Annotated in this window: 52 protein-coding genes and 1 riboswitch (1 of these 53 running past the window's edge); of the genes, 21 read left to right on the top strand and 31 right to left on the bottom strand. The window is 71.8% G+C overall.

The features are described from left to right. The 3 genes from thiE to IMZ11_RS21975 form a co-directional block, all read right to left on the bottom strand. Positions 1–344: the 5' portion of a thiamine phosphate synthase gene (gene thiE, locus IMZ11_RS21985; protein ID WP_228644234.1), read on the bottom strand. It extends 304 nt beyond the left edge of the window; 344 of the gene's 648 nt are visible here — the first part of the coding sequence; the start codon lies at positions 342–344; its stop codon lies beyond the left edge, outside the window. A 31-nt stretch (positions 345–375) separates the two neighbouring features. Then, the gene (locus IMZ11_RS21980; protein WP_228644233.1) at positions 376–753 is read right to left on the bottom strand and encodes an Rv2175c family DNA-binding protein; all 378 of its coding nucleotides are present in this window, start codon (positions 751–753) and stop codon (positions 376–378) included. Between the two features lie 119 nt (positions 754–872). After that, positions 873–2048 (bottom strand): FAD-dependent oxidoreductase, encoded by a 1176-nt coding sequence (locus tag IMZ11_RS21975; RefSeq protein WP_228644232.1) that lies wholly within the window; start codon positions 2046–2048, stop codon positions 873–875. Between the two features lie 128 nt (positions 2049–2176). Beyond that, positions 2177–2291, top strand: a riboswitch (TPP riboswitch). Here IMZ11_RS21975 and thiO point away from each other — a divergent pair. The 4 genes from thiO (at position 2284) to pknB (ending at position 6392) form a co-directional block, all read left to right on the top strand. Beyond that, entirely contained in the window at positions 2284–3393 is a 1110-nt protein-coding gene (thiO, locus tag IMZ11_RS21970) for a glycine oxidase ThiO (protein ID WP_308066833.1), read from the top strand. It overlaps the preceding riboswitch by 8 nt. Further along, positions 3390–3590 (top strand): sulfur carrier protein ThiS, encoded by a 201-nt coding sequence (gene thiS, locus IMZ11_RS21965; protein WP_061256649.1) that lies wholly within the window; start codon positions 3390–3392, stop codon positions 3588–3590. The genes thiO and thiS overlap by 4 nt, the downstream gene beginning before the upstream one ends. Then, positions 3587–4369, top strand: coding sequence for a thiazole synthase (locus IMZ11_RS21960; RefSeq protein ID WP_061256647.1), 783 nt, complete (start codon positions 3587–3589; stop codon positions 4367–4369). The genes thiS and IMZ11_RS21960 overlap by 4 nt, the downstream gene beginning before the upstream one ends. Positions 4370–4439: 70 nt before the next feature. Continuing rightward, positions 4440–6392, top strand: a complete 1953-nt coding sequence (gene pknB / locus IMZ11_RS21955) for a Stk1 family PASTA domain-containing Ser/Thr kinase (RefSeq protein WP_228644230.1) — start codon at positions 4440–4442, stop codon at positions 6390–6392. Between the two features lie 159 nt (positions 6393–6551). On the opposite strand, the gene alc is transcribed toward pknB, so the two are convergent. The 9 genes from alc to uraD form a co-directional block, all read right to left on the bottom strand. Next, positions 6552–7526 (bottom strand): allantoicase, encoded by a 975-nt coding sequence (gene alc, locus IMZ11_RS21950; RefSeq protein ID WP_228644229.1) that lies wholly within the window; start codon positions 7524–7526, stop codon positions 6552–6554. Next, positions 7523–8860 (bottom strand): allantoinase AllB, encoded by a 1338-nt coding sequence (allB, locus tag IMZ11_RS21945; protein ID WP_228644228.1) that lies wholly within the window; start codon positions 8858–8860, stop codon positions 7523–7525. Before allB ends, alc begins: the two co-directional genes overlap by 4 nt. A gap of 20 nt (positions 8861–8880) precedes the next feature. Further along, positions 8881–10122 carry a glycerate kinase gene (locus IMZ11_RS21940; RefSeq protein WP_228644227.1) on the bottom strand — a complete coding sequence of 414 codons (1242 nt, stop codon included), beginning with the start codon at positions 10120–10122 and terminating at the stop codon, positions 8881–8883. A 78-nt stretch (positions 10123–10200) separates the two neighbouring features. Continuing rightward, a complete protein-coding gene (locus IMZ11_RS21935) occupies positions 10201–11604 on the bottom strand; it encodes an 8-oxoguanine deaminase (RefSeq protein ID WP_228644226.1) in 1404 nt (467 codons plus the stop codon). Continuing rightward, positions 11597–12163, bottom strand: a complete 567-nt coding sequence (locus IMZ11_RS21930) for a (2Fe-2S)-binding protein (protein WP_061256637.1) — start codon at positions 12161–12163, stop codon at positions 11597–11599. The genes IMZ11_RS21935 and IMZ11_RS21930 overlap by 8 nt, the downstream gene beginning before the upstream one ends. 61 nt (positions 12164–12224) lie before the next feature. Then, complete coding sequence (locus IMZ11_RS21925; RefSeq protein ID WP_228644225.1) at positions 12225–13127, bottom strand: xanthine dehydrogenase family protein subunit M; 903 nt, start codon at positions 13125–13127, stop codon at positions 12225–12227. A 5-nt stretch (positions 13128–13132) separates the two neighbouring features. After that, a complete protein-coding gene (gene pucL / locus IMZ11_RS21920; protein WP_228644224.1) occupies positions 13133–14020 on the bottom strand; it encodes a factor-independent urate hydroxylase in 888 nt (295 codons plus the stop codon). A 1-nt stretch (position 14021) separates the two neighbouring features. Beyond that, complete coding sequence (uraH, locus tag IMZ11_RS21915; RefSeq protein WP_228644223.1) at positions 14022–14369, bottom strand: hydroxyisourate hydrolase; 348 nt, start codon at positions 14367–14369, stop codon at positions 14022–14024. Continuing rightward, positions 14366–14854, bottom strand: coding sequence for a 2-oxo-4-hydroxy-4-carboxy-5-ureidoimidazoline decarboxylase (gene uraD, locus IMZ11_RS21910; protein WP_228644222.1), 489 nt, complete (start codon positions 14852–14854; stop codon positions 14366–14368). Before uraD ends, uraH begins: the two co-directional genes overlap by 4 nt. A 122-nt stretch (positions 14855–14976) precedes the next feature. Between uraD and IMZ11_RS21905 the strand changes: the two genes are divergently transcribed. Then, a complete protein-coding gene (locus IMZ11_RS21905; protein WP_228644221.1) occupies positions 14977–15813 on the top strand; it encodes a deoxyribonuclease IV in 837 nt (278 codons plus the stop codon). A gap of 491 nt (positions 15814–16304) precedes the next feature. Here the strand turns inward: IMZ11_RS21905 and IMZ11_RS21900 are convergent, their stop codons facing one another. Further along, positions 16305–17123: a LytTR family DNA-binding domain-containing protein gene (locus IMZ11_RS21900; protein WP_228644220.1), complete on the bottom strand. Its 819-nt coding sequence runs from the start codon at positions 17121–17123 to the stop codon at positions 16305–16307. A 94-nt stretch (positions 17124–17217) separates the two neighbouring features. Continuing rightward, the gene (locus IMZ11_RS21895) at positions 17218–17829 is read right to left on the bottom strand and encodes a sulfite oxidase-like oxidoreductase (protein WP_061256626.1); all 612 of its coding nucleotides are present in this window, start codon (positions 17827–17829) and stop codon (positions 17218–17220) included. Positions 17830–18180: 351 nt separating this feature from the next. Here IMZ11_RS21895 and aroF point away from each other — a divergent pair, with 351 nt between their 5' ends. Together aroF and IMZ11_RS21885 are read left to right on the top strand one after the other, a co-directional pair. Beyond that, positions 18181–19227 carry a 3-deoxy-7-phosphoheptulonate synthase gene (gene aroF / locus IMZ11_RS21890; RefSeq protein ID WP_228644219.1) on the top strand — a complete coding sequence of 349 codons (1047 nt, stop codon included), beginning with the start codon at positions 18181–18183 and terminating at the stop codon, positions 19225–19227. A 220-nt stretch (positions 19228–19447) separates the two neighbouring features. Continuing rightward, positions 19448–21046, top strand: coding sequence for an ATP-binding protein (locus tag IMZ11_RS21885; protein WP_228644218.1), 1599 nt, complete (start codon positions 19448–19450; stop codon positions 21044–21046). Between the two features lie 26 nt (positions 21047–21072). On the opposite strand, the gene thiI is transcribed toward IMZ11_RS21885, so the two are convergent. Both thiI and IMZ11_RS21875 read right to left on the bottom strand, forming a co-directional pair. Then, entirely contained in the window at positions 21073–22281 is a 1209-nt protein-coding gene (thiI, locus tag IMZ11_RS21880; RefSeq protein WP_228644217.1) for a tRNA uracil 4-sulfurtransferase ThiI, read from the bottom strand. Positions 22282–22478: 197 nt separating this feature from the next. Beyond that, entirely contained in the window at positions 22479–22751 is a 273-nt protein-coding gene (locus IMZ11_RS21875; RefSeq protein ID WP_228644216.1) for a hypothetical protein, read from the bottom strand. A 495-nt stretch (positions 22752–23246) separates the two neighbouring features. Between IMZ11_RS21875 and IMZ11_RS21870 the strand changes: the two genes are divergently transcribed. Beyond that, a complete protein-coding gene (locus tag IMZ11_RS21870; protein ID WP_228644215.1) occupies positions 23247–24074 on the top strand; it encodes an MHYT domain-containing protein in 828 nt (275 codons plus the stop codon). 178 nt (positions 24075–24252) lie between these two features. Here IMZ11_RS21870 and IMZ11_RS21865 read toward each other — a convergent pair whose 3' ends face one another. Further along, positions 24253–25278 (bottom strand): 6-phosphofructokinase, encoded by a 1026-nt coding sequence (locus IMZ11_RS21865; protein WP_061256831.1) that lies wholly within the window; start codon positions 25276–25278, stop codon positions 24253–24255. 316 nt (positions 25279–25594) lie between these two features. Here IMZ11_RS21865 and IMZ11_RS21860 point away from each other — a divergent pair, with 316 nt between their 5' ends. The 6 genes from IMZ11_RS21860 to IMZ11_RS21830 all read left to right on the top strand — a co-directional run bounded on the left by IMZ11_RS21860 (position 25595) and on the right by IMZ11_RS21830 (position 32054). Beyond that, entirely contained in the window at positions 25595–27040 is a 1446-nt protein-coding gene (locus tag IMZ11_RS21860) for a glycerol kinase GlpK (protein WP_228644214.1), read from the top strand. Between the two features lie 55 nt (positions 27041–27095). Next, positions 27096–27992 carry a helix-turn-helix domain-containing GNAT family N-acetyltransferase gene (locus tag IMZ11_RS45960; protein ID WP_305075894.1) on the top strand — a complete coding sequence of 299 codons (897 nt, stop codon included), beginning with the start codon at positions 27096–27098 and terminating at the stop codon, positions 27990–27992. A gap of 116 nt (positions 27993–28108) precedes the next feature. Beyond that, positions 28109–29230: an LLM class flavin-dependent oxidoreductase gene (locus tag IMZ11_RS21845; RefSeq protein WP_228644213.1), complete on the top strand. Its 1122-nt coding sequence runs from the start codon at positions 28109–28111 to the stop codon at positions 29228–29230. After that, entirely contained in the window at positions 29227–30114 is an 888-nt protein-coding gene (locus IMZ11_RS21840; protein WP_228644212.1) for an ABC transporter permease, read from the top strand. Before IMZ11_RS21845 ends, IMZ11_RS21840 begins: the two co-directional genes overlap by 4 nt. Before the next feature lie 52 nt (positions 30115–30166). Further along, complete coding sequence (locus tag IMZ11_RS21835) at positions 30167–31216, top strand: ABC transporter substrate-binding protein (RefSeq protein ID WP_228644211.1); 1050 nt, start codon at positions 30167–30169, stop codon at positions 31214–31216. Next, entirely contained in the window at positions 31197–32054 is an 858-nt protein-coding gene (locus tag IMZ11_RS21830) for an ABC transporter ATP-binding protein (RefSeq protein WP_228644210.1), read from the top strand. Before IMZ11_RS21835 ends, IMZ11_RS21830 begins: the two co-directional genes overlap by 20 nt. Here the strand turns inward: IMZ11_RS21830 and IMZ11_RS21825 are convergent. Further along, positions 31983–33179 (bottom strand): alkaline phosphatase PhoX, encoded by a 1197-nt coding sequence (locus tag IMZ11_RS21825; protein ID WP_228644209.1) that lies wholly within the window; start codon positions 33177–33179, stop codon positions 31983–31985. The two genes, IMZ11_RS21830 and IMZ11_RS21825, sit on opposite strands and share 72 nt — an antisense overlap. Positions 33180–33316: 137 nt before the next feature. After that, a complete protein-coding gene (locus IMZ11_RS21820; protein ID WP_228644208.1) occupies positions 33317–33463 on the bottom strand; it encodes a hypothetical protein in 147 nt (48 codons plus the stop codon). A 12-nt stretch (positions 33464–33475) separates the two neighbouring features. Here IMZ11_RS21820 and IMZ11_RS21815 point away from each other — a divergent pair, with 12 nt between their 5' ends. Then, positions 33476–37090: a P-loop NTPase fold protein gene (locus IMZ11_RS21815; RefSeq protein ID WP_228644207.1), complete on the top strand. Its 3615-nt coding sequence runs from the start codon at positions 33476–33478 to the stop codon at positions 37088–37090. Positions 37091–37105: 15 nt separating this feature from the next. On the opposite strand, the gene IMZ11_RS21810 is transcribed toward IMZ11_RS21815, so the two are convergent. Further along, positions 37106–37573: a Dps family protein gene (locus tag IMZ11_RS21810; RefSeq protein ID WP_228644206.1), complete on the bottom strand. Its 468-nt coding sequence runs from the start codon at positions 37571–37573 to the stop codon at positions 37106–37108. Between the two features lie 115 nt (positions 37574–37688). Here IMZ11_RS21810 and IMZ11_RS21805 point away from each other — a divergent pair, with 115 nt between their 5' ends. The 3 genes from IMZ11_RS21805 (at position 37689) to mmuM (ending at position 42772) form a co-directional block, all read left to right on the top strand. Next, the gene (locus IMZ11_RS21805; protein WP_228644205.1) at positions 37689–38636 is read left to right on the top strand and encodes a helix-turn-helix domain-containing protein; all 948 of its coding nucleotides are present in this window, start codon (positions 37689–37691) and stop codon (positions 38634–38636) included. Positions 38637–38639: 3 nt separating this feature from the next. Then, entirely contained in the window at positions 38640–41498 is a 2859-nt protein-coding gene (locus tag IMZ11_RS21800) for a VIT domain-containing protein (protein WP_228644204.1), read from the top strand. Between the two features lie 410 nt (positions 41499–41908). After that, a complete protein-coding gene (gene mmuM / locus IMZ11_RS21795; RefSeq protein WP_228644203.1) occupies positions 41909–42772 on the top strand; it encodes a homocysteine S-methyltransferase in 864 nt (287 codons plus the stop codon). Between the two features lie 129 nt (positions 42773–42901). Here the strand turns inward: mmuM and IMZ11_RS21790 are convergent, their stop codons facing one another. Then, positions 42902–43609 carry a 1-acyl-sn-glycerol-3-phosphate acyltransferase gene (locus tag IMZ11_RS21790; RefSeq protein WP_061256597.1) on the bottom strand — a complete coding sequence of 236 codons (708 nt, stop codon included), beginning with the start codon at positions 43607–43609 and terminating at the stop codon, positions 42902–42904. 122 nt (positions 43610–43731) lie between these two features. On the opposite strand from IMZ11_RS21790, the gene IMZ11_RS21785 reads away from it, so the two are divergent. Continuing rightward, positions 43732–44496: a carboxylesterase gene (locus tag IMZ11_RS21785; protein WP_228644202.1), complete on the top strand. Its 765-nt coding sequence runs from the start codon at positions 43732–43734 to the stop codon at positions 44494–44496. A gap of 12 nt (positions 44497–44508) precedes the next feature. Continuing rightward, positions 44509–44946: a hypothetical protein gene (locus IMZ11_RS21780; protein WP_228644201.1), complete on the top strand. Its 438-nt coding sequence runs from the start codon at positions 44509–44511 to the stop codon at positions 44944–44946. Positions 44947–44989: 43 nt separating this feature from the next. On the opposite strand, the gene IMZ11_RS21775 is transcribed toward IMZ11_RS21780, so the two are convergent. The 7 genes from IMZ11_RS21775 to IMZ11_RS21745 form a co-directional block, all read right to left on the bottom strand. Next, on the bottom strand, positions 44990–46129 hold the full coding sequence (locus tag IMZ11_RS21775; RefSeq protein ID WP_228644200.1) for a hypothetical protein: 1140 nt from the start codon (positions 46127–46129) through the stop codon (positions 44990–44992). 183 nt (positions 46130–46312) lie between these two features. Then, on the bottom strand, positions 46313–47038 hold the full coding sequence (locus IMZ11_RS21770; protein ID WP_228644199.1) for an endonuclease/exonuclease/phosphatase family protein: 726 nt from the start codon (positions 47036–47038) through the stop codon (positions 46313–46315). A gap of 91 nt (positions 47039–47129) precedes the next feature. Continuing rightward, positions 47130–48071, bottom strand: coding sequence for an ROK family glucokinase (locus IMZ11_RS21765; protein ID WP_228644198.1), 942 nt, complete (start codon positions 48069–48071; stop codon positions 47130–47132). A 15-nt stretch (positions 48072–48086) separates the two neighbouring features. Then, entirely contained in the window at positions 48087–48530 is a 444-nt protein-coding gene (locus IMZ11_RS21760) for a hypothetical protein (RefSeq protein ID WP_061256585.1), read from the bottom strand. Continuing rightward, complete coding sequence (locus tag IMZ11_RS21755) at positions 48527–49690, bottom strand: ArsA family ATPase (RefSeq protein WP_228644197.1); 1164 nt, start codon at positions 49688–49690, stop codon at positions 48527–48529. The genes IMZ11_RS21760 and IMZ11_RS21755 overlap by 4 nt, the downstream gene beginning before the upstream one ends. After that, a complete protein-coding gene (locus tag IMZ11_RS21750; protein ID WP_061256581.1) occupies positions 49687–50124 on the bottom strand; it encodes an SRPBCC family protein in 438 nt (145 codons plus the stop codon). The genes IMZ11_RS21755 and IMZ11_RS21750 overlap by 4 nt, the downstream gene beginning before the upstream one ends. Before the next feature lie 14 nt (positions 50125–50138). After that, positions 50139–50906 carry a metallophosphoesterase gene (locus IMZ11_RS21745; protein ID WP_255706850.1) on the bottom strand — a complete coding sequence of 256 codons (768 nt, stop codon included), beginning with the start codon at positions 50904–50906 and terminating at the stop codon, positions 50139–50141. A 295-nt stretch (positions 50907–51201) separates the two neighbouring features. Between IMZ11_RS21745 and IMZ11_RS21740 the strand changes: the two genes are divergently transcribed. Then, positions 51202–52986, top strand: coding sequence for a long-chain fatty acid--CoA ligase (locus IMZ11_RS21740; protein WP_061256829.1), 1785 nt, complete (start codon positions 51202–51204; stop codon positions 52984–52986). Between the two features lie 57 nt (positions 52987–53043). Here the strand turns inward: IMZ11_RS21740 and IMZ11_RS21735 are convergent, their stop codons facing one another. The 3 genes from IMZ11_RS21735 to IMZ11_RS21725 form a co-directional block, all read right to left on the bottom strand. Next, a complete protein-coding gene (locus IMZ11_RS21735; protein ID WP_228644196.1) occupies positions 53044–54231 on the bottom strand; it encodes a glycosyltransferase family 4 protein in 1188 nt (395 codons plus the stop codon). A gap of 40 nt (positions 54232–54271) precedes the next feature. Further along, positions 54272–55573 (bottom strand): M48 family metallopeptidase, encoded by a 1302-nt coding sequence (locus IMZ11_RS21730; protein WP_228644195.1) that lies wholly within the window; start codon positions 55571–55573, stop codon positions 54272–54274. A gap of 48 nt (positions 55574–55621) precedes the next feature. Next, positions 55622–56675: peptidase MA family metallohydrolase (locus tag IMZ11_RS21725; protein WP_374462501.1), on the bottom strand; the 1054-nt coding region annotated here is incomplete at its 5' end.

Here is a 56675-nt window from a genome sequence, read left to right as displayed (position 1 = left end):
GAGTGGGTCGACCTGCCGATCAGCACGTCGGGCCCGAGGATCTCCCGGGCGACGGGAACCGGCAGGTCGTCCTGGCCGAGATGCAGGATGTCGGGGCGCGCGGCGAAGGCGACGTCGGCGCGGTCGTTCACGGCGAGCAGGGCGCCGTGCCGGTCGCACGCGTCACGGAACACCTCGAGCAGCGCGAGCTCCTCGCGCGCCTCCAGCCCCTTCTCACGGAGCTGGACGATGTCCACACCGGCGGCCAGCACGGCGTCGAGGAACTCGGGCAGGTCGCCACGGGCCCGCCGGCCGTCGGTGCACAGGTACAGCCGGGCGCCGGCCAACCGCTGTCGGAGATTCACGTGACTACGATGCCATGCCCCCGAGGGTCGATCAGAACCCGAGGGCCTGCGCCCTGCGCTTGACCTCGGTGTGCCGTCCGGCGCTGATCGCGTCGATCGGCGCCCCCGGCAGCGACTCGTCGGGCGTGAAGAGCCAGCGGATCGACTCGACCTCGTCGAATCCGGCGTCGGCGAGCACGGTGAGCGTGCCGGGCAATCCCTTGAGCACGTCGTCCGGCCCGAGGAACCTCGCCGGGACCTGCGGCCCCCCGCCGCCGTTCCTGCGGGCGCCGACGAGCTTCTTGTCCTTCAGGAGCTGCTTGGCCCTGCCGATGGTCAGTCCGAGTCTCTTCGCGACCTCAGAGATGGGGAGCCACTCCCCTACGAGCTGGTCGGTCTCTCTGTCGATCTGCGCAACAGTAAGCGTCACAAATCCACGATTACCACAGGTGCCTGCCGCAAAACACCTCGATTGCGGCGCGCCCGGTAAAGCTTGGCGGGGATCCGACGGCGCTCACACCGAGCATTCCGCCGGATCCCCGCCGGTTCTCATGCCAAGACGCAGTCACGCAGGGTGGCGGCGGGATCGACGATCCTGGCGGCGTTCACCCGCTTCCCCGCCTCGATCAGGCGCCGCCCCTGGACGAGGTCCCTGGGGCGGTCGACGGTCAGCACGGCGGCCAGCCGGTCGTCCTCGGTGAGCCAGCAGGCAGCCCATTTCCGGTCCTCGCGCGGCCTCCCCCTCAGGACAAGTCGGGCGCCCTCGCGGTATCCGGCGAACTGCACCATCCGGCCGAACTGCTCGGACCAGAAGTACGGGACGGGGTCGTACACCGCGTCCTCTCCGAGCAGCGTGGCGGCGGCGGTGTCCGGCGCGCCGAGCGCGTTATCCCAGTGCTCGACCCGCAGGCGCCTGCCGAACCTGCGGGACCACCAGTTCGCGCAGTCGCCCACGGCGACGACGCCGGGGACCGACGTGCGCAGGTGCTCGTCCACGAGGACGCCGTCGTCGAGTTCGACGGCGGAGCCCTTCAGCCATTCGACGGCGGGGCGGACGCCGACGCCGGTGACGACGACGTCGGCGGGGATGCGCGCGCCGGACATGAGCGTCAGGCCGTCGGGGTCGACGGAGCCGACCATGGCGCCGAGCCGGAGCTCGATGCCGGCTTCGCCGTACCAGCCGGTGGTGTAGGCGCCGACGGTGGTACCGAGGGCCGCGGCGAGGGGCGTCTCCCCCGCCTCGACGACCGTGACGGCGCATCCCGCCCTGGCCGCGGCGGTGGCGACCTCCGCGCCGATCCAGCCGGCGCCGATGACGGCGACGCGGGCGCCGGGCACGAGCCGGGCGCGCAGCTCGATGGCGTCGTCGATGGTGCGCAGGACGTACTGCCTGCCCTCACCGCGCAGCCGGATGGGGGTCGCCCCTGTGGCGATGACGAGCCCGTCGTAGGCGAGTTCTCCTTCTGTGGTTTCCAGTACGCCGGTCCCGAGCCCCTTGGCGGCGGTCCCGAGGAGCAGCCGCACGTTCAGGGCGTCCAGGTCGGAGTCGACCACAGTGGAGTCGGTCTCTCCGAGCAGCACCGCCTTGGAGAGGGGCGGCCTGTCATAGGGGCGATGAGGTTCCTCGCCGATCAGCGTGATCCGGCCGGCGAACCCGTGGGCTCGCAGTGCCTCGATGCTCCGTATCCCGGCCAGGCCGGCACCTACCACCACGACGTGATCCACGCCCCGACACTAGATCGGCGACCGGGGCACCCGCCAATGGAGATTTGGTAACGAGTTGAGCAAGTAGCCCGCACAATGCGCGACGACCATGTTGTGCGTGACGCTCCCGATCAAGACTAGTCTTGAGGCGTAAGACGCGCGGGAGCCCGGCGAGCCGGGCTGAGAGGAGAGCACTCCAGGCTCTCGACCGCCAGAACACCTGATCCGGATAATGCCGGCGAAGGGAGCGCACAGATTGCGTGGCTACGACGTGGTCGTCGTGGGTGGTGGCGTGGTGGGCCTGTCGGCCGCATGGCGTACCGCACGGCTCGGCCTTTCCGTGGCGGTGGTGGATCCCGATCCCGGCGCGGGCGCGTCGCACGCCGCGGCGGGCATGTTGGCCCCGGTCAGCGAGGTGACGTACACCGAGGAGCCGCTGCTGCGCCTCGGACTGGCGTCGTTGGAGAGGTGGCCGTCGTTCCGGGACGCCCTCCAGGAGGAGAGCGGCGTCGACGTCGACTACCGCGCCGACGGCACGCTCGAGGTCGCGTACGGCCCGGACGACATGGCCTACCTGGAGGATCTCGCGGCGTTCGAGGAGACGCTCGGCCTGCGGGTGGAGCGGCTGACCGGGCGCGAGTGCCGCCGGTACGAACCGATGTTGTCTCCGTCGGTACGCGGCGGGCTGCTGGCGGCCGACGACGCCTGGGTGAACCCGCGCCTGGTGGTGCGGGCGCTGCTGACGGCGTTCGAGCGGGCGGGCGGCACGCTGGTCCCGGACCGGGTGGCCGAGCTGGCCGAGGCGGCGGACGAGGTCCGGGGCGTACGACTGGCGTCCGGCGAGGTGCTGGCCGGGTCGCGGGTGGTGGTCGCGGCCGGTTCCTGGTCCGCGTCGCTGGCTCCCGGCCTGCCGGTACGGCCGGTCAAGGGGCAGATCCTGCGGCTGCGCGGCCCGAAGGGGTTCCTGACCCGGTGCGTACGCGGGATGGTGCACGGCTCGCCCGCGTACCTGGTTCCGAGAGGCGACGGCGAGATCACGCTCGGCGCCACGGTGGAGGAGCTGGGGTTCGACGGCCGGGTGACCGCGGGCGGCGTGTACGAGTTGCTGCGCGACGCACGCGAACTCGTTCCCGGCATCACGGAGTTGGAGCTGGCGGAGACGACCGTCGGCTTCCGGCCGGGGACGCCGGACAACCTGCCGCTGATCGGTCCGGCGGTCGCGCCGGGCGTGATCGCGGCCACCGGGCACCACCGCGGCGGTGTGCTGCTCGCGCCGGTCACCGCGGAGGCGGTCACGGCGTTCCTGACCGGCGGCGACGTTCCGGAGGCCGTCCGGTCCTGCGACCCGGGGAGGGGCGTCCGATGAAGGTGACGATCAATGGAAACGCCGGTGAGCTGCCCGACGGCATGACCGTGGCGGAGGCCGTACGCACGCTGACGGCGCTGACCAGCGGCGTCGCCGTGGCGGTCAACGACGTGGTGGTGAGCAGGGGCTCGTGGGAGTCGACGGCGCTGGCTGAGAACGACCGGGTCGAGGTGCTGACGGCGGTGCAGGGAGGATGACCGTGAACGACGCGGACGACGTGCTGGTCCTGGGCGGGGAGAAGTTCACCTCGCGACTGATCATGGGGACCGGGGGCGCGCCCTCGCTCGACGTGCTCGACCGGGCCCTGGAGGCGTCCGGCACCGAGCTGACCACGGTGGCGATGCGCAGGCTCGATCCCGCGGTCCAGGGGTCGGTGCTCGACGTGCTGCGCCGGCGGAACATCCGGGTGCTGCCCAACACGGCCGGCTGCTTCACCGCGGGAGAGGCCGTGCTGACCGCTCGCCTGGCCAGGGAGGCCCTGGAGACGAACTGGGTCAAGCTGGAGGTCATCGCGGACGAGCGGACCCTGCTGCCCGACCCGATCGAGACGTTCGACGCCGCCGAGCGACTGGTCGCGGACGGGTTCACGGTGCTCCCGTACATCGGGGACGACCCGGCGCTGGCCCGCAGGCTGGAGCAGGCCGGCTGCGCGGCGGTGATGCCGCTGGGCGCGCCGATCGGATCCGGTCTGGGCGTCCGCAACCCGCACAGCATCGAGCTGATCGCCGAGGCGGCCTCGGTGCCGGTGATCCTCGACGCGGGCGTCGGCACCGCGAGCGACGCCGCGCTGGCCATGGAGCTGGGCTGCGACGCCGTGCTGCTGGCGACCGCGGTGACCCGCGCGCAGCGACCGGAGCTGATGGCCGCCGCCATGCGCTCGGCGGTCGAAGCGGGACGTATGGCGCGCCTGGCGGGCCGCATCCCCCGGCGCCGCTACGCGGAGGCGTCCTCGCCGTCCCTGCCGAGGTTCGCATAACGTTCAGAAACGGTCTCGTTTTGGAGCCGGAGAGCCCTACCCGTGGCAAAGGAGCCGTAAACTCGGGCGGGTGGACACGACGCTAACCGACCCGTTGGTGGGGCAGCTGCTCGACGGGCGTTATCGCGTCGAGTCCCGGATCGCCCGGGGTGGAATGGCCTCCGTCTATCTGGCTCTGGACGTCCGGCTCGACCGCACGGTGGCGCTCAAGGTGATGCACCGGTCCCTCGCCGAGGACCCGCAGTTCGTCAAGCGGTTCATCGGCGAGGCGAAGTCGGTCGCGAGCCTGTCGCACCCCAACGTGGTGCAGGTCTTCGACCAGGGCACGGACGGGTCCACCGTCTACCTCTCGATGGAGTACGTGCCGGGCAAGACGCTGCGCGACGTGCTGCGCTCGCGCGGCCCGCTGCCCGCACGCGAGGCGCTGGAACTCATGATCCCCGTCCTCGCCGCCCTCGGCGCCGCCCACCAGGCGGGGCTCGTCCACCGGGACGTCAAGCCGGAGAACGTGCTGCTCGCCGACGACGGCCGGGTGAAGGTCGTGGACTTCGGCCTGGCCCGGGCCGTCGAGGCGAGCAACCAGACGAAGACCGGCATGATGATCGGCACGATCGGTTACATGTCGCCCGAGCAGGTGACCTCCGGCGTCGCGGACGCCCGCAGCGACGTCTACGCGGCCGGAGTCATGCTGTTCGAGCTGATCACCGGGCGGCAGCCGTACGAGGGCGAGACACCGATGTCCATCGCCTACCGGCACGTGCACGACAGCGTCCCCGCCCCGTCGTCGATCATCTCCAGTGTCCCGCCGCAGATCGACGCGCTGGTGGCCGCGGCCACCGACAGGGACCCGGCCCGGCGCCCCGCCGACGCGACCGCCATGCTGGTCGCCGCCGTGGAGGCGCACCGCACGTTGCCGCGCGGACACACCGGGCAGCATTCCACGCCTCTCGGGGCGGGGTCCGGCACGGCCGGCACCACCAGCACCCCGGGGATCTCCAGTACGCCCGGGACCGCGTACGCCACGGGCGCCCACACGTCCGACGTGGCCGGGCACACGATGATCCAGCCGAAACCCGAGCTGGCGACGGTCCCGCCCGCGCAGTCCACGTCACGCCGGTGGCGGCCGAACTGGTTCATCGTCGGTCTGGCGGTGGTGATGGTCGCGGGCATCGCCTTCACCGGCTGGTGGTTCTCCCAGGCGCGCTACACGCAGGTGCCCGACCTGCTCGGCCAGAACATCACGGCGGCCAGGCAGCAGGCGGAGAACGCCGGCTTCAAGGTCAAGATCGGCGAGCCCCGGTTCGACGAGGAGGTCCAGAAGGACCGCGTCCTGGAGATCTCCCCCGCCCCGGGCGCCGAGGTGGAGAAGGGGGCGGAGCTGACGCTCGTGGCCTCGGCGGGGCCGGAGACCGTCCCGGTGCCGAACGTCGAGAAGCTCAGCGCCGGAGACGCCAAGGTCAAGATCGCCGAGGCCGGCCTGGAGGTCGGCCGGGTGAGCAAGGTGCCGAGCGACACCATCGCGCGCGACCTCGTGGTCCGCACCAACCCGTCGGTCGGTGAGAGGGTCAGGAAGGGCGCAACCATCAATCTGGTGGTCAGCGCGGGCCTGCTGATGCCGGACGTCTCGCAGATGATGAAGGACCAAGCGGTCCAGTTCCTCCAGGAGAAGGGCTTCACCGTCCAGGTCGACGAGACCGGCGACAGCACTCCTCCCGGCACCGTGATCGCCCAGGACCCGGCCGCGGGCGCCGAGGTCACCGCCGGATCCCCCGTACGGCTGACGGTCTCGAAGGGACCGGACACCGGCTGGCACTGGCCGTGGGAGACCGACGACTCGCTGGCCACCCCCGACTTCGTGAACGTCCCCGACGTACGGCTCAAGGCCGTGCAGGAGGCCAAGCGCGAGCTGGAGGCCGCCGGGTTCAAGGTCAAGATGCGCAAGCTGATGGGCGGCCAGCGCGTCGTGGGCGAGAACCCCCTCGGCCAGCAGCCGATGGGCTCGACGATCACCATCTGGTACTGACACCGCGGAGCGCCCGCCGCGACCGGCGGGCGCTCCGGAATATGACCGTGGCGCCACGGGGACCGTTGCGACAGGTCACCGCTCCGGCCACAGCCGTTCCGATCAGAGCCGTTCGGGCAGAGCCATTTGATCAGAGCCGTTTGATCAGGGCCGTTCCGATCAGAGTGGGTCGCCGAGCAACGAGCCGAGCAGTCGCAGCCGGGCCAGCCCGCCGTCGGGGAAGATGTCGAGCCTGACGTGGGTCAGGGGACGATCGCCGTCCAGGCGGAACCGGTGCCGCGTGTCGGGCTGGAGCCGGGTCCTCGGCAACACGGTGAACCAGGCGTCCTCGTCCTCCAGCGCCGCCGCGCGCGCGTCGATGCCCGTGAGCGCGGCCGATCCCGGCGCGTTGAACAGCAGGTTCGAGGTGTCCAGTTCGGCCACGGCGACGGTGCCCGCGCCGGCCAGGGCGACGATCAGCCAGTCGTTGCCGCCGTCCCGCCTGCGGGCGGTCTCCCAGCCCTCGGCCTGGTTCCTGGCCTGACCTGGGGCGAGGACGTTGTTGGGCGAGGAGTAGAACTCGTCCGAGCAGGCGACGACGACCGCCCCGTTCTCCAGCGCCGCGAGATCGACGGTGAGACCGGAAAGGAACCGGGGGTCGGGCACCACCTCGCCGTGCACCCGCAGCCGGGCCACGCCGCCGTCGGGCAAGATGTTCAGCCGCACGTGCGTGAACCGGCGCCGGTCGGCCACCTCGAACTCGTGGGCGGTGTCGCCCTTGAGCGGGGCGCGCGGCACGATCTCCGCCCACCCGGTCAACTCGTCCGGGGAGCAGCCCGCGTCGGCCGCGCACGCCTCGACCGACGCGAACGGCGGATAGTTGCCCTTGAACCACGCGGTGTCGATCACGATCGACCGGATCACCCCGGGCATGCCGAGCCGTACCACGGCCCAGTCGTGGCCGGGCTCACGCCGCCTCCGGGTCTCCCACCCGTCGTAGACCTGGCCCTTCGCGCCGAACGTGTGCGGCCGGAACTCGGCCGGCCCCGGCCTGATCAGGGCCTCCTTCTCCGCGAACGACTCGTCGCTCGCCGCGACCACCGACCCGCCGTACGAGCGGAGCGCGAGGTCGGGAAGCCTGCCGAGATCCGTCATCCGATCCCCTCCTTGGTGAGGAACCTGCCGTGCGGGGTGACGAGGTCGGCCGGTCGGCCGCGCAGCCACGTGCGGACGACGACGCCGGTCAGCGCCCTGCCGTGATAGGGCGACACCGGGTTCCTGTGGTGCAGCGCGGCGGCGTCCACGGTGAACCCCGCCTCCGGATCGAAGGCGACCAGGTCCGCGTCCGCACCCGGCCGGATCGCCCCCTTGTACGGCAGGCCGACCAGCGCCGCCGGCCCCTCCGCCATCCACCGCGTCACGGCGCTCAGGCCGTGGCCCCGCGCGCTCGCGGACGTCCACACAGCGGGGAGGCCGAGCTGCAGCGAGGAGATCCCGCCCCAGGCCGCGGCGAAGTCGGGCACCTTGAGGTCGGGCGTGGACGGCGAGTGGTCGGAGACGACACCCATCAGCACGCCGTCGGCGAGTCCCTCCCAGAGGGCGTCGCGGTTGGCGGCCTCCCTGATCGGGGGGCAGCACTTGTACGCGGGTCCGCTGACCTCCTCGGCGGTCAGGGTGAGGTAGTGCGGGCAGGTCTCCGCGCTGATCCGCACACCGTCGCGCCGGGCGGCCCGCAGCGGTTCCAGGCAGGACGCGGAGGAGACGTGCACGATGTGGGCGCGAGCTCCGGTCTCGGCGGCCAGCTCGATGACCTGCTCGACGGCTCTCCGCTCGGCCTCCGCCGTTCGAGATGCCAAGAAATCCGGATATGTCGGGCCGAGCGGGTCGGTGAGCACCGCCGGGTCCTCCGCGTGGACGATCATCAGCCCGTCGAACTCCGCCAGCACCCGGAGTGCCTCCCGCAGCCCGGCGCGATCCAGAGCGGGGAACTCGTCCACGCCGGACGGCGAGAGGAAGCACTTGACGCCGAACACCCCCGCCCGGTGCAGCGGCTCCAGCTCGCCCGAGTTGCCGGGGATCGCGCCGCCCCAGAAACCGACGTCGACGTGGCACTGCCCCTCGGCGGCCTTCCGCTTGACCTCCAGCGCGGCCACGCTGACCGTCGGCGGCAGCGCGTTGAGCGGCATGTCGACGATCGTGGTGACACCTCCGGCCGCCGCCGCCCTGGTGGCCGAGGCGAACCCCTCCCAGTGCGTACGGCCCGGCTCGTTGACGTGCACGTGGGTGTCGACGAGACCGGGCAGCAAAGCCACCTCGCCGAGGTCCACGGTCTCCCGCGCGGGCGGGGGCGCGTCGTGCGGGCGCAGCGCCGCGATCCTCCCGGCCCGCACGGCCACCGCGAGCGGCCCCTCCCCCTCCGGGGTCACCACCCGGCGGGAGCGCACGACCAGGTCGAACTCCGCGCGCTCATCGCCTTCCGCGTGGACCATACGGGACCTCCGTGGGCTTCCTAGTGATCGCTCCGGCCGGCAGACGGGGAGAGCCGGTCGGCGGCGATGGCCGCGGCCAGGCGCTCCAGCAGCGGCCCCGCCTCCGCGACGCACCGCTCGACGTCGGGTTCGAGATCGGTCAGGGCGTAGGCGGCGGTGATGCCCGCCGCGTGGAGCTCCTCGTCCGAGATCGACCGGCGGCCGCACACGGCGACGACCGGGACCCCGTGCTTGGCCGCCGCCGAGGCCACGCCCACCGGCGCCTTCCCGCGCAGGGACTGCTCGTCCAGCGATCCCTCGCCGGTGATGACCAGCCGCGCGCCCTCGACGTGCCGGTCGAACTCCAGCAGGCCGAGGAGGTACTCGATGCCGGGGCTGACCTCGGCGTGCAGGAAGGCCATCGCGGCGAAGCCGACGCCGCCGGCCGCTCCGGCTCCGGGCCGACCGGCCACGCCCATCGCGCGTACGACACCGTCGTGCTCGGCCGCTCCCACGACGCCGTGGGTGTGCGCGGCGACGGCGGCCAGCCGGGCCAGGCCGGCCTCCAGCATCGCCACGTCCTGCGGACCGGCCCCCTTCTGCGGGGCGTACACGGCCGCCGCTCCGTGCGGCCCGAGCAGGGGGTTGTCCACGTCGCTCGCGACCACGAACTCCACGTCCGAGAGATCACCGCCGGAATGCCCGTGACCGTGCCCGTGGCCCTGCTCGTGCTCGTGCTCGTGCTCGCGCGTGTGGCCCAGGCCGAACGCCGAGACGTCGATCGTGGCCAGGTTCCTGAGCGCGCCTCCGCCGGGAGGCAGCTCGCCGCCGTCGCCGTCGAGCAGGCGCGCGCCGAGGGCCTGGATCATGCCGGCGCCGCCGTCGGTGCAGGCGCTGCCGCCGAGCCCGAGCACGACCCTGCGGGCGCCGTGCCGTACGGCATGGGCGATCAGCTCGCCGGTCCCGTAGCTCGTGGCCGTCAGAGGAGCGGGGCCCTCCGGCAGCAGCCGCAGGCCGGACGCCTCGGCCAGCTCGATCACCGCGACGCCGTCCCGGGTGGCGTAGGACGCGCGGACGGGACGGCCGGTGGGACCGGTCACCTCGACCTCGACCCGGGTGAAACCGCACGCCACGACCGCGTCCACCGTGCCGTCACCGCCGTCGGCCACCGGGAGCGACACGACGGGCACGTCCCCCAGCCCGACGGCCAGGTGCGCGGCCACGTCCGCGGCGGCCAGCGACCCCCTGAACTTGTCCGGCGCGATGACGACGTGGTCCCTCATTGCTGCTCCCTGGTGCTCGGCGAACGGATGACGACCATCATCGTCGAACGCCGTACCTCACCTCGACGGGCCTGGCCATCACGCCGCACCCGTCAGGCGGCGGTGCGCCGCCGCGCCCGCCCGGGCCGCCTCCGCGCCGGAGACCGTGCGAAGCTCGCCGTCCTCGACCAGGGTCCGGCCGCCCGCCAGCAGCCGGGCCAGCGGCGGCGTCCGGCCGTACGCGAACGCGACCACCGGATCGTCGATCGCGGCGAAGAAGCCGTCCAGCCGCCACAGGGCGACGTCGGCCAGCTTGCCCGGCTCCAGCGTCCCGATCTCCGCCCCGCGGCCGAGACAGCGGGCGCCGCCCAGCGTGGCCAGCTCAAGCGCCTGACGGGCGGTCAGGGCACGCGGGCCGTACCGGGCACGCTGCATGAGCATGGCCATCCGGATCTCACCCGCCAGCGTGGTCATCTCGCTGGAGGCGGCGCCGTCGACGCCGAGGCCCACGGGCGCTCCCGCACGCAGCAGGTCGCACACCCGGGCGATGCCCGCACCGAGGCGGCCGTTCGACGACGGGCAGTGCGCGGTCCCCGTGCCGGTCTCGGCGAACCTCTGGACGTCCTTGTCGGTCAGGTGGACGGCGTGGGCCAGCCACACGTCGGGACCCAGCCAGCCGAGCCGGTCGAGGTACTCCACGGGGAGGACGCCGAACTGCTCCACGCAGTGCTGGTCCTCGTCCTGGGTCTCGGCGATGTGCGTGTGCAACCGTACGCCGTGGGAGCGGGCGAGCTCGGCGGACCACACCATCAGCTCGCCGCTCACCGAGAAGGGCGAGCAGGGGGCGACCGCGACCCGGAGCATCGACCCGAACGACGGGTCATGATATTTCCGGATCGCGTCCTCGGTGGCGGCGAGGATGGCGTCGGGCTCCTCCACGACCTCGTCCGGGGGCAGGCCGCCCTTGGACCGCCCCCGGTCCATCGACCCCCTGCAGGGGTGGAACCGCACGCCGATCCGCCGGGCCGCCTCGATCTCCGCGTCGAACAGGTCGCCGCGCCCCTTGGGGAAGACGTAGTGGTGGTCGGTCGTGGTGGTGCATCCCGACATGGCCAGCCAGGCGAGCCCCGCCGTCGCGGCCCCGTGCACCACCTCGGCGTCCATCCCGGCCCACAGCGGATAGCTCGCGACCAGCCACTCGAACAGCGTCCCGTCGGGGGTGACTCCCTGCGCGGCCCACTGATAGAGGTGGTGATGCGTGTTGACCAGGCCGGGCGTCGCCAGGCACCCGCTCCCGTCGATCCGCTCGCTGTCGCCGTCGCCGGATCCGCCGCCGGATCCGCCATCGGTCACGCCGTCGAGCACCGCGTCCGCGGGGCCGGGGCCGACCGCGACGATGCGATCCCCCTCGATCACGACATGTCCGGACGGGATCTCCGCACCGGCCACCGGGACGATGTACGCGTTCTCGATGATCACGCGCCGGAGTGGCCGATCAGTCATCGGAGGCTCCCTGCTGTGGCGGGACGAGCGGCGTGTCCCGTGCGGCGCACGCGCGGGCGGCGGCCAGGCGCACGGCGTCGAGGATCTTCTCGTATCCCGTGCACCGGCACAGGTTGCCGGCCAGGGCCTCGCGGATCTCGGCGTCCGCCGGCACTCCGGACGCGCCCGCGATCAGGGAGTGCGCCTGCACGACGAGCCCCGGTGTACAGAACCCGCACTGTACGGCTCCCGCCTCGACGAAGCAGCGCTGCACCTCGTCGAGGCCGCCGTCCGCGGGCTCCCCCTCAGCGGAGACGTCCTCGCTCCGCGTACCGCCTCCGGAGGAGAGCCCCTCCACGGTGATCACCTCACGGCCTTCGGCCTGCCCGGCGGCCACCAGGCACGCGCACACCGTGACCCCGTCGAGGTAGACCGTGCACGACCCGCACTCGCCCTGCTCGCAGGCGTTCTTCGCGCCGGGCAGCCCCAGCCGCTCGCGCAGGACGTACAGCAGGCTCTCGCCCTCCCAGACGTCGTCGGCGGACATCCGTTCGCCGTTGACGGAGACGTTCACCCGCATCGGACCTCCATCGGAAGGCGCCACGAGAAGACCCGGCCGTCCGGCCGGGAGGCGTCGGGGATCATCCGCTGTCACCGCTCCCTTCGTCCGCCCGGCCGGCCGGGCCCGCCGTGTGGTCGGTCCAGGCCCAGCCGAGCGCCCGGCGGGCCATGACACCCAGCGCGTGTCGCCGGTAGGCCGCCCGGCCGCGCACGTCGTCGATGGGCGACGCGGCCTCGGCGACCAGCTCGCCGAACCTGCGGGCGAGCGCGGGGTCGAGCGGCCCGCGGCCGTCCCAGTCGAGCTCCCCCGCCAGGAACTCCTCGGCCGCGTACGCCCGGCGGGGCGTGGGGGCGGCGGAGCCGATCCCGGTGCCCGCGCGCCGCTCCCCCGGACGCAGGGCGATGGCGAAGGAGCACACCGCGATCACCATCGCGTTCCTGGTACCGATCTTGGAGAAGTACTGCGGGCCGGCGGCCGGAGGGACGTGGACCGCGCGGATCAGCTCGTCGTCCTCCAGCGCGTTGCGTTTCACCCCGAGGTAGAACTCCGCGATCGGGATCAGCCGCGTGCCGCGCACCGACGCGGCCTCGACCAGCGCTCCGGACGCGAGGAGCGGCGGGTGGCCGTCCCCGGCGGGCGAGGCCGCCCCCAGGTTGCCCGCGACCGTCCCCCGGTTGCGGATCTGCGGCGATCCCACGGTCCGGGACGCCTGTGCGAGCCCCGGCAGCCACCCGCCCAGCTCCGCGATCAGCCGCGCGTACGTCACCCCCGCTCCCACGCGCAGCATCGGCGCGCCGTCCCCCGTCCAGGACCACTCGGCCAGCTCGGCGACGGGGTTCAGGTCGAGGAGGGCCGCCGGACGCCCCTTGTCGAGGTTGATCTCGACCATCACGTCCGTGCCGCCCTGGATCGGCGTGGCGTCCGGCCTCGCGGCCTTCATCGCCAGGGCCTCCCCCCAGGTGCCGGGGCGCAGGAAGTCCATCGTCGTCACTCCCAGGCCGGTCCGGCGGCGGGCGCGTCGTCGCGCAGGACCGTCCCCTCGATCAGCCCGTACGGCCGGTCGGCGGCGAGGTACACCTCGTCCGGGTTGTCCAGCCCGAAGGGCGCGAGATCCACCGGGAAGTGGTGCCTGTTCGGCAGCGCCAGCCGTACCTCGCAGATCTCGGGGCAGTCGGCGAGCACCCGGGCCCCCATGGCGTACAACGTCTGCTGGAGGGAGAGGCTGTAGGTCCCGGCGAAGGCCGTCAGCAGCGCCTGCCGAACCGACTCGTACGACTTGTCCCAGTTCTTCGCGCCGTCCTCGTCCGGGTCGGCGGAACTCACCGCGGAATGCCGCCAGGACGCCTCGACCGCCGTGGCCAGGATCCGGTCACGGGTCTCCGGCAGGGTCGTGTACTCGTCCTTCACGAAACCCCAGAACTCGGAGTTCGTGGTGTTCAGCACGACCAGGTCGCGCAGCCCGCACACCATCCAGGCGGCCGACCCGTCGTAGTGGGCGACGCAGGTGCGCACCTCCCTGCCGGAGCGCACGAACGAGTGCCCGGATCCGGCGTTCCGCTCCCAGGCGTACTCCTCGATCGCGACCCGCGCCCGGTGGATGGTCGGCCGCGAGTCCACGAAGTGCCGGGCGAGCAGCAGGGCGAAGTCCTCGACCGCGCCGACGCCGTGTTTCCTGGCGAACGCGAACACCGTGTTCTTCTGCGCGTCCGTGGTGAGCACGGCCGAGTTGTCGCCGGTCAGGTGCACGTCGGCCATCTCACCGGACAGCGACGTGCTGACGTTGAGATCCTTGATGTGGTGGACGTCGCCGTGCCGGGTGACCCTGACCACCCTGGTCTCGGCCTTGCCGTACCGGTTGGGCCCCAAGATGATCACATCAGCTCCCGCGGTAGGTCGAGTAGGCGAACGGGCTGAGCAGCAGCGGCACGTGGCAGTGGCCGCCGGGCTCCCGGACCCTGAAGACGACGCTGACCTCGGGGAAGAAGGCGTCCTTCCCGAGGTACTCCCCCGTGTGGAAGACCAGGCGGTAGGTGCCGGGACGCGGGTCCACGCCCTCGACCCACTCCGCGCTCACCGGCGACCACTCCCGGATCCGGCCGTCCTCGTCCGTGCGGCCCTCGGCCGCGGCGAGGAAGCCGTGCACGGTCATCCGCGAGAGCCGGACGAGCACGCCGGCCGCGGGCAGCCCCTTCGCCGTGTCGAGCACGTGGGTGGAGAGGCTCACCGGCCGGTCACCGCCTTCTCCAGGCGCAGCCGCACGATCTCGGCGAGTTCGGCGCGGACGATCGTCCGTTCGGTCTCCTCGTCGTTCGCGAGCCGGGCCAGCAGCAGCCCGAGCATCTCCTCGGCGCTCCTGCCCGTGGCGCGTACCAGGTAGACGTGGCCGAACCGTTCCTCATAGACCGCGTTTCCCCTGGCGATGGCGTCGAGCACGGTCCGGGCCGCACCGGCCGTACCGGACTGCTCGGTCCGGGACCACCGCGCCTCGCGCTCGCCGTCTGCCGCCCGCCCGGCGACGGCCCGCTCCCCGATCCGGGGATGCGCCGCGAGTGCCTCCTCCACGTCGGGCCAGTCCAGCGCCGCGATCGCCTCCTCGCCCGCCGCCGTCAGCGCGGCGAGGTCCGCGTACGGCTGCCGCGCCGCGACCGCGGCCATCCAGGTCGTGGACGCGCAGCAGGAGCACAGCTCCTCCTGGCTGAGTTCTCGCATGCCAGCAGTCAACATCGCGGCCGAGGGCCGGGTCTAGCAGCGCGAACACACAACTGTCCGGTCGTGTCCCAGCCGGGGTTTGTACGTTGCCACAAAGGCCCGGACACTAGGCTGGATTCATCATGACCCCTAGAAATGCGATTGGCGCGCACGTTTCCGTCGCGGGCGGTCTCGCCACCGGCGGACTGCGCCATGCGGCCGACGTCGGCGCCGAGATCATCCAGGTCTTCGTCACCAACCCCCGGTCCTGGGCGCTCAATGACGGCCACCCGATCGAGGACGCGAAACTCGCCGCGTCAGAGCTGCCGGTCTTCGCGCACTCCTCTTACCTCGTGAACTTCGGCTCGCCCACCGCGGCGACGTTGACCAACTCCGTGGCGGTGATCAGACACACGCTCCGGCGCGGCGCCGAGATCGGCGCTCTCGGCGTGGTGATGCACACCGGCTCCGCCGTCAGCCAGTCCAGGGACGACGCCTTCCGCCAGGTGCGCGAGCACCTGCTCCCGCTGCTGGACGAGATCCCCGAAGGCGGCCCCGATCTGCTGCTCGAGCCGATGGCGGGGCAGGGGCAGATGCTCTGCGCGACCGTGCAGGACCTCGGCCCCTACCTCGACGCGCTGGATCACCATCCGAAGGTGGGCGTCTGCCTGGACACCTGTCACGCCTTCGCCGCCGGGCACGACCTGGCCGCTCCGGGCGGGGTGCGGGCGACGTTCGACGCGCTGCACCAGGTCGCCCCCGGACGGCTCAAGCTGATCCACGCGAACGATTCGAAGGACGTGTGCGGTTCCAAGAAGGACCGCCACGAGAACATCGGCGCCGGTCACATCGGCGCGGAGCCGTTCGCCGAGATCATGCGCCACCCCGCGACCGCCGGAGTGCCGCTCTGCATCGAGACGCCGGGCAAGGTGGACCAGGACCGGGAGAACATCGCGCTCCTGAAGAAGCTGCGCGACTGACCCGCGTCGCCGAGGCCGTCCCTCGCCTCCGTGCCCGTTACGCCGTTCCCGTTACGCCGTTCCCGTTTACGCGCCGGGCGGCGCCGGACGACGGTGAACGGTGATGGGCGAGGGTGCACGGTGGTGGATGACGGAGAGCCCGCTCGCGGTCCGGCGCCCCCGATGGCCGGACCGCTTTCGCGGATCCCGTGACAGGTCATATCCGGCAGACATCGCCTCACTCGGCAATTCACCGTCTGCCGGATATTTCCCAATCGGCCCCATCCCCAGTGAGGGCCCGCCTGGCATCCGCGCGGCATGGTCACGAACTACTTCAGCTACGCGGCGTGGCCTTGCAATGACGGAGAGATTACGGTGGCGGGCCGTACCCGCGACCGGACTTCGGACGAGCGGTCGGTGTTTCGCGACGCGCGCGCGGACCCGTCCGGACCGGCGGCCGGTAGGACGCGACGAACGGTCGGACCCCTCACCCCGCCGCCTGGCGTCCCCTGTCACATCGCGCCGACCGGCGGGCCGGCCGCGGGCCCGACAGATGGGCTGGCCGGCGGACCGACAGACGGGCCGGCCGACGGACCGGTCACCCGCAGGCGCCGGACGAGCTGGTCGCGAACCTGCCGGGCGTGCCGCCTGCTGACCGGCAGCGTCTCCGTCCCGACCTGGAGCACCATCCGCCCCGCGTCGAAGCGCAGTTCGCTGACGTGGCGGGTGTTGACGAGCGTGCTGCGGTGCGCGCGGAGGAACCCCGAGCCGCCCCAGCGGCGTTCGAGCGCGGCGAGGGGCATCCGCACGAGGTAGGCCCCGTCCACCGTGTGCAGGCGTACGTAGTCGCCGTGGGCCTCGGCGTACCAGACGGCCTGCCGCTGGACGAACTTGGTGCGCCCGGCCAGCTCGACCGGGATGACGTCGGTGTCGTCCTCCTCCTCGGCGGCCGCCGCCGCGACCGCGCAGGAGAGCCGTCGTACGGCCTCCGCCAACCGGTCGGCGCGCACCGGCTTGAGAACGTAGTCGACGGCCTCCAGCTCGAAGGCCCGGACCGCGCAGTCGTGGGCGGTGACGAAGACCAGCCGGGGCCGGCTGGGGAGTCCGGCGATCACCCTGGCCAGTTCGAGACCGTCCAGACCGGGCAACCGGATGTCGAGGAAGGCGCCGTCGAGGCGCTCACCGGCGCCCATCATCGACACGATCGTGTGGAGCGCGCTCAGCCCGTCCCGGGCGGTGGTGACGTGCTCGATCCGCTCGTTCTGGCGTAGGAGATAGGCGAGTTCGGACAAGGCGGACGCCTCGTCGTCGACGGCCATGACACGCAGCATGCCCACCACCGTGCCGCCTCGTCCGCGGGGCCCGCAAGGGGTTCGGCGACGAAGAGTGCGCGATCGACTACGCAAGGGAGGCGGACGCGGGGCGTCAGGGAGGGCCCTCGCCCGGCTCCTCCTGGTAGGAGTAGCGCTGCTCCCGCCAGGGATCGGCGATGTTGTGGTAGCCGCGCTCCTCCCAGAAGCCGCGCCTGTCCTCCGTCAGGTATTCCACCCCGCGCACCCACTTCACGCTCTTCCAGGCGTACAGGTGCGGGACCACGATGCGTACGGGGAATCCGCGCTCGGGGCTGAGTGGCTTGTCGTCAAGATCGGTGGCGAACAGGGTGGTGTCACGGTCGAAGTCGTCCATGCGGATGTTCGCGCTGTAGCCGTACTCAGCCCAGATCATGACATGCCGTACGCCGGGAGCCGGAGGGACCTCCTCCAGCAGTGTCCGCGCCCCGATGCCCGACCATTCGTTACCCATGATCGAGAACTTGGTGACGCAGTGGAAGTCGGCGATCACCGCGGTCCTGGGCAGCGCGGCGAACTCCTCCCACCCGAACATGTGCGCGTCACCTGAGGCGGTGGCGCCGAACACCTGGAACCGCCAGCTCTGGGGACGGAACGCCGGAACCCGGCCGTAGTGGATGACGGGCCGGCCGCGCGGGATGTACTGCCCGGGGGGCAGACGGCTCTCCTCTTCGGGAATCTCCGGCACGTCGCCATACTGCCACCAGCCGTTCCGTTCACCGGCACCGGGACCCCGCCAGCCGCCCTGCCCGGCACCGCCCCCGCATGATCGGCGCGACGGAACGCCAAGGTGGGAGCGGAACGCGCCCCCACCCTTCGTGATCGCGATCAGGGACGGGTGCCATTCGCGGTGCCGGACATGCGCTATATTGCGTGGCATGCGTATCGCTGAGTTTTGGTATGGCGACGGACCCGCAGGGACCGCTCGCCTCCTAGCGCTGCGCTGACAGCCAAGGCGAACGAAAGGCCCCGGGTCCACACGGACCCGGGGCCTTTCGCGTTTCGCGAGGAAACCGACAGGCACCTGCAAGGAGTGATCATGGTCATCGTCATGGGGTCCGAGGCGACCCAGGACGACATCGAGTCGATCGTGGGGATCGTCAGCACGTCCGGTGGCGAGGCGTTCGTCAGCCGGGGCGTGAACCGTACGATCATCGGCCTGGTCGGCGACATCGAGCGTTTCGCGGCGCTGAACATCCGCGGCATGTCCGGCGTCGCGGACGTCATGCGCGTGTCCATGCCGTACAAGCTGGTCAGCAGGGAGAACCATCCCGAACGCTCCACCGTCAGGGTGGGCGGGGTGCCCATCGGCCCGGACACCGTGACGCTGATCGCGGGCCCGTGCGCGGTCGAGACCCCGCAGCAGACCCTGGAGGCCGCCGAGATGGCCAAGGCCGCGGGCGCGACCCTGCTGCGCGGCGGCGCCTTCAAGCCGCGCACGTCGCCGTACGCCTTCCAGGGGCTGGGCGAGGAAGGGCTGCGCATCCTGGCCGACGTACGCGAGAAGACCGGCCTGCCGATCGTCACCGAGGTCGTGGACGCCCACGACGTCGAACTGGTCGCGTCCTACGCCGACATGCTCCAGATCGGCACCCGCAACACACAGAACTTCGCGCTGCTCCAGGCCGTCGGCAAGGCGGGCAAGCCGGTCATGCTCAAGCGCGGCATGAGCGGCACGATCGAAGAGTGGCTGATGTCGGCCGAGTACATCGCGCAGCGCGGCAACCTCGACATCGTGCTCTGCGAGCGCGGCATCCGCACGTTCGAGACCGCCACCCGCAACACCCTCGACGTGTCCGCGGTCCCCGTGGCGCAGCGGCTCTCCCACCTCCCCGTGATCATCGACCCGTCCCACTCGGGCGGCCGCCGCGACCTCGTCCTGCCGCTCACCCGCGCGGCCATCGCCGTCGGAGCGGACGGCGTGATCATCGATGTCCACCCCCACCCCGAGCAGGCGCTCTGCGACGGCCCCCAGGCTCTGGTCAACGGCGACCTGCGCGAGCTCGCGCGGGTGATGCGCCAGTTCCCCCCGCTCCTCGGACGCACCCTCACCGACGCCACGCACGCCGCCCCGGTGCCCGCGTGACCTTCTTCCGCCTACGGGCGCGGTCCGCCACCGCGTGATCCCACGCCCGTGATCTTCTACCCCAGACGACCGGGTACGGCTTGCGCCACGAGCGGCGAGCCGTACCGACCGTCCGGGCATTTTTAGGGTGAAATCCGCGAATAGCCGCAGGTCGGACGAGTTTCCGGGGATTCCCTGGAATTCCAGCGGGCGGCGGAGCTGGGAAAATACGCTGCCCCGCATGCTGCCCAAACCTGACGACATCATTGACCGCGACGAGGAATGGAAGATCCTCAACCGGTTCGCGAAAACATCCCCCAGCGGGCGCCCGGGCTCCTCGGTGGCCGCCTGGACCGGCCGCCGCCGCGCCGGGAAGTCCTACCTTCTCGCGCGATTCACGAAGGCGACCGACGGGTTCTACTTCCAGGCTGACCTTGAGGAGACGCTTTCCCAGGCCCAAGAGCGGTTCCGTGACGAACTGGCCGTCTATGACCTTTCACTCATCGCCGATCTGTCGACGCTGCCCATCGCCGCGAACGACACCTGGGACCGGTTGCTCGAGATCGCGATGAACGCCACATTCCGCCGGAGGCAGGGCCGCCGGGTCCCGCCCGTGGTGATCGACGAGTTCCCCTATCTGCTGCGCGACGCGCCGCATCTGCCGTCGATCGTCAAGGCCATCCACGACTCCCATATGTTCCCGCCCGGAGAGGTCGCCCCACCGGGTGTCCGGATCCGTTACTACGACCGGATCATCGAGGGCTGCCTGCTGCTCTGCGGCTCGGCGATGTCGACGATCCACGAGCTCGGCCACGGCTCTCGGCCGCTCTTCGGCCGTCTCACCTTCAAGATGACCATGAACGCCTTCGATCACGTCGATATGGCGCGGTTCTGGGGGATCAAGGACCGCCGGGTCGCGTTCACTCTCTTCGCGGTACTCGGCGGGGCCCCGGGTTACATGGAGGCCCTCGTCAAGCAAGCCGGACTACCGGCTCCTGAGACCATGGAGGAGCTGGACGCCTGGATCACGGAGGCGTTGCTGCGTCCGCAGCCGGACTTCTTCACCGACGCCGAGATGGATCATCTGCTCCGCGAGGATCCGCGCATCGGGGACAAGGACATCTATCGGCAGGCGATGAAGGCCATCTCCGGGGGCGCGACGACCCTGGCGAAGATCGGTGGGGTGATCGGCCGCCCCAAGGACGAGACCGACGCGATCGTCGCCCGGCTGGTGGCCATGCGCTATGTCGACGAGCAGCGCGACCTCCTGCGCCCCCGCGACTACCTCTTCCGGCTGACGGATCCGATCATCCGCTTCCATCACGCCGTGGTCCGATCGCGCATTTCCAAGCTGGAGAAGGGGCAGACGACTCCGGCCGCAGCCTGGCGGGATGCCCAGCACAGCTTCCGCTCCCAGGTGCTCGGTCCAGCGTTCGAGCACATCGCCACCTGGAGCGCGTTCCGGCTGCTGTCTGACCGGAAGGTCGACCTCGGCTCCGACGGCTGGACGCTGGTGCCCGATCCCGCCAACCGGACAACCCATGAAGTGGACTACCTCGGTCTCGCGTTCGACACCAGTGCGCGCCCCACGGGCTCGACGATCACCGTGATCGGCGAGACCAAGGCGACGGAGCGACCGCGTGGCCTGAAGGACCTGGAGCGCCTCCGCCACATCAGAGCGCTGCTGGCCAAGGACCACGACGCGGCGAACGCCGTACTCGCGATCTTCTCGATGCACGGCTTCTCGGACCACCTGCGCGAGGCGGCGAAGGAGGCTCCCGGCGAGGTCATGCTGTTCGACCTCGACGACGTCTACGAGTACCGGAAGCCTTCCTTCTGACCTACCCGGCCGGAGTGACGGCCCGGTCAGGCGTCTTCGAGCTTGTACTCCTGGAGGGAGTCGGCGAGCTGGACGGCCAGTTCCTCGGCGTCGAGCCGCTTCTCGATCTGCTTGAGGTCCTCGATCTTGGCCCGGGTCTCCGCCGAACGCGGTGCGAGGAGCGTGCAGCAGTCCTCGTCGGGAAGCTCGGAGATCTCCAGCGTGCCGATGCGCCGCGCCTCGGCCATGATCTCGGTCTTGTCCAGCCCGATCAGCGGCCGCAGGATGGGCAGGTCGACCGCGTGGTCCTGGGCGGTGATGTTGGTCAGGGTCTGCGACGAGACCTGGCCGAGCGAGTCACCGGTGACCAGCGCCTCCGCGTGGATGCGGTGGGCCACCTCCTCCGCCGTCTTCAGCATCAGCCGCCGCTGCGCGATCACCGCCAGCCGGTCCTGGCCGGACGCCTTGATCGACTGCTGGGCCTTGCCGAACGGCACCACCCACATGCGTGACTTGCCCTGGAACCGGTCGAGCCGGCGGACCAGCGCGTACGCCTTGTAGATGGACTCGGACGTGGTGAACGGGATGCCGGAGAAGTGGAGGAAGTCCACCCGGAGGCCGCGGCGCATCATCCGGTAGGCGGCGACGGGCGAGTCGATGCCGCCGGACATCAGGACCAGCGCCCGCCCGCTGGAACCGACCGGCAGGCCGCCCTGTCCGGGCAGCCCGTCGGTGAAGACGAAGACCTCGTCCCTGTCCACCTCGATGTAGACGGTCAGCTCGGGGTTCTTCAGGTCGACCGGCAGGCCGTAGGTGTCGTTGATGGTTCCGCCCACGAGGCGGTCCAGCTCGTTGGAGCGGAGCGGGAACCGCTTGTCCCTGCGGCGGGAGCGCACGGCGAACCGCGCCTTGCGCGCGACCTCGTCCCTGTCCTTGATCAGTTCGACCGCGGCCTCGGTCACGGCCTCGGGGGTCTTGGCGACCCGCCAGGCCAGGTTGACCCGTACCAGGCCGGGCACCTCGGACACGCGTCGCGCGACCGCATCGGCGACGTCCACGCCGGTGCCCTTGGGGAGGAACAGCGCGATCACGCCGTGCCGCTGCCGGATGTCGACCGTGAACTCCTTGAGCGCGGCCTTGATGTTGGCGCGCAGCCGGCTTTCGAAGAGCTCGCGGTTCCTGCCCTTGAGGACGACCTCGCCCAGCTTGAGCAGCACGCAGGGCTCCCCCAGGGCCGACATGGCCGTCACGGACATCGTGTTTACCTCCGGCGAAGCGGTTCGAGACAGGTACGGCTACCGCAAGTGTGGCGCGTACGGGCGGCTAGGGCGAACCGGAAAGCGGTCCGGGAAGGCACAACGCCGCGACCCCGCTACTTTAGTCCGCTTCGGTCCACGCCCGGCCCTCGTCCGCCCGGCCCGGAGACACGACCTCTCGGTGCCGGCCGGGCCAGTCAGTCGTCCGCCGCACGGCCCATCCAAGCCGACAGCACGCTCAAACCCGCTTCCCGCTCCCGCCGATCTTCCTGGAGCCGCGGTCGCCGCCGACGGCGTCGCGAGATACGGCGAATCGCGTGGTGGACGGCGGCGATCGTCGCGGTGGTGACCACGAACGAGCAGAACAGCATCGCGGCCAACACGACCAGCCCGGCCAATACGGGAAGGATGATCTGGGCGATCCAGAATACGAGCCAGAGAAGGACTCCGCCCGGTTCGTCGGAGAACACGACCGCTCCTCGTCACGCGAGTGACCGATGCCGCGAGCATAACCGGACTCCATGTGGTCGTACAGGTTCTGCGTGATGCCGCGCAGCCCCTGTTCCCGGGATTCGACGGAGAATCGGCGATGAGATTTTCGCCGCCCACGAGAGCCGTCGCATCGGTCACGCGTGCGGCATCGTTCCGAACCGCACGCCGACCGGCCGCTACGGTCCGCGTGAGCCACTCCCCGTGAATACGGTCTTTCCGGCGCGAAGAATCGGGCATGTCCCGATCCGGCGACCGCGAAATCGACCGACCCGCGCGGCCTCTCTCGCGATCACCACCACGGGAAACATGAACAGAACCTCACTCGGAGTGCGCCTCTCCGTATCGGTGAGGAATTACCACTCCTCCGGGGCGAAAAGACTCACCCTGACTCCCCCATCACCTCGTACGCGGAACTCGTAATTGGCGGGTAATTGCCATACTCCCAGTGTCTCGATTTACCGAAAGGTGAATTCATGGCACCCATAAACCATTTCTCGTATGGTCTGCTCACACCGCTGCTCGCGTACGTGATGTCCAGCATCGGCTCGATGCTCGGGCTGATGCTGACCGCGCGCGCCCGCTTCGCGGTCGGCGGCGCGCGGGTGCGCTGGCTCGCCGGAGGCGCCGTGTCGATCGGCGGCACCGGGATCTGGGTCATGCACTTCATCGCGATGATGGGATTCGACGTCGGGAACGCCCCGATCCGCTACGACATCCCGCTCACCGTCGCCTCCGCGCTCATCGCGATCACCGTGGTGGGCGCCGGACTGTTCCTCGTGTCGTACGGCGGCGAGCGGCCGGGTCCGCTGCTCGCCGGCGGGCTGCTCACCGGAAGCGGTGTGGCCTGCATGCACTACGTCGGCATGGCGGCCATGAACATGCCGGGACACGTCAGCTACGACCCGTCCGTCGTCGCCGTGTCGATCCTGATCGCGGTCGTCGCCGCGACGGTCGCGCTCTGGTTCACGCTGCGCGTGCGCGGCGCCCTCCCGACCACCGGGGCCGCCCTGATCATGGGGGTGGCGGTCAGCGGCATGCACTACACCGGGATGTTCGCGATGAGCGTGCGGCTCGATCACGACCCGGGCATGGTCCCCGGCGCCCAGGCCCTCGATTTCCTGGTGCCGCTGCTGGTCCTCATCAGCATGTTCACTCTGGTGATGCTGCTGTCGGCCATCCTCGCCCCCTCGGAGCGTGAGCTGCGCGCGGAGGCGGAGCTGCTGGAGTGGCTCGCCGGGCGGCGGGCCGGGTCGATGGCGCCCCTCCCGCATGAGCCGCAGCACCACCGCCGCCAGGAATGACGGCGGATATGGCGGGCGCGGGCGCGAGGACGTCGTGGGAGGGTGTCCACGCCCGCGAACGCGGGCGTGCGCGAACCCGCGTCACCCCGTGTACACGGGCCCCATGTGAAGGCGCGCCGCCCCGTGAACGCGGAGGGCCGCCCCGGAGCTCCCGGGACGGCCCTCACGGCGACGCCGATCAGCCGAAGAAGACCTCGGCCTCCTCGTAACGCGAGGCCGGGACGGTCTTGAGCTCGGCGGTGGCCGCGTCGAGGCCGACCCGGACGATGTCCGTACCGTTGAGGGCGATCATCTTGCCGTAGTCGCCCTCGTGGACGGCGTCGATGGCGCCGAGGCCGAAGCGGGTGGCCAGGACCCGGTCGTAGGCGGTGGGCGTGCCCCCACGCTGGATGTGGCCGAGGACCGTGGTGCGGGCCTCCTTGCCGGTACGCTTCTCGATCTCCTGGGCGAGCATCTCACCGATGCCGCCGAGCCGTACGTGCCCGAACGCGTCGAGCTCGCCGGCCTGCAGGGCCATCTGCCCCTCGATCGGATGGGCGCCCTCGGCCACGACGATGATCGGCGAGTAGCGGGTCTGGAACCGCGACTCCACATAGGAGCAGACGCGGTCGATGTCGAACGGCTTCTCCGGGATCAGGATGACGTTGGCGCCCGCGGCCATACCGGCGTGCAGGGCGATCCAGCCCGCGTGGCGGCCCATGACCTCGCAGATGAGCGCGCGGTGGTGCGACTCGGCCGTGGTGTGGAGGCGGTCGATGGCCTCCATCGCGATGTTCACGGCGGTGTCGAAGCCGAAGGTGTAGTCGGTGGCGTTGAGGTCGTTGTCGATCGTCTTGGGAACGCCGACGACCCGCACGTCCCGGTCGTAGAGCTGCTTGGCGACGCCGAGGGTGTCCTCGCCGCCGATGGCGATCAGAGCGTCGACGCCGGACGCGGCAAGGTTCTCCTTGATCCGCTCGACACCGCCCTCGATCTTGATCGGGTTCGTGCGGGAGGAGCCGAGGATCGTGCCGCCGCGCGGAAGGATGCCGCGCACGGCCGGGATGCCCAGCTCCATGGTCTCGCCCTCGAGCGGGCCACGCCAGCCGTCACGGTAGCCGACGAACTCGTGTCCGTAGACGGCGATGCCCTTGCGGACGACGGCGCGGATCACGGCGTTCAGGCCGGGGCAGTCGCCGCCTCCGGTCAGCACTCCGATACGCATGACGGGTTCCTCCATATGGATTCACGGCCAGACCGATGCCGGCACTCCAGCACGTCAACGCAACGCATTCTGCCCGAGGTGTCACCAATGGTCTAGACCAAATGTGAGGTTGGGTGATCAAGCTTAACGAGCCGGCTCACGCCGCGCCGGGATTCCCGGAACCGGCCGCGCGGCGGCGTCTTCCCTATCAGCCTCCCCCGGCACATCGGTCTTACCGCGCCGGTCTCGCGTCCCGGCGCACCCTGCCCGGGTAGCGAACCAGCGGGTTAGTATCCGCCCACAACACAGTAGCCAACGTGCCGGCGAAGGAGGCGCGGTGAGCGTCCTGGCGATCGACGCGGGGACGACCGGGGTGACGGCCCTGGTCGTGTCCGAGGACGGCCGGATCGAGTCACGCGGATACGAGGAGTTCGCCCAGCATTTCCCCCGGCCCGGCTGGGTGGAGCACGCCCCCGAGGAGATCTGGCAGGCGACGCTCGCGGCCTGCCGCGCCGCGCTGGACGGAGCCGCGACGGCTCCCCGCTGCGTCGGCGTCACGAACCAGCGGGAGACCGCGGTCCTGTGGGACCGGACCACGCTGGCCGCCCCGCGCAGGGCGATCGTCTGGCAGGACCGCCGCTCCTCGGACGTCTGCGACCGGCTGCGCGCGCACGAGCCCCGGGTGTCCGAGCTGACCGGCCTGCGACTCGACCCGTACTTCACCGGCACCAAGCTGGCCTGGCTGGCCGAGAACGACCCCCGGTCGTGGCATGCCGGCAATCTGGCGATCGGCACGGTGGACTCCTACCTGATCGCCAGGCTCACGAACGGCCGGCGGCACGTGACCGACCCGTCCAACGCGTCCAGGACGCTGCTATACGACATCACGCGCGGCACCTGGTCGTCCGAGCTGTGCGAGCTGTTCGGCGTGCCGGAGGACGCGCTCCCGGAGCTGGTCCCGAACTACGGGGAGATCGGCCGGACGTCCCCCGAGGCGTTCCTCGGACTCGACCTGCCGATCAGCGGCGTGGCCGGCGACCAGCAGGCCGCGCTGTTCGGCCAGGCGTGCTTCTCCCCCGGCGACGTGAAGTGCACCTACGGCACGGGCTCGTTCATCCTCGTCAACACCGGTGACGAGATCGTCCGCTCGGCGGCGGGCCTGCTCACCACGGTGGCCTGGCAGGCCCCGTCCGGCGCCCTGACGTACGCGCTGGAAGGGGCGATGTTCGTCACCGGGGCCGCCGTCCAGTGGCTGCGCGACGGCCTTGGCCTGATCCAGAGCGCGGCCGAGACCGAGGCCGTCGCGCGGACCGTGCCCGACTCGGGAGGCGTCGTCTTCGTCCCCGCCCTGACCGGTCTCGGCGCGCCGTACTGGGATCCGGACGCGCGGGGCACGATCCTCGGCATCACGCGCGGTACGAGGCGCGCGCACGTCGTGCGGGCGACGCTGGAGGCGATCGCCTTCGAGGTGCGCGACATCGTGGAGACGATGGACCTCCCCGTACCCGTACTGAAGGCCGACGGCGGGGCCAGCGCCAACGACCTGCTCATGCAGCTGCAGGCGGACCAGATCGGCACACCGGTCGAGCGGCCGGTCGTCCAGGAGACGACGGCCCTGGGCGCGGCGTTCCTCGCCGGGCTCGGGGCGGGGATCTGGTCCTCCCAGGAGGAGCTGCGCGCCACCTGGCGGCTCGACCGCCGCTTCGAGCCCGCGCCCGAGGACGGTACGGGCTACGCCCTCTGGAAGAAGGCGGTCGACCGCGCGCGGGACTGGGCTTCCTGACCCCGTCGACATATCGTTGCCTCAGTCAACGAGATAGTTGAGGTAGGCAATGGACATGGTGGCCGAAGTCCGCGCGTTCAACCGCTTCTACACCGGCGTCATCGGCGTTCTCGGCGTCGGCATGCTGGACACGCCCTATTCGCTGACCGAGGCCCGGGTGCTCTTCGAGCTCAGCACGTCCTCCGAGGCCGGGGCGATCAGCAGGACGCTCGGCCTGGACCCCGGCTACCTGAGCCGGCTCCTCGGCAGGTTCGAGACGGACGGGCTCATCACGCGCGAGAAGTCGGCGCGGGACGGACGCCGCCAGGTCGTACGGCTCACAGACAAGGGCCGGGCGGCGTACGCGATGCTCGACGAGCGCTCGGTCGTCGATGTCGGAGCGATGCTCGACCCGCTGACGGAGGAGGACCGGCGGCGGCTGCTGGCGGCGATGGCCACGATCCAGGACGCCCTCGACCCGCCCGCGCGGCGGGAGCCGTACGTCATCAGGCCACCGCGTCCGGGCGACCTCGGCTGGGTGGTCCACCGGCACGGCGTCCTCTACAGCGAGGAGTACGGGTGGGGAGCCGCGTTCGAGGCCCTGGTGGCGAGGATCGTCGCCGACTACGCGGCCGGGCATGATCCCGCGCGGGAGGCGGGCTGGATCGCCGAGGTGGACGGCCGCCCGGTGGGCAGCGTGTTCTGCGTGCGCAAGGACGACACGACCGCGCAGCTCAGGCTGCTCCTGGTGGAGCCGTCCACGCGCGGCATGGGCATCGGCCGGCGGCTGGTCGAGGAGTGCCTGCGCTTCGCCCGCGGGGCGGGCTACCGGCGGATCATGCTGTGGACCAGGGACGCGCTGGTCGGCGCGCGCAGGATCTACGGAAACGCCGGATTCGAGCTGGTCGAGGAGCATCCCGGCGAGGACTCGGGCCAGGCGGTGGTGGAGGAGGTATGGGCCATGGACCTCTGACCGGGGTCACGGCCGCTGAGCCCTGGAACATATTCCCCCTAATTCCGCTTTTATAAGTAGGAATAATCGGATACCATCGCGGCGTATCGGTTCCCCCTTACCCCCGAGGCGTCGACATGCGGTTCCACTGGTTCCTTCCGACGACAGGCGACGGTCACCATGTCCGGCCGGCCACCACGACCGTCGCGGCGGGAACCGCCCCCGACCGCCCCGCGACGCTCCCTTACCTCGTCCAGGTCGCGCAGGCCGCGGAGACCGCCGGGTTCGAGGCGGCGCTGACCCCGGTGGGCGCCGGTTGTCCCGACCCGCTCGTGACGTGCGCGGCCGTCGCCGCGCGCACCGAACGGCTGCGGCTGCTCGTCGCGTTCCGGCCGGGCTTCACTCTGCCGACGCTGCTCGCCCAGCAGGTCCAGGCGTTCCAGGAGATCAGCGGCGGACGGATGCTGCTCAACGTCGTGACCGGCGGCGACCCGAAGGAACAGCGGGCCTACGGCGACTTCCTCGGACACGACGAGCGCTACGCCCGCACGGCCGAGTACCTCGACGTCCTGCGCAGGACCTGGGAGGGCACGCCGTTCGACTTCGACGGCGACTATCACCGCGTCGAGGGCGGCGGCCTGGCCACACCGCTCGCGCCCGCCCCGGAGATCTACTTCGGCGGCGCCTCCCCCGCGGCCGAGCGGGTCGCCGCCGAGCAGGCCGACGTCTACCTGATGTGGGGCGAGCCACCCGCGATGATCGCCGAGCGGGTCGCGCGGATGCGCGCGCTCACCGCCAAGACCGGCAGGACCCTGCGGTACGGCATCCGCCTGCACGTCATCGCCCGCGAGACCTCCGAGGAGGCGTGGACGTACGCGCGGCGGCTCCTCGACGGCATGGACCCGGAGCGGATCGCGGCCGCCCAGGCGCGGTTCGCTCGGATGGACTCGGTCGGCCAGCGGCGCATGGCGGACCTCCACGGAGGATCCGCCGCCGAGTTGGAGATCTCCCCCAACCTGTGGGCGGGTGTGGGCCTCGTCCGCGAGGGCGCGGGAACGGCGCTCGTCGGCGACTACGACGAGGTGGCCGAGCGGATCAGGGAGTACGCCGCGCTCGGGCTGGAGGAGTTCATCCTGTCCGGCTGGCCGCACCTCGAAGAGGCCCTGCGCGTCGGCGAGTTCGTGCTCCCCCGCCTCCGGTCCGGCGTCGACCGCGCCGCGGACGATGTACCCGGCCGCGTGTCCGGAGTCTCGGCGTGAGCGCGCAGCCCGCGACCTCTGCCCCCTCCGGCCTCTCCACCCCGCCGAGCCCGCCGAGCCCGTCGGCACCGTCCACCTCGTCCGCTTCCCGGGGCGTTCGCGGGAGGACGGGGGCGGGGCTGTGGCGGGCGGCCGGGCTGCGCCTGCTGGCGATAACCGTGATCGTGGCGGTCTGGCAGGCCGTGGCGATGGCGAAGATCTGGCCGCCCGTGTTCGTGCCGGAGCCGGCCGCGGTGTGGCGGCAGTTCGTCAGGACCGCGACCGAGGGGTACAGCGGCTACCCGCTGGCCGAGCATCTGCTCGCCAGCCTGCGCCGCATCCTCATCGGCTGCCTGTACGGCATCGCCGGAGGGATCTCGCTCGGCCTGCTGATCGGCATGCTCCCCTCGGCGCGGGCGCTGCTCGGCCCTCTGGTCACGTTCGTGCGCACGCTGCCCCCACTCGCCTATCTCAGCCTGCTGGTGATCTGGTTCGGCATCGACGAGGAGCCCAAGATCTGGCTGCTCCTCCTCGCCTCGCTGCCTCCCGTGGCCGTGGCGACGGCGGAGGCCGTACGCGGCGTGCACGAGGACTATCTCAACGCGGCCAGATCCCTGGGCGCCCCGCGCTGGGCGCTCCCCTGGCGGGTGGTGCTGCCGAGCGCCCTCCCCGAGATCATCACCGGAGTCCGCGTCGCCGTCGGAGTCGCGTACACGACGGTGGTCGCCGCCGAGACCGTCAACGGAGTGCCGGGGATCGGCGGCTTGGTCCGCGACGCCCAGCGCTACAACCAGACCGATGTGGTGATCCTCGGCATCGTCGTCATCGGCCTCTCCGGCCTGCTGATCGATTTCCTCCTGCAGTCGCTCGACCGGGTGCTCGTGCCCTGGCGCGGCAGGACCTGAGCCCGCTCGTCGTCAGCGGCGGCGCACTTCCCGCCCGAAAGGAATCATTCTCATGAAGAGACTCGGCGTCCTGCTCGCCACCGCCGCGCTGGCGCTCGCCGCCTGCGGCTCCGGAGGATCCGGTTCGGACTCCGGCTCCGGCGGCACGGCCGCCGCGAACGGCGCGCCGGAGACCCTGCGCATCGGCTACCAGCTGATCCCGAACGGCGATCTGATCGTCAAGGACCAGAAGTGGCTGGAGCAGTCCCTGCCCGGAACGACGATCGTGTGGAGCAAGTTCGACTCCGGCGGCGACGTCAACACCGCGATGATCTCCGGCGCGATCGACATCGGCCTCGCCGGGAGCAGCCCCGTGACCAAGGGCCTGTCGGCGCCGCTGAACATCGCCTACCAGGTGCCGTGGATCTTCGACGTCATCGGGGACAACGAGGCCCTGGTCGCGCGAAACGGCATCACGGACGTCAAGGGGCTGGCCGGCAAGCGGGTCGCCGCGCCGTTCAGTTCGACGACGCACTACAGCCTGCTCGCGGTCCTGGCCGAGGCCGGTCTCTCGGAGTCGCAGGTCAAGATCCTCGACATGGAGCCGCCGGACATCCAGGCCGCCTGGCAGCGCGGGGACATCGACGGCGCGTACGTGTGGACGCCGGTGCTCGCCGAGCTGCAGAAGACCGGGAAGACGCTGGTCACCAGCCGGGAGCTGGCCCAGCGCGGCAAGCTGACCGCCGACCTCGCCGTGGTGCGCACCGAGTTCGCCGAGAAGTACCCGAAGGCGCTCGACCAGTGGCTGCGGCAGCAGGACAGGGCCGTCAAGCTGACCCGTACGGACAAGGCGGCGGCCGCGGCGGCGATCGGCCGCCAGCTCAACCTCAGCCCGGAGGAGGCGACCCGCCAGCTCGACCAGCTCGTGCTGCTCGACGCGTCGGAGCAACGGTCCGCCGACTATCTCGGCACGCCCGACGCGCCGGGCAAGCTGGCCGAGCACCTGCGCAGCGCGGCGGAATTCCTCAAGACCCAACAGAAGGTCGACGCCGTGCCCGCGCTGGACGTCTTCCAGAAGGGGCTGGCCACCAAGGAGCTCGCCGATGCCTTCGCCGGCAGCTGACCGCACAGTGGACGGCACAGTGGACGGTCCAGTGGGAGGCGCCGCGGCGGCGATCGAGCTGAAAGGGGTCTCCCACTCCTACCGCGGCCGTCTGGCGCTCGGGCCGATCGATCTCACGATCGAGGCGGGCGAGTTCGTGACCGTGGTGGGTCCCTCCGGATGCGGCAAGAGCACGCTGCTGCGCGCGATCGCCGGATTCACCGCGCCGACGGCCGGAGGCATCACCGCCTCCGGCGTGCCGGTCGACGGTCCGGATCCCTCGCGCGGGTTCGTGTTCCAGCAGTCCCGGCTGTTCCCCTGGCTCACGGTGGCCGCCAACGTCGGTTTCGGGCTGCGGCACCGCCCCAAGGCCGAGCGGGTCGCCCGGGTGGACGAACTGCTCGCGCTGACCGGCCTCGCCGACGCCGCGCGGCTGCGGCCGTACGAACTGTCGGGAGGCATGCGGCAGCGGGCGGCGATCGCCCGCGCGCTGGCGCCCGGCCCGCGCGTGCTGCTGATGGACGAGCCGTTCGCGGCGCTCGACGCGTTCACCCGCGAACGCATGCAGGACGAGGTGCGCGACCTGTGGCGGCGCACCGGGACGACGGTCGTCTTCATCACCCACAGCGTGGACGAGGCGGTCTATCTGGGCACTCGGATCCTCGCGCTCAGCGGCTCTCCTGGGCGGGTGGTGCTGGATGAGCGCTCCGAGTTGCCCGTCCTCGACCATCCCCGGACCGACCCGCGTTTCGGCGTGTCGCGGGAACGGCTCGCCGAGGTGGTCCGCTCAGCCGCGGAAGGGGCCGGTGACCTCGTAGGTGATCCCGGCCGCGGGCGAACCCTCGCCGCCGAGGCGTGAGGAGAAGTAGAGCCTGCCGCCGTCCGGCGAGAAGGCGGGGCCGGTGATCTCCGACTCGCCGTGGCCGGTGACGCGCAGGAACGGCGTGGCCATGCCGGCATCCGTGATGACGGTGATCTCCATGGCGCCGCCGCACTCGGCGACGAAGAGATCGCCGGTCAGGCCCGGGGCCGCGTCGTCTCCCTCGTCCGGCGGCGCGTCCCCGCCGCGGAGGGTCGTGATCCGCTCTTTCTCGGCGTCGTACGCCCAGACACGCCCGTCGCCTTCGGTGGTGAAGTAGCAGAAGCCGGACGAGTAGTGGCATCCTCCGCTTCCGTCGAACCGCTTGGCCCCCTCGACCTGCTCCCGCGTCGGCTCGAACAGGGCGGCCGGGTTCGGCACGCGCCGCCAGCCGACCGGCCCGCTCCCCGGCCCGCCCACCATGACCTCCAGGACGCCGGTCGTCAGGTCGCCCCACTCCTCGGGCCGGAAGCGGTAGAAGCAGCCGTCCGGCTCACCCTCGGTCAGGTAGACGGCCGCCCGGGCCGGATCGAACGCGGCCCCCTCGTGCCGGAACAGTCCCATCGCGAGCCGGGGCATGGCGGCGCGGTGGCCGTAGGGGTCGCACTCGAAGATCCGGCCGCGACCGGTCTCCTCGCAGGACAGCCAGGTGTCCCACGGAGTGGCCCCGCCCGCGCGGTTCCACTCGGTCCCGGAGAGGATCCGATAGCCGTTCCTGACGGTCCCGTCCGGGCCGAACCGGAGCGCCGACACACCGCCGAGCAGCGGGACCTCCGAGTTGGACACGTAGATCCAGCCGTCTCCGTCGGCGAAGCACCCGCCGCCGACGGGCGCGGCGTGCCAGGTCAGCCCGCCCACCCGCTCGCCGGAGCGCCCGACGACGCGGCTGGTGAACCCGCGGGCGAGGGCGATGCCGTTGCCGTCCGGCGCGTCCAGGTCCCCGTACGGGCTGCCGCCCGCGCCCCCGCCCGTACGCCCGGCGGGGTCACCTTGGACGGGAGGCCCACCGGACGGGACGGGGCCGCCACGTGCCCTCCGGACACCGGGCGCCGTGCATGCGGAGCGCCACAGCGAGCCGGTCAGCACGGGGACCATCTCCGGCAGCACGGACGTACGACGCGACATGATCGTCTCCTTGGCCTGTCGTGGGCACACGGCCCGGATCGGCTCAGTACCCGTTTCCCGCCGCCCGCCACCGTGTCCGTGGCGTGTGTCCGCTGCGTCGCGTTGGCACGCTACGCACGGTCGGTCCTGACAGCCGATCAAAACGTGGTGAACGCCCGGGGAATCCCCACGCTTCGTCCGTGCAAACTTTGCGCGAGAAGTACGTAATCGACGCCGCCCGTCGCGATCATCTCGAACACGCCCAGGTTTACATTGAGGCCGCTCCAGCCCTCCCAGCGGACCACGGTGATCGATCCATGAGCCACGGCACGGTAGACGTCCCGGCCCCGGGCACCTACCCGGCCGACGAGCCGACGGACGGCCGTGTCCACGCCCGCAAGGCGCTGGTGTTCCTCGATCCGGAGGACCCGGGCGCACCGGCCGGAGACCCTTCCGGCGGCCTGCCCGCCCGGCGGCTGGTCGGCGCGCTGGCGACGAACGGGTACGCGGTCGAGTCCGTGCCTGGCGGGGGCTCCCTGGACCACCACCACTTCGGCAGGTTCCTCGACGCGGCCGAGCCGGGCGATCTCCTCGTCGTCCGCTGGCCGACGGGCCGCGGCTGGAGTCCCCGTGACTTCGCCGCGCTGATCAGCGGGTTCGCGCGGCGCGCCGGTGACTGCGCCGCTGACGCCCTCGTGATGATCGTGGACTTCGGCTGGGTCGTCGACACCGGCGACGCGGACTCGGACGGCTCCGGCCGCAGCGTCAGCAGGCTGCCCGTACGCGGCGAACCGTCCATCGTGGCGGCGGCCCTGACGACCGGTCTGGCCGTGGGCGAACGACCGCCCGCGCGGGGGTTCTCGCTCACCGGCCTGATCGCCGACGGCTTCCTCACCGGGGCCGCCGACGTCGACGGCGACGGCGTGATCACCATCGCCGACCTGCATCGGTACGCCGTCACGGCCTGCGCCGGGACCGGGCTGCGTCCCCGCCTGATCATGTACGGAGACGCGCCCGCCGTTCCCCTCGCGCGTACGGGCCGGGCCGCCTCGGGCACCCTCCCCGGGGAACTGCTCCCAGCGGCCGGCGAGCTGGTCAGGCGGGGCGAGACCGCCGTCCCCTCCACGGCGTACGAGATCGTGACCCGGATCTACGACGTGTACCTGGGATCGTCGGCGCAGCGGCTGCTGCGGCTCGCGTCGCTGCTGGAGGACGACGAGCCGCTGACCCCCGAACTCGCGGACCTGCTGCTCACGGACGGCGCGGGAGCCGGGGCCCGCGCCCTCGCCGAGCTGGGCACACCGTGGGAGCTGACCGACCGCGCGGGCTCGCCCGCCCACCCGTCCGTACGCGACGCGGGGCGGGAGCGGCTGACCCGTGAGGAGCACAACCGCGCCTCCACGGCGCTGCGGCGGTGGCGGGCCGACCGGCGTGCCGTGCAGCCACGGGCCAGGCTGACCCCGGACCGCTGGACGACGGACGACCAGCTCGGGCACCGGATCTACGCGGAGGCGATCGCGGCGTTCGTCCGCCATCCCGAGACGTCGCCGCCGCTCACGATCGGGATCAAGGGACCATGGGGCACCGGCAAGACGTCGCTGATGCGCATGATCCAGGAGCTGCTCGATCCGGGGGCGGCGGACGGCAGGCCGGCCGAGATCCACCTCGCGCGTCCCGCGCCGCAGGGGAGGGCGCGGAAACGGTCCCTGCTCTCCCGGCTGTGGCCCCCGCGGGGCCGCGGGGGCGGACAGGGCGCGGAACCTCCCGGGGTGACCAACGCCGAGGTTCTCTCGCGCGCCCGGCGACGGGCGGCCGAGCGCTCCCGTGAGGACGCCGACCTCTCGGCGCCGGAGCGGCTCGCGCTGCGCGCCTCCGACTGGCGGCCCACGGTGTGGTTCAACCCGTGGATGTACCAGAACGGCGAGCAGGTCTGGGCCGGGCTCGCGCACGAGATCATCTCCCAGGTCACCGGCCGGTTGCCCCGGGGTGAGCGCGAGCGGTTCTGGCTGGAGCTCAACCTCGGCAGGATCGACCGCGAGGCGGTGCGCCGCCGGGCCTACCGGATGGCGATCACCCGGCTCACACCCGTCGCGCTCGGGCTCGCCGCCACACTGGTGCTCACCTGTGCCTCGCTCGGCGCCGCCGCACTGGTGCCCGCTCTCGGCCCCGCCCTGCGCGCGGCGGCCGCCGCGCTCGGCACGTGCGGATCGGTGGGCGTGTTCGTCGCGGGGGCGCTGCGGCTGGCGCGGTTCCTGACGGAGTCGGCCGACACGGCGTTCGGCCGGCTGATCCAGCCACCCGACCTCCTCGGGCCCGCTCCCGGGCTGGCGCGTGATCTGGTGACCGACCCCGGATACGGCGCGAAGACGGGATTCCTGCACCTCGTCCAGGCCGACATGCGGCGGGTGCTGCGTCTGGTGGCCACGGAGGAGCGTCCGCTCGTGGTCTTCGTCGACGACCTGGACCGCTGCGGCTCCGGGACGGTGGCCCAGGTGATCGAGGCGATCAACCTCTTCCTCGCCGGGGAGTTCCCGGACTGCGTCTTCGTCCTGGCCATGGAACCCGAGGTCGTGGTGGCCCACGTGGAGGTCGCCTACCAGGTTCTCGTGGAGGCCATGCCCGGAGAACTGCGTTCCGGTCTCGGCTGGCGCTTCCTGGAGAAGATCGTCCAGCTTCCGCTCAGCCTGCCGGTGCTGGAGGACGCCCACCGCCTTCCCGGGTACGTCAGCGCGCTACTGGGCGTGGACCACCCCGGAGGGCGCCCGCCCGCCGGGAGGCCGCGGACGCCCGGCTCCGGCGGCATGGACGACACGGATACCGGAGCCTTCCCGGGCCGGTCGGCGGAGGACGGGCATCGCGCTCCACGACCTAGGGAGGCCGGGACGGGAAGCTCCCGCGCGCTCAGGACGAACCCGTCCCGGCCCGCGTGGGCCGGGACGGCAGCTGACCGGACGGGGGACGCACGCTTCTGGGGGTGGACCGCGCCACGGGACGGCGAGGGTGCCGGAAGCCCGCGTGGCGGGCGCGAAGCCCGTTCTCCGAGGGCTCACGCTCAAGGAGCCGGCCCTCACGACTCGGACGCGCCGGGACCGCCCGGGAGCCGCACCCCCGACCTGCGGCTCGTGGAGCTCCTGGAGTCGGCCATCCGGGCCGCAGGGCCGACCGGGGACACGCTGGACACGGCCGCCCGGGACGCCCAGCAGGCGGTGGCCGCCGGGGAAGGCCGCCCCGACGGCGGGACCGCCCTGGACCTGTGGCCGGAGACGCGCCTCGCCGCCGACCGGGTGTATGACGACCTCTATACGGACGAGAACGCCTACCGGGCGATCGAGGCGGCGCTTCCCGCCCTGTCCGCGACCAATCCGCGCCAGCTCAAGCGCTATGTGAACGTCTTCAGGTTCTACTCGTTCGTGACGTACCGGCAGGGCCTGGCCGGGGCGGACCGCGCCGACGACGCCGCCGTGGCGAAGGTCGCGGCGCTGGCCGTCCGGTGGCCGCATCTGCTGTCCGCGCTGGCCAGGGAGTGCGGCTCCGGGGAGACGGTCCTGGACGTTCTGGAACGGGCGGCGTCCACCGGTCGCGCCCGCGCCTGGGAGGCGGCGCTCGCCCGGTGCGGGCTGGCGCCGTACGGGAGGGCGGCGACGCGCACGGAGAACGCCCGGTCCATGGGGCGCCCCCTGTGGCCGGAGGGCGCCCACCCGGCGGACCGTGCGGTCCGGCCGCGGAGCGGTGCGCAGCCGCACGAGCGGGCCGGCATGCCGCGTACGCGTATGAACGACGGGGATCCGCCCGAAACGGGCGAGGAACCAAGGGGTGAAACGCGCGAGGAAACGGGGGAGGAAACGCACGAGGGCGCCCCGGAATGGGACGCCCTGCGCGAGTTGCTGGCGAGCCGTCCGTCCGTGGCCGGTCTCGCCCGCAGGCTCCTGTGAGGAGCACCCGGACGATCAGCGCTGGGCCTGCATCATCCAGTGGTGCTTCTCGAGATCACGGGTGATCCCGATGAGAAGGTCCTGCGTGACAGGGTCGGTCGTCTCGGTCGCGTCGACGCGCTCCCGCATCCGGCGGATGATCGACTCGAGAACGTCAGTGAAGATCGCGATGACCTTGCCGTCCTCGATGTAGCCGCTGTCGACCCGCGTGACGTGACTGTCCCTCGCCACGGTCCCGGGGCGGCCGTCGGGGTTGGACCCGAGGGCCACCTCACGCTCGGCGACCAGGTCCGCGCTCTCACGGGCGAGGTCCACGATCTCGTCGAGGTGCAGATGGATCGAGCGGAAGTGGCGTCCGATCACATTCCAGTGGGCTTGCTTGCCCTCCAGGGACAGGTCGATCAGATCGATCAACGCCCCCTGAAGGCAATCCGTGACGATCTTCTTGTTCTCGGACGAGAGCGGACTGCTTATCGAGGTCATGAAGGTACCTCCCCCTCGATCGGAGTCTGTCATCAGTACAACGGCCTAGCAGGACTACCCCTTCCACGTCCGATAAACATTGACACTGTCACGATGACAGTGTCACTATGGCGGCATGAGTGAGACGTGGACCATCGGAGAGCTGGCCGAGCGGGCGGCGGGTCTGCTCGGTGCCGGGCCGCGGCACAACGGGCGGGTCCGTGACGTGCCGAACGCACGGCTCATCCGGTGGTACACGACGATCGGCCTGCTCGACCCGCCGCTGGCCCGGCGTGGCCGGGTCGCTCTCTACTGGCGACGTCATCTGCTCCAGCTCGTCGCGATCAAACGCCGCCAGGCCGAGGGCCTGTCGATCGCGGCCATCCAGGCCGAGCTCGCCGGAGCGACCGACGGCATGCTGGAACGCGTCTCCGGCCTGTCCGGCGCAGCGGACACCTCCGCAGACACCTCCACAGACACTTCCGCAGGCACCTCCGCGGACCACGCCGTCGACGCGGCGGCCTTCACCTCGGGCCCCGCCGTGCGGGCCGCGCCCGGCACCGACCCCGGCGTCACCGAAGGCTCCGGCCACATCACCGGCGACGCCGCCCCCGACGCGGCGGGCGGTGCGCCGGAAGGCTTCGTTCCACTTCCCGCCGGGACCGGCCGCCGGACGGCACGGCCCGAGCGCTTCTGGACGCGTCCCTCCCCCGCCCCGGCCGAACCGGGGCAGCCTCCCCCACGGGCGTTGGTGGACGACCCGGCGCCGATCAACGGGCCGGGCGGTCCCGTCCGCACGCCGATCGGCGCCGGTGACGTCCGGCCGGCGGCCGGTCTCGCTCCGATACCCGTCGACGTCCTGGGCGGCTGCACGCGAGACCCGCTCCGGCCGCACGCCCCCGTCGCCGACCTCGTCTACGGCGTACGGCTCGCCCCGGGAGTGACCGTCATCCTGGACAGCGCCGCGCGCACGCCCACCGATCACGACCTGGCCGCGCTCCGCGAGGCGGCCGCCCCCCTCATCGCCGACCTCGTCGCCAGAGGACTGGCCACCGCGCCTGGTTCCTCTACGGAAGGGAGCTGACCGATGTCTGTCCCGATCACCACCTTGCCACCCGAGACATGCCGTCCGGTGCCCGACGCCGGGCTGGGCACGCTCGAAACCGCCAGGGGCAACCTTCCGCTGGAGAGCGTGGACATCGTCGCCCGCGTCGCCGGGCTCGTGGCCGGGGTCGAGATGGTCCAGGGTTTCCGTAACCCGTTCGATGTCACGCTGGAGGCGACGTACGTCTTCCCGCTGCCGCCCCGGGCCGCGGTGACGGCCTTCCACATGGAGGCGGACGACCGGGTGATCGACGGCGTGCTGAAGGAGCGCGGGCAGGCCAGGGCCGACTATGACCGCGCGCTCGCCGAGGGCCGCCGGGCCGCGATGGCCGAGGAGGACCGTCCCGACGTCTTCACCATCCGGGTCGGCAACATCCTGGCCGGTGAGCGTGTACGGATACGCCTCACGCTCAGCCAGCCCCTCCCCTTCGAGGACGGGACCGCCGAGTTCCGCTTCCCGCTCGTGGTGGCGCCACGCTATGTCCCCGGCACACCGCTGGACGACGGCCGGGCGGGCGACGGCATCGCACCGGACACCGACGCGGTGCCCGACGCCTCCCGTGTGACGCCGCCGGTGCTGCTCCCCGGTTTCCCCAATCCGGTACGGCTCTCGCTGGCGGCGGCCATCGACCCGGCCGGGCTGGACCTCCGCGAGATCCGATCCAGCCTCCACGAGATCACCCGAGAGGGTGACACGATCAGCCTCCTGCCCGGAGAGCGGCTGGACCGCGATTTCATCCTGCGCCTCGCCTTCGCGCCGTCCACGTCCCTGGCCCTCGCGCCCGACTCCCTGGTCGACGCCGGGCCGCGGCTCCCGGCGGCCGCTCCCTCCGGCGACGAGGCGGTTCCCAGAGACGCCGCCGGTCCCTCCGGTGAGGGCACGTTCACGTTGACCGTCGTGCCGCCCACGGACCCGTCCGCCGACGCCGGCCCACGAGACGTCGTCCTCCTGCTGGACAGGTCGGGCAGCATGGCGGGCTGGAAGATGGTCGCCGCCCGGCGGGCCGCGGCCCGCATCGTCGACACGCTGACCGAGCGTGACAGGTTCGCCGTGCTCGCCTTCGACTCGACGATCGAGCGGGCCTTCTCCGGAGGGCTCACCCCGGCGACCGACCGCAACCGGTATCGGGCCGTCGAGCACCTGTCCCGGGTGGAGGCACGGGGCGGCACCGAGATCCTGGCCCCGATGGAGGAGGCCCTGCGCTTGCTCGGCGAGCCGGACACGGGTCCGGGCAGCGGTCTGAGCGGCGGGCCGATCGCCGGGCCGGGCGGCGGGCCGATCGACGGGCCGCGATCCGATCACCCGGGTGCCGACCGCTCCCCTGACCACTTCCCCGGCCAGGGGCCGGACCCGGCGCCTCACCGTCCGAGAGATCGGGTTCTGGTGCTGGTCACCGACGGACAGGTCGGCAACGAGGACCAGATCCTGGAGCGCACCGGCGCCCGGCTGAGCACGATCCGCGTGCATGCCGTCGGGATCGACCGCGCGGTGAACGCCGGATTCCTCGGCCGGCTGGCGCTGCTCGGCTCGGGACGGTGCGAGCTGGTCGAGTCTGAGGACCGCCTCGACGATGCGATGGAGCACATCCACCGCCGCATCGGCTCTCCCCTGGTGACCGGCCTCTCGCTCCGCGCGGACGGGTTCGAGCTGGTCCCGGACACGATGACGCGTGCCGGATCGCTCTATCCCGGTGTTCCCCTGGTGGTCTCTGGCCGCTATCGGGTCCGACCGTCCTCCGGGGAGCCGGCGGGACAGGCCACCCTCCCCTGGGAAAAGGGAGCGGTGACCGTGCTCGGCCTGCGCGCGGATGGACACCCATGGGAGACGCGGGTGCCCGCCGTGGCCGTGGGAGGCGCCGCCGAGGGCGGCGCGGCGCGGGCCGTGTGGGCGCGCGCTCATGTCCGCGACCTCGAGGACCGGTACGCCACGGGCGACCGGTCGCTGGAGCAGGAGATCGTCGAGACGTCGCTGCGTTTCGGTGTGCTCTGCCGGTTCACCGCGTTCGTCGCCGTGGACACGCGCGTCGTCGCCGGGGGCGAGCCGGAGCACCACGTGATCCAGCCGGTCGAGCTGCCCAGCGGCTGGGAGTCGCCCCAGCCGGTGGCGATGGCGGCGTCCATGACCACGATGGCCTTCTCACAGAGCAGGCCTGCGCCCCGTGGCGCCCCTGACGCGCCGATCGGCTGGGTGGATGCCGGGGTCGACGCGCCACCCGCGGGAAGCCCGCCAGGGGCCCCGAAGCCGCCCGCCCCGCCGATGGCTCCGAAGCGGCCCGCACCGGCCTCGGCACCTGTCCCAGCGCCGCCCCCGCCCTCGTCCGCGCCGTCCGGGGCACCGGGTTCTCGGGAACGGCGCGCATCCGGGCCGTTCGCTCCCGGATCGCCCGCTCCCGCCCAGTCGGGCCGCCCTCCGCGACCCGGCCGAGGCTTCACCGGTGGTGCGCCGGGATGGAGGCAGAGCGGGGAGACCGCACCGGCGACCGATCTCGACGGCATCAGGGCACAGCTGGCCGAGGAGCTTCGGCGGCTCCGAGCGGCAGAGTCCGCTCCGGAGCAGGCCCGCCGTCGTTACCTCGCCGATCTCGGCAGTCGGCTGCGGGTGCTCGATCACATGATCGGCGGCCATGCCGAGCTGTCCGATCTGGCGGCGGCGCTCGATCAGGCCGAGCGGGCCACCGCCGACCTCGCCGCGCTCTGGCGGCGGACCGTCGACGTGCTCACGAGGCTCTCCGGCGGGTCCTCCGGGCAGGCGGCGCCGACGGCGACGGGGTCGGAGACGAGCGACTCACCTACCCAGGAAAAGGCACAACGTGAGCGCCGTCCCTTCTGGAAGCGCAGCTGACCCGCCTGAGGGAAGATCTGCCCGAGCGCAAGCGCCACTGATCCGCCTGAGCGAAAGATCTGCCAGAGGGACCCGGCCGTCTTCCGGCGCAGACGGCATCCGGCCGATGAGCACGCGGATGCGGGGACGAGCCGTACCCCGCACCCGCGTGCGAGACCCCGGGGGCGGAGCAGCCTGATCTGCTCCCCGATGGATTCCGCCCCCTCGGAGGAACTCATGAGAGGGTCAGTGGGGTTCGTTGAGGCGGATGACGTCGGACGGCGGTCGGGGGGCGGGACGCCGAGGCTCCCTCACCCCTCCCGTATCGGGCCGATCATCGCGTCCCCCTGCGGGGACGGGTGAACGGCGGCGCAGTACACGGTCGATGAGCCGGTTCAGCCCCATATGCGACGAACGCATAGGGTTGTCGGGTGAGTTCCCCACTGATCCTTGACGGCGGCCTCGCCACTCACCTCGAGGCCCTCGGCTGCGACCTCTCCGACGAGCTGTGGTCGGCCCGGCTGCTGATCGAGGATCCCGGTGTGATCCGTCAGGCCCACCTCGACTACTTCCAGGCGGGTGCGGACGTCGCCACCACGGCGAGCTACCAGGCGAGCGTCCCCGGCTTCGTCCGGCGCGGCCTGACGGTCCGGGAGGCCGCAGACCTCATCCGACTCTCGGTCGAGCTGGCCGTGCAAGCTCGCGACAACATCGGACGCGGGCTCGTGGCCGCGAGTGTCGGCCCGTACGGCGCCTATCTGGCCGACGGCTCCGAATACACCGGTGCCTACGACCTCGATGAGCAGGGGCTCGTCACCTGGCATCGCGAGCGTCTGGAGATCCTGGCGTCCGCCGGAGCCGACCTGCTGGCCTGCGAGACGATCCCCTCCGTCGCCGAGGCGCGGGCTCTGGCGACGCTACTGCGTGAGCTGCCTTCGGCGAGGGCCTGGGTCAGCTTCTCCTGCCGGGACGGGGAGCACATCAGCGACGGCACCCCGCTGGCCGAGTGCGCCGCGCTGTTCACGGACCTGCCCCAGGTCATCGCGGTGGGTGTGAACTGTACGGCCCCGAGACATGTTCCCGGCCTGATCGGCCGGCTCAAGGACAAGCCCGTCGTCGTCTACCCGAACTCGGGGGAGACGTGGGACGCGGCGAACCATCGGTGGCTCGGACTCACCGACCCGGTCGAGTACGGCGAGGCCGCCGCGCGATGGCACGCGCTGGGCGCGTCCTACGTCGGCGGCTGCTGCCGCACCACCCCGGAGCACATCCGCCAGATCCGCGCCCGGATCTGACCCTGGGACGCGTCACCCGCGTAGAGGCGGTGCCTCGCACGGAAGCGCGACGGGCGCCCCCGGACGCGGGACCGTCCGTCCGCAGTCCGTCAGTGTGTCAGCCAATCAGCGCGTCAGTGCGTCAGTGCGTCAGGACGTGGAGGAGGCCGCCCTGGCCGCCCGGACCATCTCGACCTTGGCGCTGGCGGCGTACTTGTCGACGTACTCCTGGCCGGACAGCTCCATCAGCGCGTACATGATCTCGTCGGTGACCGCGCGGAGCACGAGCCGGTCGCCTTCCATGCCGTAGTAGCGGGAGAAGTCGAGCGGCTTGCCGTACCGGACTCCGGGACGGATGCCGAACTTGGGGATGGGGTGGCCCGGCGGCATCATCTCGAACGTGTTGACCATCGCCCAGGGGATCACCGGAGCGCGGGACTCCAGGGCGAGCCGGGCGACACCGGTCTTCCCCTTGTACAGCCGGCCGTCGGGCGAGCGCGTTCCCTCGGGGTAGATGCCGAGGACCTGGTTGTCCTTCAGGATGCGCAGGCCGGTGCGGAGCGCCGCCTCGCTGGCCTTGCCGCCGGAACGGTCGATGGGCACGGTCCCGACGCCCGAGAAGAAGGCGCGGCTGACCATGCCCTTGATGCCGCGGCCGGTGAAGTATTCGGCCTTGCCGAGGGAGATGACCTTGCGCGGCAGGAACCCCGCCCCGAAGAAGTGGTCGGCGAAGGACAGGTGGTTGCCTGCCAGGATCACCGGACCTTCGGCCGGCACGTTCTCCATCCCCTGTGTCCAGGGCCGGAAAATGAGCCTGAGCAATGGCCAGATGGTGTACTTCACCACCCAATACAACACCGCGGGCGCTCCTTCGGTCGGACGTGCAGTCATCTTCGCATGCCTTAAGGTGCTCGCACTAACCGTGGCCAACGTGCGACTATCGGGCAAATCAGGAGGAGCACCCGACACGGAGGTCTCTCATGCCGTTGCTTCCCGGCGCCGAGCCGTTCCAGCACGACGGTGGCGAGATCGGCGTCCTGCTGTGCCATGGCTTCACGGGGTCGCCGCAGTCGCTGCGGCCGTGGGGCGAGTACCTCGCGGCCGCCGGGCTGACCGTCTCCCTCCCCCGGCTTCCGGGGCACGGCACCACCTGGCAGGAGATGAGCCGGACCCGCTGGGAGGACTGGTACGCCGAGCTGGACAAGTCGTTCGCCGATCTGCGCGGAGCCTGCGCCGAGGTCTTCGTGATGGGCCTGTCCATGGGCGGCTGCATGGCGCTCCGGCTCGCGGAGGTCCACGGCGAGGCGGTCCGCGGTGTCGTCGTGGTCAACCCCTCAGTGGTGAACGACGTGCCGCTGCTGCGGATGGCTCCGGTGCTGAAGTTGTTCCTCCGGTCGGTTCCCGGCGTGGCGGGCGACATCAAGAAGGAGGGCGCCATCGAGATCGGCTACGGCCGGACCCCCGTCAGGGCCGCGGCCACGCTGCCGCGCTTCTGGAAGCTGGTCCAGGCGGATCTGAACCGGATCACGCAACCGGTGCTGGTATACCGGAGCCCGCAGGACCATGTGGTGAAACCGGCGAGTGTGGAGTTCCTCCGGGAACGAATGGGGAACAATCTGGAAATCAGAGAACTACCCGACAGCTACCATGTCGCCACGTTGGACAACGATGCCTCCACGATCTTCGCGGGGAGCCTCGACTTCATCAGCGCCCATGCCTCGGTACCCTTGACGAAGGACTCCTGACCCGGGATCGAAGTGACGCCGCAGAGTGACGAGGACGAGGTCTGGCGTCAGATCGTCGCCTCCTTCAATGAGAAAGCCGAGGACACCTCGGCCGGTCAGCCATGGCCCGACCGGGAGAACGTCCCGGAGGAGCCCGCCGAAGAGGAGAAGGAGGACACCGAGCCCGTCCAGGCGGCGGCCGCGCAGGCCCCCTCCGACGACGAGGACCACTACGTTCCCCCACCTCCGCCGCCGCTTCCCCGAGCGGACGCCGTCACCAAGGTGGCGTGGGCGGCGCTCTTCGGCGGCCCCGCCTACCTGCTGCTCGCGGCCCTGCTGAGCTGGCCGATGGACGGCTGGATCGTCTTCACCGCCGTGGCGGCGTTCATCGGCGGATTCGTGGCTCTGGTCGTCCGGATGGGCGACGGCCCGCCCGCCGACTCCGGATGGGACGACGGCGCGGTCATCTGACCCGCCGGTCCCCGTCAGGCCGGGATCGTCCGAGCCGTACGGCTCACTTTGCCGGCGAGCCGAACGTCTCGATCACATCGCGGTAGCGGTCGCTCGCGTCGAGCGTGTGCCCGACCGCCATGGTGGTCTCGCCGACCCTGGTCACCGCCTGCAGCCGGACCGTGCGGTCGGGAACCGAGTCGCCGTACACGACCTTCCACTTCGAGCCGGTGTAGGTGAGAAGGAAGGCCGTCCCGGGCCGCTGCGGGTCGAAGCCCGACACCCAGAACGCGCCGTCGCCGTCTCCCGTCACGCCGTACAGCTCGGCCTGGCGGATCGGGAGCTTCTCCCGGGTCCAGCTCTCGCCGTCCCAGGTGAGCACGAGAGGCGTGATCTTCCCGGACCGCTGGTAGACCCCGCCGACCGCGAGCGCCCGCTTGCGGCTCTGGACGTACACGTCGCGCAGGAAGCCGCCCTTGACCACCGGGACGTGGGACAACTTCCAACCACTCGACGTGAGCCGCATGATCAGCGGCCGGGAGCCGGAGTCGCCGACCGCCCACCCCTCCGACTTGCCGGCGAGGGCGACGCCGTACAGCGCGCCGACCGGGCCCTGGACGGTGTCCCACGTGGTCCAGGAGGGGCCGCCGGCCGCCGCCGCGAACGTCCTGCCGTCCCTGCTGCCCACCAGCACCACCCGGCCGCTCGTGGCCGCGACCGCGCCGAGCCAGTCGCCGGCGCGGAGCTGGGGCATGGTCAGCCGGTCGAACCCGTCCCTGTTGCCTCTCGCGACGTACGGCAGGCCGTCGTGGCCGTCCCCGACCGCCCACACGTCGTTCTTGCCGGCGGCGGCGACGGAGCGGAGGTGCCCGGCGCCCGTGGTGTCGTTGCGGACGTCCACCTCGGTCCAGGCAGTGCCGTTCCAGTGCGTGATGACGCCCTGGTTCTGCCAGAAGTCCCAGACGTCCTGCTGGCCGACGGCCCAGACGTCCTTCTCCGACAGGCCGGCGACGTCGGACAGCGAGCCGTCGGCCTGGAGTTTCGCGGACGACGTCCGGCTGCGCGCGGCCTGCTTGTCCGACTCCGGGCTGCCCGGTTCGGCGTGAGCGTGCGCCACCGAGGTGGCGCACAGGAGGGAGCCGGCCACGAGACCGGCGAGGAGCACACCAAGCGGTGCCGCGCGCCGTCTGTGGCGGCGGGTCATGAACAAATCGTACGGGGACCGGAGCGGCTCGTGTGCGCGAGGTCACGGTTCCCGTCCGGAATGTGACCTACCCGATGGGTTCCCCGCCCTGCCGATCTCCGGTCGATCTCCGACCCACTCCCGACCGATCTCCGACCCATTCCCGGGTCGATCTCCGGCCCGACGCCCGGTCCCGTGCCCGGTTCAGCTCCTGGTCGTGCGCGGTCCGGAGTCCGATTGAGCGCCGAATCCGGTGTCCGGTCCGGTGCCCGGTGACCACGCGCGCAGATCGGCGACCACGGGACGGTGATCGGTGGCGGCCACGAGATCGGGAAGCGCCGCGTCCGCCGCGCCGCAGCAGGCCACGGCGAGCTCGGGAGCGGCGAAGATCCCGTCGATGCGCTTGGCCGGCGCCCTGGCGCTGTAGGTTCCGCCCGCCCCCTTCGGCGCTTCGGCGTAGCAGTCGGTGAACCGGCTCGCGAGGTAGCGCCAGGTCGGCCCGCCGGGCTCCTCGTTGACGTCCCCGCCCAGTACGGCACGCGCCCCGAAGGTCCGGGCGAGACCACCGATGATCGGCACGATCTGGGCGGCATGCCGGAGCCGGGCCCCGTGGTGCAGATCGAGATGGAAGGAGCACACCACCAGGCGAAGCCCGTCCTTCTCGACGACCGCGACGGCGACGGCCCGGGGTTCGAGCCCGGGAAACCAGCGCAGCCGGTGCACCTCCGCGTGCAGGACCCGTACGGCGGGGCCGGTGAGGACCGCCACTCCCGCGAGGCGGCCTCCGGCCGCGGCCGTCATGCCCGCGTCGCGGACCAGCCGGCGCCGCCTGCCGGGGAGCGCCGGGGCCTCCTGGACGCACAGGACGTCCGGCCGGATGGCCCTGATGACCCTGGTGAGCGCCCTCCGGTCGTCCCGTGCCGAGCGCACGTTGTACGTGGCGATCCTGATGCCTGCCAGCCGTCGCTCCCGGGTCGTGTCCCTGCGTCCTGTCCTGTCCCGCGTACCGGCCGTACGTGGTCTAGCGGAGCCGGGCGAGGTCGGCCGAGCCGACCATGCCGGCGGCCGGGCCGAGTTCGGCGGCGCGGATGCCGGCGAGGGGTCGATGCCCCCTGCCGGTGAGCCGGGCGGCGTAGTCCGCGCGGACCTGGTCGAGGAACAGGTCCGCGGCGCCCGAGACGCCTCCGCCGATGATGAAACAGCCGGGGTCCAGGATGGCGGCGAGGTCGGCCAGCCCCTGGGCGAGCCAGCCGGCGACGAAGGCGAACGCCGCGAGAGCGGCCGCGTCCCCCTCCCTGGCGGCGTCGGTGACATGCTGTCCGACGACGGCGTCCGGCGTCCCGGCCAGCTCCAGCAGGCGGGCCGCCGAGGCCGGGTCCGCCGCGGCATTGACCCTGGCCTCGCGAACCAGGGCGTTCCCGCTGGCGTACTGCTCCCAGCAGCCGTGGTTTCCGCACCCGCAGGGCAGACCGCCGGGCACCACCTGCATGTGGCCCAGCTCTGCCCCCATGCCCCAGCGGCCGCGGTAGAGCTCGCCCCCGAGGACGATCCCGCCGCCGATGCCGGTACCCAGGGCCACGCACACGACATGGCTCTCGCCCCGGCCCGCACCGAAGCGGTACTCCCCCCAGGCCGTGGCGTTGGCGTCGTTCTCCACCACGACGGGGAGGCCGACCAGCTCGGCGACCTTCTTGCGGAGCGGTTCCTCGCGCCAGACCAGGTTGGGCGCGAACCTGACGATCGACCGGGTCTCGTCCACGAACCCGGCCGCTCCCAGGCCGACCGCCTCCACGGGGTGCCGCGCGGCCAGCTCGATCGCCGCGTCGGCGATGGCCTCGGCCACCAGTTCTGGACTGGCGGCGGGGGTGGGCCGCAGGGCACGGTCGATGATCCGCCCGTCCTCCGCGACGACCCCTGAAGCGATCTTGGTGCCGCCGATGTCCACGCCGATGGTCAAGGCCATTGCTCGAAACCTCTGTCAGCCCAGGTCGATGTGCTCTACTCGCGGCTCTTCCGGCTGCTTCGCCGGGGCCGTGCGCTGCTGCAGGGCGTCCACCGCCTGGCGCAGCACGGCGACCAGCTCGCCGCCCGCCGCGACCAGGTGGTCGGTGACGTCGCCGCCCGATTCCTTGCCCGCGGCGATCACCCGGCAGACCGGGCAGGCCCGGCAGATGTACTCGTCGTGGTCATGCCCGGCGACCGCCTCACCCCACACATCCTCGGTACGGCCCGCGCCGGAGCCGCCTCCGAAGACGCCGCCGACCGCGCCGCCGAGGCCGCTCACGCCGCCCTTCACGAAGCCCTTACCCAGCTCGCGGCCCACGCGCTGCTGCAGCGCGTCGAACAGCTTCATGGCCTCCTCCGCCACCGACCCGAGCGGGTCCTGACGGGGGGAGCCGTTGGTGTCGTTGTTTTCCGTCATTTCGCCCCTCCTGTCTCGAACCGTACCCGGAGGTGCCCGTCGCGGAGCACCGCGGTGGAGATCGTCCTGCGAGCCAGGGCGGAGGGAAGCGCGATCACCCGGCGGTAGGCGCCCGCGGTGACGATCAGATCCTCCCCCTTGCGCGCCAGATCGACGGCGTCCTTGTCGGCCAGCGGAAGAGCCAGGACCAGCTCGTCGGCCGCGACGCGCATCGGCGGCTCGGCGGCGGGAGGCGCGAACGGGTCGGCCGTGCCGTACAACTCGGCGGCCACCTGTGCCAGGGCGCGCGGGCCGACCGGTTCGGCGGGCAGGTACGGGACGGTGTGGATCGGCAGCGGAGCGAACGACTGGTGGATCTCCGACAGTTGCCTGGCCTGCGCCTCGACCCAGCCGCGCCGCCACTCGTCGGCGTCCTCTCCCCCAGGGAAAACTCGGTTGGCGATGACGGCGTCGACGCGGTAGCCGTACAGGCTGAGGGAGGTGAGCGTGCGCCGGGCCTCGGCCACGACCACGGCCTCGGGGGTGAGCACGAGCCGGACGGAGGCGTTGTCGCCGGTCAGCAGCTCGCGGACCTCCATCAGCCCGTGGTGCAGCCGCTCCCCGGCCGATATGACGGCGCCTTCGGGAGCGCTCACCTTGGCGAGGTGCCGCATCACCGGCGAGACCGCGCGCAGCACCCGCCGGGCGGTCGGAAGCAGCCGGTTGACGTGCCAGTCGAGTGCCTCCGGCAGGGCGAGCAGCCGCAGCGTCTCCGCGGTCGGCGCGCAGTCGACCACGATCACGTCCCAGCGGCCGGTGCGGGCCTGCTCGCGCAGTTCGAGGAGGGCGATGATCTCCTCCGCGCCGGGCAGGACGGTGATCTCCTCGGAGGTGATCTCGTCCAGGCCGAGTTCCTGGAACACGTTCTTGGCGTACTGCCGCAGCTCGCCCCAGTGGCGTTCGAGCGCCTTCTGGGTGTCGACCTGCTGGAGGTGCAGCCCGGGCGCCACCTCGACCGGCTCCTGCGACGGGGACGCGGACAACGCGTCGGCGAGCGAGTGGGCGGTGTCCGTGGAGACGACCAGCGTCTTCAGGCCGCGATCCGCGGCCAGTGTGGCCGTCGCCGCCGCCGCGGTGGTCTTGCCGACGCCGCCCTTCCCCGTGAAGAGGAGAACCCTCATCGGCCTTCGACGCGCTTCTTGAGCCCCTTGAGCGCGGTGTCGATGATGACCTTCTCGGCCTTGCGCTTGATCATGCCGATCATCGGCACCTTGAGGTCCACGGCCAGCTCGTACGTCACCTCGGTGCCGCCGGCGGTCTCGGCGAGGCGGTAGCTGCCGTTCAGGCCGGACACCATCTTCCCCGCCTCGACGACGTGCCAGCTCACGGCGGCGTCGTCGGACCAGTCGTAGCCGAGGACGTAGTCATCGCTGATCACTCCGGCGTCGAGGACGAACCGGACCCGTGACGGGCGGCCCTCCGTGCCCGTGTCCAGGACGCTCGCGGACTTCACCTGGCCGGCCCACTCGGGATAGGCGGGGAAGTCGGCGATCACGGTCATGATCGACGCCCGGTCGGCGCCGATCGTGATGCTCGACGTGGTTCGATCAGCCATGGGCTAACCGTACTTCACCATTCCAGGGCGAAAGGCGTGCCGCGCCCGCGGAAATGGCCGACGTTGACGCATTCGGTCCGGCCCACCCGGGTCCTGCTCACCAGGGGCTGGTGCACGTGCCCGAACAGGGCGTATCTCGGCTGGGTCCTCCTGATCGCCTCCAGCGTGGCCTCGCTGCCGCGTTCCAGCCGGCGGGCGACCACGTCGTACAGCAGTTCGGGGATCGCGGGCGGGATGTGACAGCACAGCACGTCCACCTCGCCCACCGCCTCGACCTTCCTCGCGTACTCCTCGTCGTCGATCTCGTACGGCGTGCGGTAGGGCGTGCGCAGGCCCCCGCCGACGAATCCGAAGGTCAGGCCGCCGATCTCGGCGGTGGTCCCGTCGAGGACGAGATGGCCGGGCCGGGCGAACTCCGGCCACAGGCGCGGGATGTCGACGTTCCCGTACGTCAGGTAGGCGGGCTCCGGCATCGCCCGGAAAATCTCGGCGTACTGGCGGCGCACCGCCGCCTCGATGTGGTCCCGGGGGTCGCCTTCGAGCGTGGACCACAGCCGCGCCGACATGGCCCGCGCCTCGTCGAACCGGCCGGCGGTGCGCAGCCCGATGAACTCGGCCGCGCGCTCCCGCCCGAACAGGTCGGCGAAGATCCCGCGGGAGTGGTCGGCGTAGTCGACGAAGAGGATGAGGTCGCCCAGGCACACCAGGGCGTCGGCGCCGTCGCCCGCCCGCGCCAGGGCGTCGGCCCGGCCGTGAACGTCACTGACGACATGGACCCGCATGCGGGACATCGTAATACCGGTCCCCGGACACGGCCGGGGTGGCGCTCTAGCGCTTGGTCACACCGCTGGTCGCGGGAACGCGCGCCCGCGACGGTAAGGAGCGGGTCGCGACTCCTTCACGGCGTATGCGGGTCGGCGGTCCGGCGTAGCCGCCCTGATAGCGTGCGAATGCCCAGATAACGCCTGGGTGACGGATCTACCCACGCGTAACTTCGCACGGTAGCGTCCGGTGAGGCCGATTCCCGCTCCAGCCTCGACCGTGGAGACCATTAGGAGCGCGCCCGAAGGAGTGACCGTGCGCGAGTACAGCGTTCCCGTGCTGGTGGACGTCCCGTTGTCCGCGAACTGCACAGACACGGTGTTCCAGCGTGGTGTCGACGAACCGGACGCCGTGGTGATCCGGCGCAAGGACGGCGACGCCTGGGTTCCGGTGACCGCGCGGGAGTTCCGCGACCAGGTCGCGGGCGTCGCCAAGGGCCTGATCGCCGCGGGCGTCGAGCTCGGCGACCGGGTGGCGCTCATGTCGCGTACGCGTTACGAGTGGACCGTCATCGACTACGCCATCTGGACCGCGGGCGCGGTCGGGGTGCCGATCTACGAGACCTCCTCCGCCGAGCAGGTCAAGTGGATCATCTCCGACAGCGGCTCCAAGGGCGTGTTCGTCGAGCAGGAGTCGCACGAGCAGACGGTCAGGGAGGCCGTACCCGACCTGGCCTCCGTCTGGCGCATCGAGGACGGCGGTCTCGAGGAGCTCACCCGGCTCGGCGCCGACGTGTCCGACGACACGCTGGCCGAGCGGCGGGCCGCGCGGGGCGGCCGCGACCTCGCGACGATCATCTACACGTCGGGCACCACGGGCCGCCCCAAGGGGTGCGAGCTCACCCACGACAACCTGCTGTTCACCGCGCGGAACGTGGCGCACGGCCCGCTCGAGCTGCTGTTCGACGTGCAGGACCGCGCCGCGCTGCTGTTCCTGCCGCTCGCGCACAGCTTCGCGAGGATCATCCAGATCGTCCTCATCGAGACGTCCACCGTGATCGGGCACACGGCCAACATGAAGAACGTCGCCCCGGACCTGCAGTCGTTCAAGCCGACCTTCCTGCTCGGGGTGCCCCGGGTGTTCGAGAAGGTCTACAACGCGGCCGAGCTCAAGGCCACGTCCGAGGGCAAGGGCAAGATCTTCCACAGCGCCGTCAAGGTGGCGATCGAGTGGAGCAAGGCGGAGAGCACCGGCGGTGCCTCTCTCGGCCTCCGCCTCAAGCACGCGGCCTTCGACAAGCTCGTCTACGGCAAGCTGCGGGCGGCGACCGGCGGTTCGCTCAGCGCGGCCGTCTCCGGCGGCTCCGCTCTCGGCGAGCGGCTGGGCCACTTCTTCCGCGGCGTCGGCATCGAGGTGTTCGAGGGCTGGGGCCTCACCGAGACGAGCGCGCCGTCGAGCGTCAACATCCCGGGCGCGAACAAGGTGGGCACCGTGGGCAAGCCGTTCCCGGGCGTCACGATCGGTATCGCCGACGACGGCGAGATCCTGGTCAAGGGCCGCCACGTGTTCGCCGGCTACTGGAACAACGAGCGGGCCACCAAGGAGGCCATCGACCCGCAGGGCTGGTGCCACACGGGCGACGTGGGAGAGCTGGACAAGGACGGCTACCTGCGCATCACCGGCAGGAAGAAGGAGATCCTCGTCACCGCCGCCGGCAAGAACGTCGCGCCGGGCCCGCTGGAGGACAGCATCCGGGCGCACCGGCTGGTCAGCCAGGTGATGGTGGTCGGCGACGACCGGCCGTTCGTCGCCGCGCTGGTCACGCTCGACCCCGAGGCCATGGAGCAGTGGAAGGAGGCCAACGGGCGGTCCGGCGCCTCGATGGCCGAGCTCTGCACCGACCCGGCCGTGGTGGCCGAGGTGCAGCAGGCGGTGGACAACGCCAACCTGTCGGTCTCCAAGGCGGAGCAGATCAAGAAGTTCGTGATCCTCGACATCGAGCTGAGCGAGGACAGCGGCCACGTCACGCCGAAGCAGTCGATCAAGCGGCACGTCGTGACGCGGGACTTCGCCAAGCAGATCGACGAGCTGTACGGATAGGACCCGACGGCGCGAGCCCCGGGCGACGCGCCGGGGCGGGGAGTGCCGCGCGGGACCCTAGGGAGGGTCCGACTGCCCGCCGCCCGGGATCGCGCGATCCCGGGGCGGGTCCGCCGGCCCCTCCTCGGTGCGGTCCGCCCCCAGCAGTGCGGAGAAGCGCGCGGCGACGAGATCCCAGCGCCACTCCTCCTCGATCCACATCCGGCCGCGCTCGCCCATCACGCGGGCGCGGGCGGGATCGCGCAACAGCTCGACCAGCGCGTCCGCTACCTCCTCGTGTGACGTCCCGTCGACGACCAGGCCCGTCTCGCCGTGCCGTACGGCGTCGGGGGCGCCTCCCGACGAGCCGGCGACGACGGGAAGGCCGGTCGCGGACGCCTCCAGATAGACGATGCCGAGCCCTTCCACGTCCAGCCCGCCCATGCGGGTACGGCACGGCATGGCGAAGACGTCGCCGGCGTCGTAGTACGACGGCAGCGCGGACCATGGCACGGAGCCGGTGAACAACACGGAGTCCCCCAGCCCGCTCCTGGCCGCCACCCGCCGCAGCGCGTCGCGGGAGGGGCCTCCCCCGACCAGCAGCAGCGCCGCGTCGGGGACCCGGGCACGGACCAGCGGCCACGCGCGGACCAGGGTGTCCTGCCCCTTGCGCGGCACCAGCCGGGAGACGCAGACGACCACGGGCCGGGCGCCGAGTCCCAGCGATCTCCTGATCAGCGCGCCTCCCGCGCCGGGGCGGAAGACCGAGGTGTCCACGCCCGGCGCGAGCCGTACGAGCTTGGTCGCGGCGATGTGCGGGGCGAGGTGGCGGCGTGTGTATCCGCCCAGGTAGGTGACCACGTCGGCGCTCTCGCCGATGCGCCGCAGGAGGTCGCGGGCGATCGGCAGCCTGGCCCAGGACGCCTCGTGGCCGTGCGTCAGCATCACCATCCGCCGGGCTCCGTCGTCGCGCAGCGCGGGGGCGAGGAGGCCGAGCGGGGCCGCGGCGCCGAAGACGACGGTGCCGCAGTCCCTCGCCAGCTCCGCGGCCCGGCGCGCCACCCGCCGCGTGGGCAGCATCAGCGACGTCGGATGCCGCACCACCTCGTACGGCTGCCGCGCGTCGAACGCCTCGCACCCCTTCCATCGCGGGGCGTAGACCACGACCGAGGCCGGGTCGAGGCGGGAGGCGAGCCCGTGGACGAACGCCTGGATGCCTCCGGCTCTGGGCGGGAAGTCGTTGGTGACGAACAGCGTCCTGTCCACGGCCGCTCCTCCGGGCTCACCCCTGTTCATGGCCGTGCCGTCATGGTCGCGGCAGGCCGTTGAGTCCCGCCCAGGACCTGGCCATGGCGATGCGCTCCGCGGTCGAGGGATGCGAGGCGTACAGCAGGTACTCCACGGCGTTCGGCGAGAGATCCGAGATGTTGCGCACCGCGAGGCTCTTCTGCATCGCCACGAACGTGGCGGGGTCCCTGGTGAGGTCGAGCGCGTGCGCGTCGGCGCGGGCCTCGATCTGGCGGCTCACCACGTTCTGCGCGGGGCCGGACAGCACGGTGCCGAGGGAGATGAGGCCGACGAGCAGGCCGACGGCCCGGGGGTCGCCCGCGGAGGACACGCCCGCGCGCCGGCGCAGCGCCTGGACGGCGATGAACAGCAGGCAGGTCCCCGCCGCCGCGCCGAGCGCGCCCACCAGCGTGCCGTAGAGGACGTCGTCGCGCTTGGCGTGGCCGAGTTCGTGCGCGACGATCAGCTTGACCTCGTCCGCCGGTTGGCTGACCAGCGTGTCGTACACCACGATCCGGCGGGTCGCCCCGAACCCCGAAACGTACGCGTTGAGCGCGGTGGTGCGGCGGGAGGCGTCGGCGACAAGCACGTCCTTGACAGGAACGCCGTCCTTCGCGGCCATCGCGAGCAGGTCGGCGCGCAACTGCCCGGCGGGCAACGGCGTGAACGTGTTGAACATCGGTTCGACCACGACCGGGTAGGCGAAGGACAGCACGACGGTCAGCGTGAAGGCGCCGAGGGACGCGGGGATCCACCAGGTGCGCGGCCATTTCCGGGCAAGCGCGACGATCACCAGCACGGCGACACCGGAGAGCACGACCTGGAGGCCGAAGTTCTTCAGCCGGTCGGCGGTCCACGTGCCCCACGTCTGCGTGGACAGGCCGTACTCCCGCAGCACGGTCTCCATCCACATCCCGAGCGGCCATCTCAGCAGCAGCGAGACGACGTAGACGCCCAGCACGCCGAGTATCGCCCTCACCCACCAGGGCCCTCTGATCCGTCCGATCAGCCGGGCGCCGACCGGGGTGAGGACGAGCACGCCCGCGATGACCAGCGTCAGCGCGAGCGACAGATAGCCGGGAAGCGAGGTCGCCGCGTCGAAGGCGTCGGCGCGGGCGAGCTGCGCGGGGGTGAAGTCCCGCGCGGGATCCGGGCGCACCTCCGGGGCGCCGGGGCCGAGGACGTTCCACGGGGTCGTGACGGCGACGACCCCCATCAGGACCGCTCCCAGGACCAGCAGCGCGATCCCCGCCGCCCGGCTCCCGGATCCCGTGCCGGCTCCGGGCCCGCCGACCCGGCCGGCGACGTCACTCCGTGGCATCCCCATCACCCCTTCACAGTCCCCCGGTGGCCTCTCGCGGGCGGCGCGTCAGGCGAGCTCGCTCCGCACGTACTCTCGCCAGGCCGCGGTGAGCTCCGCGAGGTTCGTGCCCAATGTTTTTACCAGCGCCGTGGCGAGATCATGGTCGCTCGCCGCGCGATAGAGGCCCACCAGGGCCCTCTCCCCGTACCGCTCGGCGATGTACAGGCAGGCCAGCCACGCCTCCTCGTACGCCTGCGGGAGCCGTACCGAGCCGGGGCGGAACGCCTCACGGCCGGGCAGCATCGCGGGGAGCGTGCCGGCGCGGACCTCGGCGGCGAGTTCCGCGGCGACGGCACGGGCGGTCAGGCCGCTGTCGAGATAGCCGACGTAGTCGGCGAAACCCTCCACCAGCCAGGCCGGCATGTCACCGGCGACCGCGGCCCCGGTGGCGACGTGCGTCAGCTCGTGGGCGAGCACGACGCGACGCCCGGTCTCCGACAGGCGGGCGAAACCCGAGGGCGCGACGATGACGTGATCGACGTCGGCCAAAGCGGCGAGGCCCGTCACTCCGGCGGGCGAGGCGAGCACGGCGGCCTGCGCGTCGGTCGCGGGGACGAGGATCACCGCGTCCACGGACCCCCAGACCCGCGCGACCGTACGGCGGGCGGAGTCGGCCACGGCGGCCAGCCCCGCGACCGGCACCGCGACCGGCACCGAGCCGGGGCGTACCTCCGGACGGGCTCCGGGCGCCGAGAGGGATCGCGAGGCGGACCGGGGATCGGCCGCCGTCCGGCCGCCGATCACGAGGGCGTGCTGTCCTCTGACGAGCGACGCTCCGGCCCACATCTCGGGATGCTCGCGCATGACCGCGCGCGCGGTGGCCAGCGCCCGGTCGGGCGGCGCGTCGGCGGGCAGGGCCGTCACCGCCCCCGCGACCAGCACGGCCGCCCCGAGGCGGACCACAGCACGCATGCCGAAATCGTACGAGCCTCCGGACATGCCGCGGCCCCGCCCCTCTGGAGGAAGGGCGGGGCCGTGCGGCGTACCGGTGTCGAACCGCACCCGGCCGGGGGGCGGCCCGGGCGCGCCCGGGTGGGGTTCGAGCCGGGCACGCCCGGCT

Origin of the sequence: Microtetraspora sp. AC03309 (assembly GCF_020826795.1) — a bacterium.
GTDB lineage: Bacteria > Actinomycetota > Actinomycetes > Streptosporangiales > Streptosporangiaceae > Microtetraspora > Microtetraspora glauca.
The sequence above is the reverse complement of the archived record's forward strand: the minus strand, read 5'-3'. Positions and strand labels throughout refer to the sequence as shown.

Excerpts from the sequence above, each read along its gene's own strand:
- thiS (WP_061256649.1), top strand. The coding sequence starts at position 3,390 with ATGAAGGTGACGATCAATGGAAACGCCGGTGAGCTGCCCGACGGCATG.
- IMZ11_RS21960 (WP_061256647.1), top strand. The coding sequence starts at position 3,587 with ATGACCGTGAACGACGCGGACGACGTGCTGGTCCTGGGCGGGGAGAAG.
- alc (WP_228644229.1), bottom strand. The coding sequence starts at position 7,526 with ATGACGGATCTCGGCAGGCTTCCCGACCTCGCGCTCCGCTCGTACGGC.
- allB (WP_228644228.1), bottom strand. The coding sequence starts at position 8,860 with ATGGTCCACGCGGAAGGCGATGAGCGCGCGGAGTTCGACCTGGTCGTG.
- IMZ11_RS21940 (WP_228644227.1), bottom strand. The coding sequence starts at position 10,122 with ATGAGGGACCACGTCGTCATCGCGCCGGACAAGTTCAGGGGGTCGCTG.
- IMZ11_RS21935 (WP_228644226.1), bottom strand. The coding sequence starts at position 11,604 with ATGACTGATCGGCCACTCCGGCGCGTGATCATCGAGAACGCGTACATC.
- IMZ11_RS21930 (WP_061256637.1), bottom strand. The coding sequence starts at position 12,163 with ATGCGGGTGAACGTCTCCGTCAACGGCGAACGGATGTCCGCCGACGAC.
- IMZ11_RS21925 (WP_228644225.1), bottom strand. The coding sequence starts at position 13,127 with ATGGACTTCCTGCGCCCCGGCACCTGGGGGGAGGCCCTGGCGATGAAG.
- uraD (WP_228644222.1), bottom strand. The coding sequence starts at position 14,854 with ATGCGAGAACTCAGCCAGGAGGAGCTGTGCTCCTGCTGCGCGTCCACG.
- IMZ11_RS21905 (WP_228644221.1), top strand. The coding sequence starts at position 14,977 with ATGACCCCTAGAAATGCGATTGGCGCGCACGTTTCCGTCGCGGGCGGT.
- IMZ11_RS21900 (WP_228644220.1), bottom strand. The coding sequence starts at position 17,123 with ATGCTGCGTGTCATGGCCGTCGACGACGAGGCGTCCGCCTTGTCCGAA.
- aroF (WP_228644219.1), top strand. The coding sequence starts at position 18,181 with ATGGTCATCGTCATGGGGTCCGAGGCGACCCAGGACGACATCGAGTCG.
- IMZ11_RS21885 (WP_228644218.1), top strand. The coding sequence starts at position 19,448 with ATGCTGCCCAAACCTGACGACATCATTGACCGCGACGAGGAATGGAAG.
- thiI (WP_228644217.1), bottom strand. The coding sequence starts at position 22,281 with ATGTCCGTGACGGCCATGTCGGCCCTGGGGGAGCCCTGCGTGCTGCTC.
- IMZ11_RS21870 (WP_228644215.1), top strand. The coding sequence starts at position 23,247 with ATGGCACCCATAAACCATTTCTCGTATGGTCTGCTCACACCGCTGCTC.
- IMZ11_RS21865 (WP_061256831.1), bottom strand. The coding sequence starts at position 25,278 with ATGCGTATCGGAGTGCTGACCGGAGGCGGCGACTGCCCCGGCCTGAAC.
- IMZ11_RS45960 (WP_305075894.1), top strand. The coding sequence starts at position 27,096 with ATGGTGGCCGAAGTCCGCGCGTTCAACCGCTTCTACACCGGCGTCATC.
- IMZ11_RS21845 (WP_228644213.1), top strand. The coding sequence starts at position 28,109 with ATGCGGTTCCACTGGTTCCTTCCGACGACAGGCGACGGTCACCATGTC.
- IMZ11_RS21835 (WP_228644211.1), top strand. The coding sequence starts at position 30,167 with ATGAAGAGACTCGGCGTCCTGCTCGCCACCGCCGCGCTGGCGCTCGCC.
- IMZ11_RS21830 (WP_228644210.1), top strand. The coding sequence starts at position 31,197 with ATGCCTTCGCCGGCAGCTGACCGCACAGTGGACGGCACAGTGGACGGT.
- IMZ11_RS21825 (WP_228644209.1), bottom strand. The coding sequence starts at position 33,179 with ATGTCGCGTCGTACGTCCGTGCTGCCGGAGATGGTCCCCGTGCTGACC.
- IMZ11_RS21815 (WP_228644207.1), top strand. The coding sequence starts at position 33,476 with ATGAGCCACGGCACGGTAGACGTCCCGGCCCCGGGCACCTACCCGGCC.
- IMZ11_RS21810 (WP_228644206.1), bottom strand. The coding sequence starts at position 37,573 with ATGACCTCGATAAGCAGTCCGCTCTCGTCCGAGAACAAGAAGATCGTC.
- IMZ11_RS21805 (WP_228644205.1), top strand. The coding sequence starts at position 37,689 with ATGAGTGAGACGTGGACCATCGGAGAGCTGGCCGAGCGGGCGGCGGGT.
- IMZ11_RS21800 (WP_228644204.1), top strand. The coding sequence starts at position 38,640 with ATGTCTGTCCCGATCACCACCTTGCCACCCGAGACATGCCGTCCGGTG.
- IMZ11_RS21785 (WP_228644202.1), top strand. The coding sequence starts at position 43,732 with ATGCCGTTGCTTCCCGGCGCCGAGCCGTTCCAGCACGACGGTGGCGAG.
- IMZ11_RS21775 (WP_228644200.1), bottom strand. The coding sequence starts at position 46,129 with ATGACCCGCCGCCACAGACGGCGCGCGGCACCGCTTGGTGTGCTCCTC.
- IMZ11_RS21765 (WP_228644198.1), bottom strand. The coding sequence starts at position 48,071 with ATGGCCTTGACCATCGGCGTGGACATCGGCGGCACCAAGATCGCTTCA.
- IMZ11_RS21760 (WP_061256585.1), bottom strand. The coding sequence starts at position 48,530 with ATGACGGAAAACAACGACACCAACGGCTCCCCCCGTCAGGACCCGCTC.
- IMZ11_RS21755 (WP_228644197.1), bottom strand. The coding sequence starts at position 49,690 with ATGAGGGTTCTCCTCTTCACGGGGAAGGGCGGCGTCGGCAAGACCACC.
- IMZ11_RS21750 (WP_061256581.1), bottom strand. The coding sequence starts at position 50,124 with ATGGCTGATCGAACCACGTCGAGCATCACGATCGGCGCCGACCGGGCG.
- IMZ11_RS21745 (WP_255706850.1), bottom strand. The coding sequence starts at position 50,906 with ATGCGGGTCCATGTCGTCAGTGACGTTCACGGCCGGGCCGACGCCCTG.
- IMZ11_RS21730 (WP_228644195.1), bottom strand. The coding sequence starts at position 55,573 with ATGCCACGGAGTGACGTCGCCGGCCGGGTCGGCGGGCCCGGAGCCGGC.